The 54,069-nt window shown below is 68.9% G+C and carries 56 protein-coding genes and 1 tRNA gene (1 of these 57 only partly in view); 34 read left to right on the top strand and 23 right to left on the bottom strand.

Going from position 1 to position 54,069, the window contains the following annotated elements:
• Positions 1-938: the 3' portion of a nucleoside recognition domain-containing protein gene (locus ACCD11_RS19030; RefSeq protein WP_007837898.1), read on the top strand. The gene continues 292 nt to the left of window position 1, outside the view; the window shows 938 of its 1,230 coding nt (coding positions 293-1,230); its start codon lies beyond the left edge, outside the window; it ends in the stop codon at positions 936-938.
• Here ACCD11_RS19030 and ACCD11_RS19025 read toward each other — a convergent pair.
• The gene (locus ACCD11_RS19025; RefSeq protein ID WP_413315044.1) at positions 920-2,908 is read right to left on the bottom strand and encodes an alkyl/aryl-sulfatase; all 1,989 of its coding nucleotides are present in this window, start codon (positions 2,906-2,908) and stop codon (positions 920-922) included. The two genes, ACCD11_RS19030 and ACCD11_RS19025, sit on opposite strands and share 19 nt — an antisense overlap.
• Positions 2,909-2,981: 73 nt before the next feature.
• On the opposite strand from ACCD11_RS19025, the gene ACCD11_RS19020 reads away from it, so the two are divergent.
• The 5 genes from ACCD11_RS19020 to ACCD11_RS19000 all read left to right on the top strand — a co-directional run bounded on the left by ACCD11_RS19020 (position 2,982) and on the right by ACCD11_RS19000 (position 6,881).
• Complete coding sequence (locus ACCD11_RS19020) at positions 2,982-3,896, top strand: LysR family transcriptional regulator (RefSeq protein WP_413315043.1); 915 nt, start codon at positions 2,982-2,984, stop codon at positions 3,894-3,896.
• Positions 3,897-3,939: 43 nt separating this feature from the next.
• Positions 3,940-4,449 (top strand): flavin reductase family protein, encoded by a 510-nt coding sequence (locus ACCD11_RS19015; RefSeq protein WP_042674233.1) that lies wholly within the window; start codon positions 3,940-3,942, stop codon positions 4,447-4,449.
• Positions 4,449-4,946, top strand: a complete 498-nt coding sequence (locus ACCD11_RS19010) for a BON domain-containing protein (protein ID WP_007837902.1) — start codon at positions 4,449-4,451, stop codon at positions 4,944-4,946. The genes ACCD11_RS19015 and ACCD11_RS19010 overlap by 1 nt, the downstream gene beginning before the upstream one ends.
• Before the next feature lie 85 nt (positions 4,947-5,031).
• Positions 5,032-5,940, top strand: a complete 909-nt coding sequence (locus ACCD11_RS19005) for a DMT family transporter (protein WP_007837903.1) — start codon at positions 5,032-5,034, stop codon at positions 5,938-5,940.
• Positions 5,937-6,881, top strand: a complete 945-nt coding sequence (locus ACCD11_RS19000) for a glutaminase (protein WP_413315042.1) — start codon at positions 5,937-5,939, stop codon at positions 6,879-6,881. The genes ACCD11_RS19005 and ACCD11_RS19000 overlap by 4 nt, the downstream gene beginning before the upstream one ends.
• A gap of 7 nt (positions 6,882-6,888) precedes the next feature.
• On the opposite strand, the gene ACCD11_RS18995 is transcribed toward ACCD11_RS19000, so the two are convergent.
• Positions 6,889-7,884 (bottom strand): NAD-dependent epimerase/dehydratase family protein, encoded by a 996-nt coding sequence (locus tag ACCD11_RS18995; RefSeq protein WP_413315041.1) that lies wholly within the window; start codon positions 7,882-7,884, stop codon positions 6,889-6,891.
• Positions 7,885-7,979: 95 nt separating this feature from the next.
• Here ACCD11_RS18995 and ACCD11_RS18990 point away from each other — a divergent pair, with 95 nt between their 5' ends.
• From ACCD11_RS18990 to ACCD11_RS18980, 3 genes are all read left to right on the top strand, one after another.
• Positions 7,980-8,936, top strand: coding sequence for a LysR family transcriptional regulator (locus tag ACCD11_RS18990; RefSeq protein WP_413315040.1), 957 nt, complete (start codon positions 7,980-7,982; stop codon positions 8,934-8,936).
• Positions 8,933-9,433, top strand: a complete 501-nt coding sequence (locus ACCD11_RS18985; protein ID WP_413315039.1) for a hypothetical protein — start codon at positions 8,933-8,935, stop codon at positions 9,431-9,433. The genes ACCD11_RS18990 and ACCD11_RS18985 overlap by 4 nt, the downstream gene beginning before the upstream one ends.
• A gap of 173 nt (positions 9,434-9,606) precedes the next feature.
• Positions 9,607-10,644: an aliphatic amidase gene (locus tag ACCD11_RS18980; protein WP_007837909.1), complete on the top strand. Its 1,038-nt coding sequence runs from the start codon at positions 9,607-9,609 to the stop codon at positions 10,642-10,644.
• 7 nt (positions 10,645-10,651) lie between these two features.
• On the opposite strand, the gene ACCD11_RS18975 is transcribed toward ACCD11_RS18980, so the two are convergent.
• Positions 10,652-11,545 carry a LysR family transcriptional regulator gene (locus tag ACCD11_RS18975; RefSeq protein ID WP_413315038.1) on the bottom strand — a complete coding sequence of 298 codons (894 nt, stop codon included), beginning with the start codon at positions 11,543-11,545 and terminating at the stop codon, positions 10,652-10,654.
• 100 nt (positions 11,546-11,645) lie between these two features.
• Here ACCD11_RS18975 and ACCD11_RS18970 point away from each other — a divergent pair, with 100 nt between their 5' ends.
• Genes ACCD11_RS18970 through ACCD11_RS18960 form a run of 3 tightly spaced genes read left to right on the top strand, consistent with a single transcriptional unit; the run spans position 11,646 to position 13,903 of the window.
• On the top strand, positions 11,646-11,840 hold the full coding sequence (locus ACCD11_RS18970; protein ID WP_007837912.1) for a DUF1127 domain-containing protein: 195 nt from the start codon (positions 11,646-11,648) through the stop codon (positions 11,838-11,840).
• Between the two features lie 31 nt (positions 11,841-11,871).
• The gene (locus ACCD11_RS18965) at positions 11,872-13,545 is read left to right on the top strand and encodes a hypothetical protein (protein ID WP_413315037.1); all 1,674 of its coding nucleotides are present in this window, start codon (positions 11,872-11,874) and stop codon (positions 13,543-13,545) included.
• Between the two features lie 16 nt (positions 13,546-13,561).
• Positions 13,562-13,903, top strand: coding sequence for a hypothetical protein (locus ACCD11_RS18960; RefSeq protein WP_413315036.1), 342 nt, complete (start codon positions 13,562-13,564; stop codon positions 13,901-13,903).
• A gap of 12 nt (positions 13,904-13,915) precedes the next feature.
• On the opposite strand, the gene ACCD11_RS18955 is transcribed toward ACCD11_RS18960, so the two are convergent.
• Positions 13,916-14,950 carry a LacI family DNA-binding transcriptional regulator gene (locus tag ACCD11_RS18955; RefSeq protein WP_007837931.1) on the bottom strand — a complete coding sequence of 345 codons (1,035 nt, stop codon included), beginning with the start codon at positions 14,948-14,950 and terminating at the stop codon, positions 13,916-13,918.
• 133 nt (positions 14,951-15,083) lie between these two features.
• Between ACCD11_RS18955 and ACCD11_RS18950 the strand changes: the two genes are divergently transcribed.
• The 7 genes from ACCD11_RS18950 to ACCD11_RS18920 all read left to right on the top strand — a co-directional run bounded on the left by ACCD11_RS18950 (position 15,084) and on the right by ACCD11_RS18920 (position 21,850).
• Positions 15,084-15,950 carry a dioxygenase gene (locus tag ACCD11_RS18950; RefSeq protein WP_007837932.1) on the top strand — a complete coding sequence of 289 codons (867 nt, stop codon included), beginning with the start codon at positions 15,084-15,086 and terminating at the stop codon, positions 15,948-15,950.
• A gap of 135 nt (positions 15,951-16,085) precedes the next feature.
• Positions 16,086-16,850, top strand: coding sequence for an SDR family NAD(P)-dependent oxidoreductase (locus tag ACCD11_RS18945; protein WP_413315035.1), 765 nt, complete (start codon positions 16,086-16,088; stop codon positions 16,848-16,850).
• A complete protein-coding gene (locus ACCD11_RS18940; protein ID WP_413315034.1) occupies positions 16,847-17,737 on the top strand; it encodes a 3-keto-5-aminohexanoate cleavage protein in 891 nt (296 codons plus the stop codon). Before ACCD11_RS18945 ends, ACCD11_RS18940 begins: the two co-directional genes overlap by 4 nt.
• A 3-nt stretch (positions 17,738-17,740) precedes the next feature.
• The gene (locus ACCD11_RS18935; protein WP_413315033.1) at positions 17,741-18,748 is read left to right on the top strand and encodes a quinone oxidoreductase family protein; all 1,008 of its coding nucleotides are present in this window, start codon (positions 17,741-17,743) and stop codon (positions 18,746-18,748) included.
• A gap of 18 nt (positions 18,749-18,766) precedes the next feature.
• Positions 18,767-19,123, top strand: a complete 357-nt coding sequence (locus ACCD11_RS18930) for a cupin domain-containing protein (RefSeq protein ID WP_007832571.1) — start codon at positions 18,767-18,769, stop codon at positions 19,121-19,123.
• A gap of 59 nt (positions 19,124-19,182) precedes the next feature.
• Complete coding sequence (locus tag ACCD11_RS18925) at positions 19,183-20,172, top strand: tripartite tricarboxylate transporter substrate binding protein (RefSeq protein ID WP_413315032.1); 990 nt, start codon at positions 19,183-19,185, stop codon at positions 20,170-20,172.
• Position 20,173: 1 nt separating this feature from the next.
• Positions 20,174-21,850, top strand: a complete 1,677-nt coding sequence (locus ACCD11_RS18920; protein ID WP_413315031.1) for an amidohydrolase — start codon at positions 20,174-20,176, stop codon at positions 21,848-21,850.
• Here the strand turns inward: ACCD11_RS18920 and ACCD11_RS18915 are convergent.
• The 5 genes from ACCD11_RS18915 to ACCD11_RS18895 form a co-directional block, all read right to left on the bottom strand.
• Complete coding sequence (locus ACCD11_RS18915) at positions 21,796-22,431, bottom strand: uracil-DNA glycosylase family protein (RefSeq protein WP_413315030.1); 636 nt, start codon at positions 22,429-22,431, stop codon at positions 21,796-21,798. The two genes, ACCD11_RS18920 and ACCD11_RS18915, sit on opposite strands and share 55 nt — an antisense overlap.
• A 5-nt stretch (positions 22,432-22,436) precedes the next feature.
• The gene (locus ACCD11_RS18910; protein WP_413315029.1) at positions 22,437-23,267 is read right to left on the bottom strand and encodes an isocitrate lyase/PEP mutase family protein; all 831 of its coding nucleotides are present in this window, start codon (positions 23,265-23,267) and stop codon (positions 22,437-22,439) included.
• A 78-nt stretch (positions 23,268-23,345) separates the two neighbouring features.
• The gene (locus ACCD11_RS18905; RefSeq protein WP_413315059.1) at positions 23,346-24,731 is read right to left on the bottom strand and encodes an L-serine ammonia-lyase; all 1,386 of its coding nucleotides are present in this window, start codon (positions 24,729-24,731) and stop codon (positions 23,346-23,348) included.
• 4 nt (positions 24,732-24,735) lie between these two features.
• Positions 24,736-25,905, bottom strand: coding sequence for a M20 aminoacylase family protein (locus ACCD11_RS18900; RefSeq protein WP_413315028.1), 1,170 nt, complete (start codon positions 25,903-25,905; stop codon positions 24,736-24,738).
• Positions 25,906-26,053: 148 nt separating this feature from the next.
• On the bottom strand, positions 26,054-27,403 hold the full coding sequence (locus ACCD11_RS18895) for a DUF3100 domain-containing protein (protein ID WP_413315027.1): 1,350 nt from the start codon (positions 27,401-27,403) through the stop codon (positions 26,054-26,056).
• A 125-nt stretch (positions 27,404-27,528) separates the two neighbouring features.
• Between ACCD11_RS18895 and ACCD11_RS18890 the strand changes: the two genes are divergently transcribed.
• Together ACCD11_RS18890 and ACCD11_RS18885 are read left to right on the top strand one after the other, a co-directional pair.
• The gene (locus tag ACCD11_RS18890) at positions 27,529-28,497 is read left to right on the top strand and encodes a LysR family transcriptional regulator (protein ID WP_413315026.1); all 969 of its coding nucleotides are present in this window, start codon (positions 27,529-27,531) and stop codon (positions 28,495-28,497) included.
• A 47-nt stretch (positions 28,498-28,544) separates the two neighbouring features.
• The gene (locus ACCD11_RS18885) at positions 28,545-29,003 is read left to right on the top strand and encodes a CopD family protein (protein WP_413315025.1); all 459 of its coding nucleotides are present in this window, start codon (positions 28,545-28,547) and stop codon (positions 29,001-29,003) included.
• Between the two features lie 25 nt (positions 29,004-29,028).
• On the opposite strand, the gene ACCD11_RS18880 is transcribed toward ACCD11_RS18885, so the two are convergent.
• The 6 genes from ACCD11_RS18880 to ACCD11_RS18855 form a co-directional block, all read right to left on the bottom strand.
• Positions 29,029-29,664 carry a dihydrofolate reductase family protein gene (locus ACCD11_RS18880; protein ID WP_007832585.1) on the bottom strand — a complete coding sequence of 212 codons (636 nt, stop codon included), beginning with the start codon at positions 29,662-29,664 and terminating at the stop codon, positions 29,029-29,031.
• A 110-nt stretch (positions 29,665-29,774) separates the two neighbouring features.
• Complete coding sequence (locus ACCD11_RS18875; RefSeq protein WP_007832587.1) at positions 29,775-30,188, bottom strand: organic hydroperoxide resistance protein; 414 nt, start codon at positions 30,186-30,188, stop codon at positions 29,775-29,777.
• A gap of 56 nt (positions 30,189-30,244) precedes the next feature.
• The gene (locus ACCD11_RS18870; RefSeq protein ID WP_042673279.1) at positions 30,245-30,625 is read right to left on the bottom strand and encodes a hypothetical protein; all 381 of its coding nucleotides are present in this window, start codon (positions 30,623-30,625) and stop codon (positions 30,245-30,247) included.
• Between the two features lie 240 nt (positions 30,626-30,865).
• Entirely contained in the window at positions 30,866-31,294 is a 429-nt protein-coding gene (locus ACCD11_RS18865; RefSeq protein ID WP_007832591.1) for a VOC family protein, read from the bottom strand.
• A gap of 10 nt (positions 31,295-31,304) precedes the next feature.
• Entirely contained in the window at positions 31,305-32,549 is a 1,245-nt protein-coding gene (locus ACCD11_RS18860) for a CaiB/BaiF CoA transferase family protein (RefSeq protein ID WP_413315024.1), read from the bottom strand.
• A gap of 115 nt (positions 32,550-32,664) precedes the next feature.
• On the bottom strand, positions 32,665-33,864 hold the full coding sequence (locus ACCD11_RS18855; protein ID WP_007832596.1) for an acyl-CoA dehydrogenase: 1,200 nt from the start codon (positions 33,862-33,864) through the stop codon (positions 32,665-32,667).
• A gap of 187 nt (positions 33,865-34,051) precedes the next feature.
• Between ACCD11_RS18855 and ACCD11_RS18850 the strand changes: the two genes are divergently transcribed.
• Entirely contained in the window at positions 34,052-34,972 is a 921-nt protein-coding gene (locus tag ACCD11_RS18850; RefSeq protein ID WP_007832597.1) for a LysR substrate-binding domain-containing protein, read from the top strand.
• On the opposite strand, the gene ACCD11_RS18845 is transcribed toward ACCD11_RS18850, so the two are convergent.
• Both ACCD11_RS18845 and ACCD11_RS18840 read right to left on the bottom strand, forming a co-directional pair.
• Positions 34,917-35,714 (bottom strand): zeta toxin family protein, encoded by a 798-nt coding sequence (locus ACCD11_RS18845; RefSeq protein ID WP_007832599.1) that lies wholly within the window; start codon positions 35,712-35,714, stop codon positions 34,917-34,919. The genes ACCD11_RS18850 and ACCD11_RS18845 overlap by 56 nt on opposite strands.
• Positions 35,711-36,058 carry a hypothetical protein gene (locus ACCD11_RS18840; protein WP_237726085.1) on the bottom strand — a complete coding sequence of 116 codons (348 nt, stop codon included), beginning with the start codon at positions 36,056-36,058 and terminating at the stop codon, positions 35,711-35,713. The genes ACCD11_RS18845 and ACCD11_RS18840 overlap by 4 nt, the downstream gene beginning before the upstream one ends.
• 120 nt (positions 36,059-36,178) lie before the next feature.
• Between ACCD11_RS18840 and ACCD11_RS18835 the strand changes: the two genes are divergently transcribed.
• Together ACCD11_RS18835 and ACCD11_RS18830 are read left to right on the top strand one after the other, a co-directional pair.
• A complete protein-coding gene (locus ACCD11_RS18835) occupies positions 36,179-36,892 on the top strand; it encodes a 2OG-Fe(II) oxygenase (protein ID WP_413315023.1) in 714 nt (237 codons plus the stop codon).
• Between the two features lie 190 nt (positions 36,893-37,082).
• Entirely contained in the window at positions 37,083-39,014 is a 1,932-nt protein-coding gene (locus tag ACCD11_RS18830; protein ID WP_413315022.1) for an adenylate/guanylate cyclase domain-containing protein, read from the top strand.
• A 32-nt stretch (positions 39,015-39,046) separates the two neighbouring features.
• Here the strand turns inward: ACCD11_RS18830 and ACCD11_RS18825 are convergent, their stop codons facing one another.
• Entirely contained in the window at positions 39,047-41,041 is a 1,995-nt protein-coding gene (locus ACCD11_RS18825) for an acetoacetate--CoA ligase (RefSeq protein ID WP_413315021.1), read from the bottom strand.
• A 100-nt stretch (positions 41,042-41,141) separates the two neighbouring features.
• On the opposite strand from ACCD11_RS18825, the gene ACCD11_RS18820 reads away from it, so the two are divergent.
• From ACCD11_RS18820 to fahA, 7 genes are read left to right on the top strand one after another with little or no spacing between them, the layout of a single operon-like run.
• The gene (locus ACCD11_RS18820; protein WP_007832609.1) at positions 41,142-41,894 is read left to right on the top strand and encodes a TetR/AcrR family transcriptional regulator; all 753 of its coding nucleotides are present in this window, start codon (positions 41,142-41,144) and stop codon (positions 41,892-41,894) included.
• A complete protein-coding gene (locus ACCD11_RS18815; RefSeq protein ID WP_413315020.1) occupies positions 41,891-42,835 on the top strand; it encodes an ABC transporter substrate-binding protein in 945 nt (314 codons plus the stop codon). The genes ACCD11_RS18820 and ACCD11_RS18815 overlap by 4 nt, the downstream gene beginning before the upstream one ends.
• Complete coding sequence (locus tag ACCD11_RS18810; protein WP_413315019.1) at positions 42,832-43,689, top strand: ABC transporter ATP-binding protein; 858 nt, start codon at positions 42,832-42,834, stop codon at positions 43,687-43,689. The genes ACCD11_RS18815 and ACCD11_RS18810 overlap by 4 nt, the downstream gene beginning before the upstream one ends.
• Complete coding sequence (locus tag ACCD11_RS18805) at positions 43,682-44,536, top strand: ABC transporter permease (RefSeq protein ID WP_413315018.1); 855 nt, start codon at positions 43,682-43,684, stop codon at positions 44,534-44,536. Before ACCD11_RS18810 ends, ACCD11_RS18805 begins: the two co-directional genes overlap by 8 nt.
• The gene (locus tag ACCD11_RS18800; RefSeq protein WP_413315017.1) at positions 44,533-45,327 is read left to right on the top strand and encodes an ABC transporter permease; all 795 of its coding nucleotides are present in this window, start codon (positions 44,533-44,535) and stop codon (positions 45,325-45,327) included. Before ACCD11_RS18805 ends, ACCD11_RS18800 begins: the two co-directional genes overlap by 4 nt.
• Before the next feature lie 52 nt (positions 45,328-45,379).
• Positions 45,380-46,186 carry a cyclase family protein gene (locus tag ACCD11_RS18795; protein WP_007832619.1) on the top strand — a complete coding sequence of 269 codons (807 nt, stop codon included), beginning with the start codon at positions 45,380-45,382 and terminating at the stop codon, positions 46,184-46,186.
• A 10-nt stretch (positions 46,187-46,196) separates the two neighbouring features.
• Positions 46,197-47,519 carry a fumarylacetoacetase gene (gene fahA / locus ACCD11_RS18790; RefSeq protein ID WP_413315016.1) on the top strand — a complete coding sequence of 441 codons (1,323 nt, stop codon included), beginning with the start codon at positions 46,197-46,199 and terminating at the stop codon, positions 47,517-47,519.
• 52 nt (positions 47,520-47,571) lie between these two features.
• Here the strand turns inward: fahA and ACCD11_RS18785 are convergent.
• The 3 genes from ACCD11_RS18785 to ACCD11_RS18775 form a co-directional block, all read right to left on the bottom strand.
• Positions 47,572-47,647 (bottom strand) — tRNA-Gly (locus ACCD11_RS18785).
• 63 nt (positions 47,648-47,710) lie between these two features.
• Positions 47,711-48,613 (bottom strand): NAD(P)/FAD-dependent oxidoreductase, encoded by a 903-nt coding sequence (locus tag ACCD11_RS18780; protein ID WP_413315015.1) that lies wholly within the window; start codon positions 48,611-48,613, stop codon positions 47,711-47,713.
• Positions 48,603-49,064: an RrF2 family transcriptional regulator gene (locus ACCD11_RS18775; protein ID WP_413315014.1), complete on the bottom strand. Its 462-nt coding sequence runs from the start codon at positions 49,062-49,064 to the stop codon at positions 48,603-48,605. Before ACCD11_RS18775 ends, ACCD11_RS18780 begins: the two co-directional genes overlap by 11 nt.
• Before the next feature lie 106 nt (positions 49,065-49,170).
• On the opposite strand from ACCD11_RS18775, the gene ACCD11_RS18770 reads away from it, so the two are divergent.
• The 3 genes from ACCD11_RS18770 (at position 49,171) to ACCD11_RS18760 (ending at position 52,066) form a co-directional block, all read left to right on the top strand.
• The gene (locus ACCD11_RS18770) at positions 49,171-50,289 is read left to right on the top strand and encodes a helix-turn-helix domain-containing protein (protein ID WP_413315013.1); all 1,119 of its coding nucleotides are present in this window, start codon (positions 49,171-49,173) and stop codon (positions 50,287-50,289) included.
• A gap of 94 nt (positions 50,290-50,383) precedes the next feature.
• On the top strand, positions 50,384-51,424 hold the full coding sequence (locus ACCD11_RS18765; protein WP_413315012.1) for an alpha/beta hydrolase family protein: 1,041 nt from the start codon (positions 50,384-50,386) through the stop codon (positions 51,422-51,424).
• Between the two features lie 177 nt (positions 51,425-51,601).
• Positions 51,602-52,066 carry an adhesin gene (locus ACCD11_RS18760; RefSeq protein WP_413315011.1) on the top strand — a complete coding sequence of 155 codons (465 nt, stop codon included), beginning with the start codon at positions 51,602-51,604 and terminating at the stop codon, positions 52,064-52,066.
• Between the two features lie 73 nt (positions 52,067-52,139).
• Here ACCD11_RS18760 and ACCD11_RS18755 read toward each other — a convergent pair whose 3' ends face one another.
• Together ACCD11_RS18755 and boxA are read right to left on the bottom strand one after the other, a co-directional pair.
• Positions 52,140-52,583, bottom strand: a complete 444-nt coding sequence (locus tag ACCD11_RS18755) for a MaoC family dehydratase (protein ID WP_007832632.1) — start codon at positions 52,581-52,583, stop codon at positions 52,140-52,142.
• A gap of 10 nt (positions 52,584-52,593) precedes the next feature.
• Positions 52,594-53,880, bottom strand: a complete 1,287-nt coding sequence (gene boxA / locus ACCD11_RS18750; RefSeq protein ID WP_413315010.1) for a benzoyl-CoA 2,3-epoxidase subunit BoxA — start codon at positions 53,878-53,880, stop codon at positions 52,594-52,596.
• Between the last annotated feature and the right edge of the window lie 189 nt (positions 53,881-54,069).

The raw sequence follows: 54,069 nt of genomic DNA, 5'->3' as shown, positions 1-54,069 counted from the left end.
TCATCACGATGAACTTCGCGGCCAATGCGCTGGGGCTGGACAACGCCGCCACGCCCATCGGCCTGAAGGCGATGCGCGAGCTGCAGCGGCTGAACCCCGACCCGGTGACGGCCACCAACGCGCAGATTCTCTTTCTGGTGCTCAACGCTTCGTCGCTGACCCTGCTGCCGGTCACCATCTTCATGTACCGCGCGCAACAGGGCGCGGGCGATCCGACGCTGGTGTTCCTGCCGATCCTGCTGGCCACCAGCGCCTCGACGCTGGTCGGGCTGCTGTCGGTGGCGGTGGCGCAGCGCCTGCGGCTGTGGGACCCGGTGGTGCTGGCCTACCTCGTGCCCGGCGCGCTGCTGCTGGGCGGCTTCATGGCGCTGCTGGGCACGCTGTCGGCGGCGGCCATCGCGTCGCTGTCGTCGCTGCTGGGCAACCTCACGCTGTTCGGCGTGGTCATGGTGTTCCTGCTCGCCGGGGCGATCCGCCGCGTGAAGGTGTACGAGTGCTTCATCGAAGGCGCGAAGGAAGGCTTCGACATCGCGAAGAACCTGCTGCCGTACCTCGTCGCGATGCTGTGCGCGGTCGGCGTGCTGCGGGCCTCGGGCGCGCTCGACTTCGTGCTCGGCGGCCTGCGCTGGCTGGTACACGCAGGCGGCTTCGACGCGCGCTTCGTCGACGCCATGCCCACCGCACTGGTCAAGCCCTTCTCGGGCAGCGCGGCGCGCGCGATGCTGATCGAGACCATGAAGAGCCAGGGCGTCGACAGCTTCCCCGCGCTGGTGGCCGCCACCATCCAGGGCAGCACCGAGACCACCTTCTACGTGCTGGCCGTGTACTTCGGCGCGGTCGGCATCCAGCGCGCGCGGCATGCGGTGGCGTGTGCGTTGCTGGCCGAGCTGGCGGGCGTGGTGGCCGCCATCGCGGTGTGCTACTGGTTCTTCGGCTGAGCCTTGGGCTCGACGATCGGGAACATCGGCTCGAAGGTGTCGAGCATCGACATCAGTTCCGCCAGCTTCGCGCGGTCCCCGTCGATCTTCACCTTGCCCGCGAGCACCGCCGCAGGAAAGCTCGTCTCCTTCAGCGTGACCGCGTCGAGCGTGGCCCGGCTCAATGTCACCGTGGCGTCTGCACCCGGCTGCCGTCCCGCGATGTGGGTCAGCGCCGAGTTCTCCAGCGTCAGCACGAACTGCTGGTTCGAATCGGTGAAGTTCCAGTTGATGACCATCTTCTTGCCCTCGGCCTTGGCCGCATCGAGCCGCACGCCGAGGAAGTCGAAGAACAGGTCATTGCTCACCGCCTTCAGCGTGTCGGCATTGGAGCTGCTGCCCGCCGGGATCTTCGGCACGCCATTGCGCAACTCCATCGCGCCCACCAGGTAGGCGCTGCGCCACGTGCCGGCCTCCGACTGGTAGCCCAGCTGCTCGAGCGCGTCGGCACCCAGTTCGCGGGCCGCGCGGTTCGACGGATCGGCATACACGACCTGGCTCATCGCGCTGGCCACCCAGCGGAATTCGCCCTTTCCGAAGTCTTCGCGCGCACGGGCCAGCACCGCATCGGCGCCGCCCATGTACTCGAGCGTCTTCTTCGCATAGGCCACAGGCGGCAACGGGTTCAGGTTGGCGGGATTGGCGTCGTACCAGCCCAGGTATTTCTGGTACACGGCCTTGGCGTTGTGACTCAGCGTGCCGTAGTAGCCGCGCGCCGACCATTCCTGCTCCAGGCTCGCCGGCATGCGCAGCGTCTCGGCAATGTCGGCGGCGGTGTAGCCCTGGTTGAGCAGGCGCAGCGACTGGTCGTTGATGAACTTGTACATGTCGCGCTGCTTCTTCAGCAGCTCGACGATGCGCTCCTGCCCGAAGGTGGGCCAGTGGTGCTGGGCGATCAGCACCTCGGCCTTGCCGCCGAAAGCCACGCGCGCCTCGTCGATGTACTTCGACCACAGGTTGCCGTCGCGCACCTCGGCGCCGCGGATCGTGTAGAGGTTGTGCATGGTGTGCGTCACGTCTTCCGCCATGTCCAGCACGCGGAACTGCGGCAGGTACATGAGCATTTCCGACGGTGCCTCGGAGCCGGGCACCAGGCGGAACACGAACTGCACGCCATCGATGGTGCGCTCCTCGGTCGGCTTGTCGATGGTGGCCGTGGGCGCGATCAGCGTGACCGTGCCGCGCGCCAACGCCTTGCCCAACCCCGTGTCGACCTGCCCGCGCACGCCCGGCGGCAGCAGCGAGCCGAACTGGTACTGCGAGCGCCGGCTCATCGCGTTGCCCGCGAGGATGTTCTCGGCCACGGCCGTTTCCATGAAGCCCGCGGGCGCGAGCACCTGCACCTTGCCGGCCTTCACGTCGGCCTCGTCGACCATGCCCTTCACGCCGCCGAAGTGGTCGGCATGGCCGTGCGTGTAGATCACCGTGCCCACCGGTTTGCGGGGCCGGTGCCGGTAGTACAGATCGAGCGCGGCGCGCGCGGTTTCGGCGGCCAGCAGCGGGTCGATCACGATCAGCGAGGTGTCACCCTCGACGATGGTCATGTTGGCGATGTCGAAGCCGCGCACCTGGTAGACGCGATCGGCCACCTTGAACAGGCCGTGGATCGCATTGAGCTGCGCCTGCCGCCACAGGCTCGGGTTGACGGTGTCGGCCGGCGCGTCGGCCTTGAGGAAGTCGTACGGCTTCATGCTCCACACAGGGCGCGCGCCGGCACCGGGCACGAGCGCATCTGGCACGGTGCCGACGAAGCCGCGCATCGCGTCCTCGAAGTCCTGCCGGTCGGCGAAGGGCAGCGTCTTCGCCATGTCTGCATTGGCCTGCAAGGTGGAGGGCTGCGGCGCCTTGGGGGCGATCTGCGCGGAAATCGACGATGCGCCCAGCGCGCACGCCAGGGCAACGAGTGCGGTGGAGAAGGAAGAAAGGGTCATCCAACAATTCTGCGAAGCGCTGCAAGCATTGGCAAATGCAAAATATGCGCTGTCTTTTTAACCAGAACGCAAAATGCAGCTGCGCCAGCTCCAGCACCTCGTCGCCCTCGCCGACCAGGGCAGCTTCGGCCGCGCGGCACAGGCCTCGCACCTGTCGCAGCCCGCCCTCTCGCGCAGCATCGAGAACCTCGAGGAGGGCCTGCAGGCGCGCCTGATCGACCGCGCCTACGGCAGCGTGCGCTTCACGCAAGCCGGCGAGCTGGTGCTGGCGCGCGCCCGCGAACTGCTGGCCGACGCGAAGCAGATCGAGCGCGACGTGCTGCAGCTCGAAGGCCTCGCCATCGGCAGCCTCGCGGTGGGCCTCGGTCCCTTCGCCGCCGGCACGCTGGGCCGTGTGGCGCTGTCGCTCATGGCCCAGCGCCACCCGCAGCTGCAGATGCGCATGGAAGTGGCCGACACCGTCACCCTGTGCGAGCGCCTGCAGCGCCGCCAGCTCGACCTGTTCATCGCCGACACGCGCGACCTGACGAAGCGGCAACCCGGGCTGAAGCTCGCGCGCCTGCCCGACGTACCGGTGTCGTTCTTCGTGCGGCCGAAGCACCCGCTGCTGCGGCTGAGGCAGGCGACGCTCGAGAAAATCATGGCCTATCCCGTGGCCGGCCCGCACCTGCCGGCCGAGGTGGCAACGCATTTCGACCGGCAGGCCCGACGGGGCGACCGCAGCGTGTTCAACGTGACCTGCGACGACGCCGGCACGCTGCGGCATCTCGCGCTCACGGCCAACGCGGTGATCCTCGCCCCCGACGCCCCGGGGCCGGGCCACGAAACGGGCGCGCTGGTTCCGCTGCCGGTCGCGGGCCTCGCGCACATGCAGACGCACTACAGCCTCGTGACCCTGGCAGGGCGTACGCTTTCACCTGCCGCCACCGTCTACGCCAGCCTGGTGGCAGAGCTGATGAGCCCGGCCAAGCAGCCGGACAGGCGCTGAGCCAAAATGGTCCTCCGCCCTCCAAGCCTTGCCGCCTTTTTCAGTGACCACTTCCCGCCGGGCCCAGCCGCCCTCCTTTTCGCCCGACGAGTTTCGTGAAGCGCTCGGCATGTTCGCCACCGGCGTCACCATCGTCACCGCACGCGCGGCCGACGGCACGCTGGTCGGCCTCACGGCCAACTCCTTCAACTCGGTGTCGCTTGCGCCGCCGCTGGTGCTGTGGAGCCTGGCGCGCGCGGCCGGCTCGATGCCCGCGCTGAGCACCGGCTCGCACTACGCGGTGAACATCCTCGCGGCCAACCAGAAGGCGCTGGCCGAACGCTTCGCGGCCAAGAACATCGACCGCTGGGCCGACGTGGCCTTCACCGAGGGCCTCGGCGGCGCACCGGTGCTGGTGGGCGCGGCCGCCAGCTTCGAGTGCTTCAACCGCAGCCGCTACGACGAAGGCGACCACGTGATCTTCGTGGGCGAGGTGGAGCGCTGCACGCACGATGCGGGCGCCTCGCCGCTGCTGTTCCACGGCGGGCGCTTCTATACCGAGCATCCCTTGTGATGAAACGCCCTGCGCTGTTGTCCGTCCTGTTGCTCGCTGCGCAGACCGGCATGGCGCAGGAAACGGCGGGGCCGCTCAAGCAGAACTGGTTCGACGATCCGTTCTTCCAGGTGTCCGCGGGCCTGCCCGCCTGCGCGATGCCCGAAGGCCCGTTCTACACGGCCGAGGAACGTCGCCTGCAGACCCATTCGCGGCTGGAGCGCGGCACCAGCTGCTGGCTGGCCGGCAAATGCACCGACAGCAACGCCTACCGCTACGACAAGCCGCTCGCGCCCAAGGTGCGCGCCGCATTGCTGGCCGTGCCGGGCGTGAACAAGGGCAGCGTGTGGGTGATGATCCAGCGCCGCTGGGTGTACCTGCAGGGCTGCGTGCCCAATGCCGCGCTGGCGAAGAAGCTCGAACGCGCCGCGCGCGCCCTGCCCGACGTCGAGACCGTGGTGCCCGACCTGATGGTCGGCACGCGCGGCAAGCCGCCCTACCCTCGGGCCGCGAATTGACGGCGCCTTGCGCGCGGATCACGCTGGCGCGGTACGATCATCGGATGAATCTGGCGGGCGATCCGCCGTGACCGACCGCCCGCCAATGATCCAGCGCAAGACCCATCTCGACAGCCTCGCCATCGGCCTGCTCATTGCCTGCTGCGCCTTCTGGGGCCTGCAGCAGATCCTCATCAAGACCACCGTGGCCGAGGTGCCGCCGCTGTGGCAGGCCTCGATCCGCATGACCGGCGCGGTCGTGCTGCTGTGGCTGTGGTGCGTGTGGCGGCGCGTGCCGCTGTTCGAGCGCGACGGCACGCTGTGGCCGGGGCTGCTGGCGGGGCTGCTGTTCTCGGGCGAGTTCGCCGGCATCTACCTGGGGCTGCAGCACACCAGCGCCTCGCGGCTCACGGTGTTTCTCTACACCGCGCCTTTCTGGGTGTCGCTGCTGCTGCCGCGCTGGGTGCCTGCCGAACGGCTGCGCGGCTTCCAGTGGCTGGGCCTGTTCATCGCGTTCTCGGGCGTGGTGCTGGCTTTCAGCGAGGGCTTCGGCCACATGAGTTCGTCGCAGCTCGTCGGCGACGGGATGGCACTGGCCGCCGGCATGCTCTGGGGCCTGACCACGCTGACGCTGCGCACCACGCGGCTGGCCACGGCCAGTGCAGAGAAGACGCTGTTCTATCAGGTGGCAGTGACGGCGGCGGTGTGCCCGGTGGTGTCGCTCGCGCTCGGCGAGCACTGGAGTTTTTCGTACTCCAGCTGGGCCTGGACCTCCATCGGCCTGCAGACCGTGATCGGCGCCTTCGCCAGCTACCTCACCTGGATGTGGCTGCTGCGGCACTACCCGGCCACGCAGATGTCGTCCTTCACCTTTCTCACGCCGCTGTTCGCGCTGGTGTTCGGCGTGGCGCTGCTGAAGGAGCCGCTCACGGCGCAGCTGATGGTGGCGCTGGTCGGCGTCGCGCTGGGCATCGTGCTGGTGAACCGGCGGCCTGCGGTACAACGCAGCGCATGAGCAAGACAACCACGAATTTCCAGCCGGTACTCGACGAGATCGTTGCCACCCTGCGCCCGCAGCTCGGCCAAGGCGGCACCGTCGCCAGCTACATCCCGGCGCTGGCACGCGTCGATGCGCGGCAGTTCGGCATTGCGCTGCGCACCTGCGAGGGCGAAGAGGCCGGTGCGGGCGACTGCGAGACGCCCTTTTCCATCCAGAGCGTGTCGAAGCTCTTCACGCTCACGCTTGCCATGCAGCGCATGGGCGATGCGCTGTGGGAGCGCATCGGCCGCGAGCCCTCGGGCAACCCGTTCAATTCGCTGGTGCAGCTGGAGAACGAACAGGGCAAGCCGCGCAATCCCTTCATCAATGCCGGCGCCATCGCAGTGGCCGACCGGCTGGTGAGCCACGCCAAGGCCAACGGCGGCAGCGCCAAGGCCGACATCCTCGCGCTCATGACGAGCCTGTGCGGCGAGCCCATCGGCTTCGACGACGAAGTCGCGCAATCGGAGGCCGACACGGGCTTTCGCAACATCGCGCTGGCCAACTTCATGAAGAGCTTCGGCAAGATCGACAACGACGTCGCGCCCGTGCTCGATACCTATTTCCACCAATGCTCGCTGCGCATGAGCTGCCGCCAGCTCGCGCGCGCCGCCGCCTACCTGAGCCGCGACGGCGCCCACCCGATCGACGGCGAGCCTGCGATCACCGGCGAGCGGCAGACGCGCCGCATCAACGCGCTGATGCTCACCTGCGGCACTTACGACGCGGCGGGCGACGTGGCCTTTTCCATCGGCCTGCCCTGCAAGAGCGGCGTGGGCGGCGGCATCGTGGCCGTGGTGCCCGACAAGCTCACGCTGTGCGTGTGGTCGCCCGCGCTGGACGCCACCGGCAATTCGCTGCTGGGCATGAAGGCGCTCGAGATGTTCGTGGCGCGCACGGGACTGTCGGTGTTCTGATCGCTCTTCAGGCCGTGGCGGCCAACGGCGCCGAAGCCAGGCAACCCATGCCTTCCAGTGCGGCCTCCACCGCCTCTTCGAGCGGCGTGTGCGGCTCGCGCCCAAGGAAGGCCACCAGCTTCGCGTTGTCCATGCCCACGGGTGTGCGCCACAGATAGCGCATCTCGCGCATCTCGCGGAAGGTGACGACGAAGGGCGAGGCCAGCGTCAGCAGCCACCACGGAAAGGCCGACACGCGCACCGCGGCGCCGGTGCCGCGCGTGCGCCGCGCCACCACCTTGCCGATGGCGCCACTCATGCGCGTGCCGTCGGCGTCCCAGTGGCCCGCCATGTGGAAGCACGCGAAGGGTTCGAGCCGGTCGCGCCGCGCGAGCAGCTCGACCATGGTGCGTGCCACGTCGGGCAGGTACGACCACTGGTGGCCGACACCGGCGCGGCCCGGGTAGCTCACGGCCTTGACCGGCTGCCCCGCCTTTACCAGCCCCTGCGAGAACCAGTTGTTGCCGGCTTTCGGGCCGAAGAAATCCCCGGCGCGCACGATCAGCACACGGGCGCCCTGGCGGCTCGCGTCTTCGAGGCGCCGTTCCATCTCCACGCGGATCGCGCCCTTGCGGGTGAGCGGGTGCTGCGGCGAGTCTTCGGCCAGCAGCGGGAAGGCGTCGGGGCCGAAGTTGTAGACCGTGCCGGGCAGCACGACGGTCGCGCCCTCGGCCTTCGCGGCGGCGATGGTGTTGTCGAGCATCGGCAGCACCAGCTCCGACCAGCGGCGATAGCCCGGCGGATTGACCGCATGCACGATGACCGCGCAGCCCGTCGCGGCCTGCCTCACGGCCTGCGCATCCATCGCGTCGCCGGCCAGCCAGGTGATGCCGTCGCTGCGGCCTTCGGTCGCGCCGCGCTTGAGTGCGCGCACCTGCCAGCCTGCGTCGCGCAGCTGGCGCGCCACCTCGCTGCCGATGCCGCCCGTTGCGCCAAGAACCAGAACCGTGTCGTTGCGTGCCATGAAATGCTCCAGAACAGTTGTCGATGGACGAATTCTGGATTTGGCGAGGTTCAAAAGGAATTGCCGAACATTAACCAGCAGCTATACATTTCTGTATGACTTCGAACATCGGCTGGGAGCTCTACCGCTCCTTCCTCGGCGTGCTGCGCGAGGGTTCGCTTTCGGGCGCCGCGCGCGCGCTGGGCATCACCCAGCCCACGGCCGGGCGCCACGTGGCCGCGCTCGAGGAGGCATTGGGCGTTGTGCTCTTCACGCGCTCGCAGGTCGGCCTGCTGCCGACCGAGGTGGCGCTGGCCTTGCAGACCCACGCCGAGGCCATGGAAAGCACTGCGGCCTCGCTGGAGCGCGCCGCCAGCAGCCATGGCGCGGGCGTGCGCGGCGTGGTGCGGGTGTCGGCCAGCGAGGTGATGGGCGTGGAAGTGCTGCCGCCCATCGTGGCGCGGCTGCGCGAAGCGCATCCGGCGCTGAAGGTCGAGCTGGTGCTGACCAACCGCGTGCAGGACCTGCTGCGGCGCGAAGCCGAAATCGCCGTGCGCATGGTGCGCCCGAAGCAGGAGCAGCTGGTGGCGCGCCGCATTGGCAACATCGAACTGGGCTTTCACGCGCACCGCGACTACCTGGCGCGCCACGGCACGCCGCGCAAGCTCGAGGCGCTGGCCGCGCATGCGGTGATCGGCTACGACCAACCGCCGGCCTTCGTGCGCAACGCGGCCAAGGCGGGCAAGGCGTGGCCGGGCTATGGCCGCGACGCTTTCTCGCTGCGCACCGACAGCGACCTGGCCCAATTGGCGCTGATCCGCGCGGGTGCGGGCATCGGCATCTGCCAGGTCGGCCTCGCCCGGCGCAGCGACGCGCTGGTGCGCCTGATGCCGCGCACCTTCTCGATGAAACTCGACACCTGGGTCACCATGCACGAGGACCTGCGCCACAGCCCGCGTTGCCGCGCCGCGTTCGACGCGCTGGTCGAGGGACTGCAACAGTACGTTGGCGCGCCGGAAGTAGCCGGCACACAGGGGAAAATGGCCGCCGCGAGAACCCAGGCCACCGAATGACCGACCTTACCGAACCGAACGACTCCGACTCCCTCCCCCTGCAGGAAGACCGCCTCTGGCGCGACGACCGCTGGACCGCCCGCATCATCAAGAACGAGGAAGACGACGGCTGGGCCGTCGAGATGACGCGCCACGGCGACCCCGAGCCGGCACTGGTCGGCCCCTGGACCATGGGCCGCGACAAGAAGAATCCGAAGCCGCTCGACGGCCCCGCCTTCTCCACGCTGGTGAAGACCGCCGCCGAAGTCATCCGCCGCCACGAGCAGCAGCTGCACGCCACGCTCAACAGGAGCGTGACCGTCACCACGCGCGATGACCGGCGCGTGCGCGTGGCGCTGGCCATCGTGCCGGACGAGGACAACCCCTCGGCCACGCTCAGCGCCTACGACGATGCCGACGACTCCGAGCTCGCCAGCGTGAACGTGTCGCCCGCGTTCAGGCTCACGGCCAGCAGCGCGAGTGCGTGGATCGAATCCGGCTACGCGCGGCCGCGCTGACGCACCGGGTACCAACGCAATCAGCGAAATGACGTATGTGCAGCCCGCGCTGAGTTGAGAACAATCGGCTTCGACGACACGAACCCATTGCTCCACCGGAAAGCCCGGATCGGTTGAACGCCGATCCGGGCTTTCTTGTTTTTCTTTCTCAACCATCCTTCAGGAGCAGCGTCATGAGACACGGTGATATTTCGAGCAGCAGCGATTGCGTGGGCGTCGCGGTCGTCAACTACAAGATGCCCCGCCTGCACACCAGGGCCGAGGTGCTGGACAACGCCCGCAAGATCGGCGAGATGCTGGTCGGCATGAAGAAGGGCCTGCCGGGCATGGACCTGGTGATCTTCCCGGAGTACTCGACGCACGGGATCATGTACGACGAGAAGGAGATGTACGACACGGCCGCCACCGTGCCGGGCGAGGAGACCGCGATCTTCGCCGACGCCTGCCGCCGCGCCAACGTGTGGGGCGTGTTCTCGCTGACCGGCGAGCGCCACGAGGAGCATCCGGACAAGGCGCCCTACAACACGCTGATCCTCATGAACAACCAGGGCGAGATCGTCCAGAAGTACCGCAAGATCATGCCGTGGGTGCCCATCGAGGGCTGGTATCCGGGCGACCGCACCTACGTGAGCGAGGGCCCCAAGGGCATGAAGATCAGCCTGATCATCTGCGACGACGGCAACTACCCCGAGATCTGGCGCGACTGCACGATGCGCGGCGCCGAGCTCGTCGTGCGGTGCCAGGGCTACATGTACCCGTCCAAGGAGCAGCAGATCCTGGTGTCGAAGGCCATGGCCTTCATGAACAACACCTACGTGGCGGTGGCCAACGCGGCGGGCTTCGACGGTGTGTACTCGTACTTCGGCCACTCGGCGCTGATCGGCTTCGACGGCCGCACGCTGGGCGAGTGCGGCGAGGAGGAGATGGGCATCAACTATGCCGAACTGTCGATGAGCCTGATCCGCGACGCGCGCAGGAACGGCCAGTCGCAGAACCACCTGTTCAAGCTGCTGCACCGCGGCTATACCGGCACCATCAACTCGGGCGACGGCGACAAGGGGCTGGCGGCCTGCCCCTACGACTTCTACGCGAAGTGGATCAACGACCCCGAAGGAACGCGCGAGATGGTGGAAGCGCTCACGCGCAGCACGGCGGGCACGCCGGAGTGCCCCATCGAGGGTATTCCGAACGGGCCGGCGCAAGGCCGATGAACATGGCTCAGGCCTGACTGAAGGTCTTCAGCACCTCGAGCACGCTCAGCGTCGCACCGTCGAGCAGCGCATGCTGGCGGTGCGCGATGCCCACGCAGCGCGTGAGCTTCGGGCTCACCGGCAGGATCTGCATGCGGTCGTTGCCGGACACCGTGTCGGTCGACTGCTGCAGCGGCAGCAGCGCGGCACCGTAGCCGGCGGCCACGAGGCTGCGCATGGCGGCGTCGTAGTTGAGCTCGATGCGCGCGCGCGGCGCGAAGCCGGCGGCGGCGAACCACTCCATCGTGAGGCGGTACATGTGCGTGGTCGCTTCGTTGAAGATCAGCGGCTGTGCCGCCAGCCAGGCCGGCGTGACGCGCTTCGGCGCCTTCCAGCGGCGCGGCACGAAAGCCATCATGGGCTGCTTGCACCATGGCGTAACGACGATGCCGCGCAGCGGCGGCTGCGGAATGGCGACCAGGCCGATGTCGAGCGTGCCCGCCGCCAGCCGCTCCATGGCCTCGTAGGAGCCGCGGATGCTCACCTCGACGTCGATGCCCGAATGCTCCGCGCCCAGTGCCTCCAGCACCTGTGGCAGCAGGTCGACCAGCACGCCGGTCGAGGTGCCCAGGCGCACGCGGCCCACGCGCCCTTCGGCCTGGCGCTTGACGGTCTCGATCGCGTCGTCGGTGTCGCGCAGCAGCTTGCGCCCGCGCTCCACCAGCGCGGCGCCCGCCGCCGTCGGCGTGATGCGCCGGTTGCCGCGCACCACCAACGGTGCGCCGAGGCGCGATTCGAGTTCGCTGATGTGCAGGCTCACCGTGGGCTGCGCGAGGTGCAGCGCCCTGGCCGCCGCCGAGAACGTGCCGAGGTCGACGATGGCGATGAGGGTGCGCAGCTGGTCGAGGTTGAGTTGTCGCATCGGTTCACATCAGGAAAGGTGATGACGAGTGTCAGGAATCTCAACTTCCACAATAGCATGCGTCGCCTGAAGATGAGCGCTCCCAACCAAGGAGCCCATCGTGACCGCGCCAAAGCCATCGTCCTTCCATCAACGCCTGATCCATGCCCTGCGCGGCTGGCACCGCCGCGTGATGGATCGCCGCCGCATGCGCGCCGATGCGTCGCAGCTTTCGCACATGAGCGATCACGAGCTGCGCGACCTGGGCATCGGGCGCAGCGAAGTGCCGCAGCTGCTGGACCGCGACCGTTACTGACACCGCCGGATTTGAGGTTCAAATCGGGGCCGTGCCCAAGCCAGTCCTTCCCGCTCTCCTTTCCATCGAACTCACTTCGCCGCAGTCGGTCAATGGCCGGCGCGCGGCCTTTCAGTCGCTCTGGCTGCTGGTGCGCATGCGGCATGCCCACGATGCCGGCGCCGGCATCGTGCGGCTGGCGGACCTGCGCGGCGAGGTGTCCGACGCAAGTACGCTGCGCATGGTCGTGAGCCGCGCGTTCCGCGACTTCAAGGCCTGGCGTATCGAGGTCGGCTGGGGCGAGGACACGCAGCGCGAGCCCCGCTTCCTCAATGCAGAACGGCGCAGCCAGGGCCCGTTCTGGCTGCCGGCCGCCGAGGCGAAGCGCGTGCGCGTGCTGGTCGAAGGCCGCGCGGCCACGACGGCCGAGGTGGCGTCGTTCCTCGGGCTGCGTTCGCGCGGATCACAGGTCGCCCGGACCGCCGGCTCGCCGCCGCCCGATGCCGTGCACCTGCAGGACGCGGCTTTCTGGAAGCAGCTGGTCGCGTCGCAGCAGGCGGCGCGGCAGGGGCGGCTGATGGCGCCCGTGGCGGGCGAGAACACGGGCGGGAGCGCCCTCGAATCGATCCGCCTCGCCGGCACGCTGGCCGCCACCGACTTCCAGCGCGCCCTGGTCACGCTCAACGAGGCCATGCTGTGGCGCCGCCTCGGCGACAACGAGCAGGCGCGGCGCCGGCTGCAGGCGCTCAAGAAGCAGCGGCTCGCGCACCACGTGGCGGGCAACGACTACCTCGGCGCGATGGAGTGCATCGTCTCGGCGTGGTGTGCCTACACCGCGCGCGACCTGCCGCTGGCGCAGTCGCTGCTGGGCGGTATGGCCGAAGACGCGGCTCGCGCGCTGGTGCTGCGGCACCACCCCGACGTGCGCTTCGAGTGGTGCAACCTCTGGGCGCTGGTGTGCCGCTCGCGCGCGCTGGCGCTGTCGGCCGACGACATGCCCGCGGCCGCCGCACTCGCCGAGGAATCGCTGCGCCGCTTCGGCGAGGCGCTGGCGGCCGCCTTCGAGTCGCACTCCTTCGACGCGGCGCAGCACGTGGCCGCCAACATGGGCATGGCCGCATGGCTGTTCGACCGCGTGGGACTGTCCGACCTGCCCGCGCTCGCCCACGACGGCAAAGCCGACACCACCCGCCGCGCCGTGCAGTGGATCGCCTTCAGCGAATGGCTCTGCAGCCGCGCCGACGGGCAGGGCCGCTCGGCGTGGAACGCGATCTACCTGATGCGCATCGCGCGCGGCCACTGCAGGCCGGAGACCCGGCCCACGCTCGCGCAGTTCCGCGCGCAGAAGCCGCTGGACCCGGCCGCGGTCTCGGCGCTGGCCGGTCCGCTGGCCGACGCTTTCGACGCCGCGAATTGGCCGGCGCACTGGGTGCAGGTGGCGCAGGCGCGGCTGGCCGATCACCGGGCCGGGCAGCGCCGCTACCCGGGCCTGCAGCACTGCAGCCTGCTGTTCGAGCACGCCTGGTACGCGGCGCACGCGGGCGACCTGAAAGCGGCGGAGCAGTCGCTGGCCTCGCTGCGCGAAGCGCTGCCGCAACTGGTGCCGAGCGACCGCGCCTACTTCACCGAATCGTGGAACGACGCGCTGCCGGCAGAACTGGTGCTGGAGGCGAAGCCGCCACGTCGGCCGGCGGCGCGGAAGAAGGCCGCGTCGCGCGCAAGCTAGACTGGTTTTCAGCAGCATGCCCGAGAACTCCAACGACCCCATCGACCTGGCCGCCCACCGCGAACGCCGCGCGCGGCAGCAGAAGCTGCGCGCAGCAGCGCAGGCATCGCACGGCGCCGACGCATCGGCGAAGCCGGGGCCGGACGAAGTGCCCTGCATCCGTTGCAAGGAGCCCGTCTTCGGCTACGCGCTGCGCTGTCCCCATTGCGGCGTGCATTTCAGCGGCCGCGCCGAAGACTTCGCGCCGAAGGAAGGTCTGTCGCGACGCGCGAAGGCGATCGTCGCGCTGGTCGCCGTGGCGCTTCTGCTCGCGGGCCTGAGCGACGACATCGCAGCCCTGTGGTGGCGGATGAAGTGAGTCCTGCCGCACTCAGCGCGCGGCGGACGGCTTGGCAGTCGACTTGCGCACCACCAGCTCCGGCCGCAGCACCACTGTCGACGCCGACATCGAACGGCCGTCGATCTCGTCGAACAGCATCTCGGCCGCGCGCCAGCCCAGCTCGCGGTGCGGCAGGCGGATGGTGGTGAGCGGCGGGTCGACCATGTCGACCAGCGGCATGTCGTTGTGGCCGGTGATGGAAATGTCCTTGGGTACGCGCAGGCCGGCTTCGCGCAGCGCGTCGTAGGCGCCCAGTGCCACGAGGTCGTTGCAGCACACCACGGCCTGCGGGGCGGCGCCGGCTTCGAGCATCTGCTTCATCGCCACCGCGCCGGCTTCGCGGCTGTAGCTCGCGCACTCGACCACGCGGAAGGGCTTCATGCGGTGGTCCCTCAAGGCCTGCTCCACGCCCAGCCGACGGCCCACGCCAGTGGGAATGTTCTGCGGGCCCGCGAGGTGCGCGATGCGCTTGTGGCCCAGGCCCACGAGGTGATCGACCGCGAGCTTCATCGCCAGCCGGTCATCGCTGACCACCGCGGGCAGGCGGCCGGTCTCGTCGGCCCGGTTGACCAGCACCGCGGTCATGCCGGCCTGGGTGACGAATTCGATCAGCGGGTCGTCGCGCGTGGCGGTGGCCATGACCACCCCGTCGACCCGCTGCGCCAGCATGCGCTCCAGCACGGGCCTTGCGAGCGCGGGATCCACGACGTTGGTGACGAACACGAAGTACCCGCGCGCCGCGGCGCTGGCCTCGATGCCCTGCAGGATGGGCGGGAACACCGCGTTGGTGATGTCCGGCACCAGCACGCCGATGGTGTGGGTGCGGCCCGTTCGCAGCGCCGAGGCCGCGCGGTTGGGCCGGTAGCCCAGGCGCTGCGCCGCCTCCTCGACCACGCGCAGCACCTCGTCGCTGATCAGCGAGCGCTTCTCGGGGCTGAGCGCGCGGGAGACGGTCGACACGTGCACGCCGGCGGCGCGGGCGACGTCGCGGATGGTCACGGGCGTGGAAGTTGGGCTGGTACTCATGGATTGATGCAAACGGTTGTCGTGCCGGTCAGGGGTGCACGGGGCGTTCTGGTATTCCCGACCTGCTGAACGGGGGCATTTTACTTTTCAGCGATCTGGACTAATATCGTGCAAACGATTGCACGAATCCACCATGAACATCGCCACCTCCCCCGAATCGGTGCTGGGCTTCACGCTCGATGCCATGAAACGCACGCCCGACCCGCGGTTGCGCACCGTGATGGAAGCCGTCACGCGCCACCTGCATGCCCTGGTGCAGGAAGTGAAGCTGACGGAAGAAGAGTTCGAGCAGGCACTCGAATTCATCGTCGCCATCGGCCATGCCACGGGCGAGACCAAGAACGAGGTGGTACTGGCGGCGGACATCCTGGGTGTATCGACCGTGGTCGCGCTGCAGAACAACCAGGACCCGCATGGCGAATCGCCGGCCGCGCTGCTCGGGCCGTTCTGGCGCGCGAACTCGCCGGACTGCGCACTGGGCGAGAGCATCGCGCGCTCGGGCACGCCGGGCATTCCGCTCGAAGTGACGGGCACGGTGCGCGACGGCAGGGGCCAGCCGGTGGCCGGCGCCACGGTCGACGTGTGGCAGGCCTCGCCCATCGGCCTCTACGAAAACCAGGACCCGTCGCAGGAGAACATGAACCTGCGCGGGCGCTTTTCCACCGACGCCGAGGGCCGCTTCCATTTCCGCAGCGTGCGTCCCGCCGGCTACCCGGTGCCGACCGACGGCCCCTGCGGCGTGCTGCTGCGCGCGCAGGTGCGCCACCCGAACCGGCCCGCGCACCTGCACTTCATGGTGAGCAAGCCGGGCCACAAGGTGCTGATCACGCAGGTCTTCGCCGACGACGACGAGAACCTGGAAAGCGACCCGACCTTCGGCGTGACGCGCCGCCTCATCGGCCGCTTCGCACTGGCCCCCGACGGCAAGAGCGCGTCACTCCACCACGACTTCGAACTCGAACCGGGCGAGATGAAGTTCCCCCGCCCTCCTATACCTTGACCACCCCCAGGCTGCGCGCACTTCGTGTCGCTTCGTCAACCCCCTACCGGGGGCAACACCTGCGGCCCGGCAAAGCCGGTTCCGCGGTGTTCCGCGAAAAGACTCCGTACCGACTCATCCACTCCTTTCACATCCATGAGCTTCGATCCAGTCTCCAGACTCGACGGCAAGGTCGCCGTCATCACCGGCGGCCTTGGCGCCATCGGCTATGCCACGGCCACGCGCCTGGCCGCGCTCGGCGCCACCTGCGTGCTGCTGCACCGCAAGGGCGACGATGCGGCGGCGCGCGCGGCCGCCCTGCCCTCGGTCAGCGGCCAGCGCCATGCCGCGATCCGCGCCGACATCGTCGACACGCCCAGCCTCGTGGCCGCGGCGGCGGAGGTGAAGGCCACGCTCGGGCGCTGCGACATCCTCGTCAACAGCGCGGGCCATACGAAGCCGGTGCCGGCAGGCGACCTCGACACGCTGACCGACGAACTCATCGACGACATCGTGCGCGCCAATTTCCGCGGCGTGTTCGCCACCATCCGCGCCTTTGCGCCGATGCTGAAGGCCAGCGGCGACGGGCTGGTGGCCAACATCTCTTCCATCGCGGGTTTCACGGGCGTGGGCAGCAACCTCGCCTACGTGGCCGCCAAGGCTGGGCTCGACGTGGTGGGCGACGCACTGGCCAAGGCACTCGCGCCGTCGGTGCGCGTGGTGTCGGTGTCGCCGGGCGCGGTCGAATCGGGTTTCGTGCCCGGGCGCGGCGCGGAATTCGCGAACAAGATGGCCAGCACCACGCCGCTGGGCCGCATCGGCTTGCCCGACGACGTGGCGGCCACGGTCGAAGCGCTGGCCACCACCCTGCGCTTCGTGACCGGCACGCGCATCGTGGTCGACGGAGGGCGCCACCTGTGAGCACCGCCAAGACACTCATCACCTGCGCGGTCACGGGCAACCTCGTGAAGCCGGAGCAGACGCCGCACCTGCCGATCACGCCGGTGCAGATCGCCGACGAGTGCCTCGCCGCGGCCGAGGCCGGCGCGGCGCAGGTGCACATCCACGTGCGCCATCCCGAAACCGGCAAGCCCTCGATGGAGGTCGAGCTGTACCGCGAGGTGGTCGAGCGCATCCGCCGCGAGAACCGCGAGCTGATCGTCAACCTCACGACCGGGCCGGGCGGGCGCTTCATTCCGAGCGAGGACGATCCGAAGATCGCCGCACCGGGCACCACGCTGCTGCCGCCCGAGAAGCGCGTGGAGCACATCGCGCTCATCAGGCCCGACGTGTGCTCGCTCGACCTGAACACCATGAACTCCGGCCCCGACGTGGTCATCAACACGCCGAAGAACGTGCGGCGCATGGCGAAGGTGATGCGCGAGGCCGGCGTGAAGCCCGAGCTGGAGATCTTCGACTCCGGCGACATCAACCTCGCGCTCGACCTGATCGCCGACGGCACGCTCGACGGGCCGGCCATGTGGACCTTCGTGCTCGGCGTGAAGTACGGCTTCGCGCCCACGCCCGAGACGCTGCTTTACGCACGCAACATGCTGCCGCGCGGCGCCTTCTGGAGCGCCTTCGGCATCGGCCGCATGGAGTTTCCGATCGTCGCTCAGGCCTGGCTGCTGGGCGGCCATGTGCGCGTGGGCATGGAGGACAACATCTACCTGGAGAAGGGCGTGCTCGCCGAGAGCAACGCCCAGCTCGTGGCGAAGGCGCGCGACATCCTGCAGAGCCTGGGTGGCGAGATCGCCAACCCGCGCGAGGCGCGCGCCATGCTGGGCCTGTCCGGTGCGAGGAGCTGAACGATGAGCGTCGCAGCCATGCATACCGCCCACAGCTCCCGCGCGTTGCGCGTGAACGAGAAGGCAGCCAACCTCGATGCGCTGCAGCTCGAAGCCACGCCGCAGCCGGAGCCCTCGCCGCCGCCCGGCCATGCCGTGGTGCGCATCGCCGCCGCGGCCGTGAACCCCAGCGACGTGAAGGCCACGCTGGGCATCATGCCGCAGGCCGTGTGGCCTCGCACCCCGGGACGCGACTTCGCGGGCACCGTGGTGAGCGGCCCTTCGGAATGGATCGGCCGCGAGGTCTATGGCTCCGGCGGCGACGTGGGCATCACCCGTGACGGCTCGCATGCGCGCTACCTGGTGCTGCCAGAGCAGGCGCTGCGCGCCAAGCCCCTAGGCATCTCGATGGACGAAGCCGGCGCGGTGGGCGTGCCCTTCGTCACCGCTTACGAAGGCTTTCGCCGCAGCGGCATGCCGCAGGCGGGCCAGACTGTGCTGGTGCTCGGCGCCAACGGCAAAGTCGGGCAGGCTGCGGTGCAGCTGGCCTCGCAGGCCGGCGCACGCGTGATCGCGGTACAGCGGCATGCCGGTCCCTTCGAGGGCTTTGCCAGCGGACCGGTGGACGTGATCGATGCGCGCCACCACGCCGACGTGGGCGCTCAGGTGCGCGAACTCACCGACGGGCGCGGTGCGCACATCGTCTACAACACCGTCGGCAGCGCCTACTTCGAGGCCGCCAACAAGGCGATGGCCAAGGGTGCGACGCAGATCTTCATCGCCACGCACGAGCGCGCGGTGCCCTTCGACATCTTCGCGTTCTACCGGGGCATGCACACCTATGTGGGCATCGACTCGCTGGCGATGGACTGCATCGCCAGCACCGCGCAGCTCGACGCCATGCGCGAAGGCTTCGAGCGCGGCACGCTGAAGCCCTTTCCCGTCGCACGCAGCTTCACGCTCGACGAAGCGATCGACGCCTACCGGCTGGTGCTCTCTGGCAGCACCGACCGCGTCGTGCTGCGACCCTGAACCCTGGAGCACCCGACCATGCACGTGACCCGTTTCAACGAAGCGCCGCACTACGAGGCGCCCAACCATTTCGACATGCGCTGCCTGCGGCTGCAAGGCAAAGAGGCCGGGCCGTCCACGCAGATGTGGATGGGCGTGAGCCAGATCCTTCCAGGCGGCCACACCGGTCTCGACGGCTCGCCGATGGAAAAGCTGTATCTCGTGCTCGAAGGCCAGCTGCACGTGGTCGGCGAGATCGACGGCGCACACCAGGAAGACGTGCTCGAGCCCTACGACAGCTGCCGCTTCGCACCCGGCGAAAAGCGCCAGCTGGAGAACCGGAGCAACCGGCCGGTGCTGGTCGCGCTGGTGATGCCGAACGCGCCACCGGCGTAGCGGCCTCCCCTCTTTCAGTCATTCATCGCTCATCGAACAATTCAACGGAGACAAGACGCATGAAGAAGACATCCCCATGGAGCCGCAGGCAGACACTGGCGGCGGCAGCAGCCTTGGCCGCCTGCGCGCTGACCGGCGCCCACGCACAGGGCCCGTGGCCGGGCACGCAGCCGATCAAGCTGGTCGTGCCCTTCACCGCAGGCAGCGGCACCGACATCGTCGCACGCCTCGTGGCCGAGAAGCTCGGGCCCGCACTGGGCACCAGCGTGATCGTCGACAACAAGCCCGGTGCCGGAGGCACGCTGGGCGCGGCCATTGCGGCCAAGTCGCCGGCCGATGGCTACACGCTGCTGGTGCATTCGGCCGGCCACCTCGTGAACCCGTGGATCTACAAGGGCCTGTCGTACGACACGATCAAGGACTTCACCGGCATCACGCCGATGGCCAGCCTGCCCAACGTGCTGGTCACCGCGCCCTCGCATTTCGCGAACGTGCAGGACCTCGTCGCGAAGGCCAAGGCCAAGCCCGGCGGTTTCAACTACGGCTCGGCGGGCAACGGCTCGGCCACGCACATGAACGCCGAGGTGTTCCGCCTCGCGGCCGGCATCGACGCGCAGCACGTGCCGTTCCGTGGCACGCCCGAGGCCATGACCGAGGTGATGGCCGGGCGCGTCGACTGGTTTTTCGCGCCGATGGTGTCCGCCCTGCCGCTCATCAAGACCGGCAGGCTGCAGGCGCTGGCCGTGGGTACGGGCAAGCGCTCGTCGGCGCTGCCCGATGCGCCGACCACCGCGGAGGCCGGCGTGCCGGGCTCGGAGTACCTGTTCTGGGTCGGTCTGTTCGCGCCCGCGAAGACGCCGCAGCCGGTGGTCGACCGGCTGCAGGCCGAGGTCGCGAAGATCATGGTGTCGCCCGAGCTGAAGGAACGGCTGGAGAAGCTCGGTGCCGAGCCGTTCACCATGCCTTCGGCGCAGTTCAACAAGTTCCTCGTGGACGAGACCGGCAAGGCCCAGCAGGTGGTCAAGGCCGCGAGCATCAAGGTCGACTGACATGACCCGCACGCTCTTCACGGCGGCCGCCCTCGTCGCCGGCTTTCTCATGCCCGGTGCCGCACAGGCGCAGCCGGCCGACCTCGTCGTCATCAACGCGAAGATCGCCACGCTCGATGCCGCCGGCACCACCGCGCAAGCACTCGCCGTGCGCGACGGCCGCATCGTGGCCGTCGGCAATGCCGCGCAGATGCGCGCACTCTCGGGCTCCGCGACACGCGCCGTCGATGCGGGCGGACGCACCGTCATTCCCGGTCTCATCGACTCGCACATGCACGCGGTGCGCGCGGCGTTGAGCTATTCGACCGAAGTCAACTGGATCGGCGCAGGCACCATCGCCGAAGCCATGGCGCGCATCCGCACCGCCGCTGCCAATGCCCGCCCCGGCGGCTGGCTGATCGTTGCAGGCGGCTGGACCGAGCAGCAGTTCGCCGAGCGCCGGCGTCCGACGATGGCCGAGCTGCAGGAGGCCGCGCCGGACCACCCGGTGTACGTGCAGCTCTTCTACGAAGCGGTGGTGATGACGCCCAAGGCGCTCGAGGCACTCGGCGTTCCCGCCGGCACCCTGCCTGCGGGCATGAAGCCCTCGCCCGACGGTGCGCCGGGCTGGATGACCGGCGACATCGTCGGCATCTCGGCCCTGTTCGACAAGCTGCCCAAGCCGACCTACGACGACAACGTAGCGGGCACGCGCGCCTTCTTCACCGAGCTGAACCGGCTCGGCATTACCGGCCTGGTGGACCCGGGCGGCTTCAGCATTGCGCCCTCGCAGTACGCGGCGCTGTTCGAGCTGTGGCGCGAGAAGGCGCTGACGCTGCGCGTGGCCTACAGCGTGTTCGCACAGAAGCCCGGCGCCGAGCTGCAGGAGTTTCGCGACCTCACGCAGATGCTGCCGATGGGCTTCGGCGACGACATGCTGAAGTTCAACGGCCTGGGCGAGCGCGTGACGCTCGCGATGTACAACAACAACTTCCCCGACGAGGCGGTGAAGGCGAAGTTCTATGAGCTCATCAAATGGGCGGCCACGAAGAAGCTCGCGGTCACCATCCATTGGCAGGAGAACGGCTCGGTCGATCATCTGCTCGGGCTGTACGAAAAACTGAACGCCGAGGTGCCAATCAACGGCCTGCGCTGGTCCATCGCGCACCTGGACGATGCTTCGCCCGAGACGCTCGCGCGCATGAAGGCGCTGGGCATCGGCTGGACGATGCAGGACGCGATGTACTTCCAGGGCGATCGCGCGCTCGCCGTGCGCGGCGACGCGGCAAGGCGCATGCCGCCCATCGGCACGGCCCTGCGCGCCGGCGTGAACGTGGGCGCTGGCACCGATGCGCATCGCGTGGCCTCGTACAACCCTTTCGTCGCGCTGCAGTGGATGCTCGACGGCAAGACCGTGAGCGGCAAGACGATGCGCGGGCCCGACGAGACACCCACGCGCGAGCAGGCGCTGCGGCTCTACACGGCGGGCAGCGCGTGGTTCAGCTTCGACGAAGGCAGGCGCGGCACGCTGGAGGTCGGCAAGCTCGCGGACTTCGCGGTGCTCGACCAGGACTTCTTCACCGTGCCGCTGGAGCGCATTGGCAAGACCACTTCGCTGATGACCGTGGTGGGCGGGCGCGTGGTCTACGCCGCGCGGCCTTTCGAGGCGGCGGGCACTTCGGTGGCCGTGGCGCCGTAAGACAAGGCGGGCTCCAACGCGTGCCGCACGCGCTCGCGCAGCACCGGCAGCACCTCGCTCTCGAACCACGGGTGGTGCTTGAACCAGCCCGTGTTGCGCGGCGACGGATGCGGCAGCGGAATGAAGCGCGGTGCGTAGTCGGCAAAGGCCTCGACCGTCTCGGTCACGTTGGCGCGCGCGGTCTTGCCCAGGAAGTGGCGCTGCGCGTACTGGCCGATGAGCAATGTCAGCTCGATGCGCGGCATCTGCGCGAGCAGCCTGTCTTGCCACAGCGGCGCGCATTCCTTGCGCGGCGGCAGGTCGCCGCTGTTGCCGCGGCCGGGATAGCAGTAGCCCATCGGCATGAGCGCGATGCGTGCCGCGTCGTAGAAAGTGGCGCGGTCGACGCCGAGCCAGCGGCGCAGTTGCTCACCGCTCTTGTCGTCCCACGGCACGCCGGTCTTGTGAACGGTGAGGCTGGGCGCCTGCCCGACGATCAGCAGCCGCGCGCCGGCACTGGCCTGCACAACGGGACGCGGCCCCAACGGCAGGTGTTCGGCGCAGACGCGGCAGCTGCGGATCTCGGCGAGCAGCGCGTCCACGGGCCTCAGCCGGCGAACGGACGGAAGAAAGCGTTGAGTTCGCTTCCCGCCGCAGCATCCGCGAAACCGTCGAAGCGGCCCTCGTCCGCGAGCGTGCGCGCGGCGCGCATGAAGCCGCCCCAGGCCGCGCGCGCCATGCCGCCGCCCACGCTGACGCGGCGCACGCCCAGTTCGGCGATGTCCACCATGCGCAGTTCGCTGACCCCGCCGACCAGCAGGTTGACCGGCTTGGGCGCCACGGCCGCGACCACCGCCGCGATCTGCTCGCGGGTCTTGATGCCGGGCGCGTAGAGGCAGTCGGCGCCCGCGTTCGCGTAGGCCTTGAGCCGCGCGACGGCGTCGTCGAGGTCGGGCCGGCCGACAAAGAAGTTCTCGGCGCGGCCCACCAGCAGCACGTCGGCGCCCGAGGCGTCGATGGCCTGGCGCGCGGCGCGCATGCGCTCGACCGCCCCGTCGATGGCAAAGAGCGGATCGGCCGCGTTGCCGGTCGAGTCCTCGATCGACAGGCCCGCCACGCCGGTCTCGATGGCCAGGCGCACGCTCTCGGCCACGCCTTGCGCGTCGACGGCAAAACCGTTCTCGAAGTCGGCGTTCACGGGCAAGTCGGTGGCATCCACCAGCTCACGCAGATGAGCAAGGATCGATTCGCGCGACATCGCGCCGTCGGCATGGCCTTGCGACCACGCGAAACCGGAGCTGGTGGTGGCCAGTGCCTTGAAGCCCAGGCCTTCGAGGTAGCGCGCGCTGCCCGTGTCCCAGGGGTTCGGGATGACGAAGCAGCCTCGTTCGTGAAGGGCGCGGAAGTCGGCGCGTTTCTGGGCGACGGTGCGGGTCATGGGAGCCTCATCTTTCTGCGTGCGTGGCAACAACGAGCCCTGCATTCTGACGCAGCCCCCGCGGCCCGGCGCTCTGGGTCAGCACTCCACCACGTTCACCGCGAGCCCGCCCAGCGAGGTTTCCTTGTAGGTGGACTTCATGTCCTCGCCGGTCTGCTTCATCGTGCGGATCACGGCGTCGAGCGACACGTAGTGGCTGCCGTCGCCGCGCAGCGCCATGCGCGCCGCGTTGATGGCCTTCACCGCGCCCATCGCGTTGCGCTCCACGCAAGGGATCTGCACCATGCCGCCCACCGGGTCGCAGGTCAGGCCCAGGTTGTGCTCCATGCCGATCTCGGCCGCGTTCTCGACCTGCGCGGGCGTGGCGCCGAGCACCGCGGCCAGTGCGCCGGCCGCCATCGAGCAGGCCACGCCCACCTCGCCCTGGCAGCCGACCTCAGCGCCCGAGATCGATGCGTTGGCCTTGTAGAGCATGCCGATGGCGGCGGCGGTGAGCAGGAAATCGACGATGCCGTCGTCGCTCGCCTGCGGCGCGAAGCGCTGGTAGTAGTGCATCACGGCCGGCACCACGCCCGCCGCGCCGTTGGTGGGCGCGGTGACCACGCGGCCGCCGGCCGCGTTCTCTTCGTTCACCGCCATCGCGAAGGCATTGACCCAGTCCATCACCGCGAGCGGGTCGGCCGCGCCGGCCTGCGCCAGCAGTTCGCGGTTCAGCTCAGGCGCGCGGCGGCGCATGCGCAGCGGCCCGGGCAACGCGAGCGCGGCGAGCGGGTTGTCGATGCCGAAGCCGCGTTGCACGCACTGCTGCATCACGCTCCAGATGCGCAGCAGGCCGCTGCGCACTTCGGCTTCGGGCCGCCACACGCATTCGTTGCGCATGACCAGCGCGGCCACGCAGAGGCCGGTGGCGCGGCACTGCGCCATGAGCTCGTCGCCGGTCGAGAAGGGATGCGGCACGCTGGACGCGGCGGCCGCCGTCTCGGCCACGGCCTGCCCGCCTTCGACCACAAAGCCGCCGCCGACCGAGAAGTACGCGGCCTCGGCCAGCACGGCACCATCGGCCGCGAAAGCCGTGAAGCGCATGGCGTTCGGGTGCTCGGGCAGCGACTCCTCGCCGCGAAAGGCAATGTCGCGCACGCGGTCGAAGGCGATGGGTGTGGTGCCCAGCAGGCTCAGTTGCCCGGTGCGGCGCAGTGCATCCAGGCGGGGCTGCACGGTCTCGGGCCGCACGGTGTCGGGCGCGTCGCCGAAGAGCCCGAGGATCACGCCCTGGTCGGTGGCGTGGCCGTGGCCGGTCGCGCCGAGCGAGCCGAACAGGTCCACATGCAGCCGCGCGACCCGCGCCAACACGCCTTGCCGTTCGAGCGACTGCGCGAACATGAGCGCGGCGCGCATCGGCCCCACGGTGTGCGAACTCGAAGGGCCGATGCCGATCTTGAAGATGTCGAAGGCGGAGAGCATCAGCGCATCATGCGACGGGAAGCTGCTGCTTGACCAGTGCCACCCAGTAGGCGGCACCCAGCGGCAGGATGTTGTCGTTGAAGTCGTAGTACGGGTTGTGCACGTTCGGGTCGTTCGGGCCTTCTCCTGCACCGATGCCGATGTACGCACCCGGGCGCTTCTGCAGCATGAACGCGAAGTCTTCCGAACCCATGGCCGGCGGAATGTCGGTGTGCACCTGCGCGCGCTCGACCAGGCTGGCGGCGGCGGCGATGGCGGCGTCCGTCTCGGCGGGCGTGTTGACCACGCCGGGGTAACCACGGCGATAGTCGAGCGTTACCTTCGCGCCGTGCGTGGCGGCCACGCCGTCGCAGATCTGCTGCATGGCCGCCTGGGTCTTGCCCTGGATGGCGGCATCGAGCGTGCGCACGGTGCCGCGCAGCACCACCGTTTCGGGGATCACGTTCCAGGTGTCGCCGCCGTGGATCTGCGTGACACTGACCACGGCCGAGTCGGTCGCGCCGGTGCGGCGGCTCACGATGGTCTGCAATGCATTGATGAGCTGGGCCGAGACCACGACCGAGTCGATGCCGGTCTCTGGCATGGCGCCGTGGCTGCCCTTGCCGGTGATGATGATCTCGAAGGTGTCGAGATAGGCCGTCATCGTGCCCTTGCGGATGGCGAACTGGCCGCGCGGCAGCGCCGGGAAGTTGTGCATGCCGTAGACGGCATCGGCCGGAAACTGCTCGAACAGGCCCTCCTCCACCATCACGCGACCGCCGCCTTCGTTCTCCTCGGCGGGCTGGAACACGAACTGCACCGTGCCCTTGAAGGGCTTGTGGCGCGACAGGTGCTCGGCCGCGCCCAGCAGCATGGCGGTGTGGCCGTCATGGCCGCAGGCGTGCATCTTGCCCACGCACTTGGAGGCATGCGCCTGCGTGCCCAGCTCCTGCATGTTGAGCGCGTCGAGGTCGGCGCGCAGCGCGATGCTCGGGCCTTCTCCGTTCTTCAGCGTGCCGACCACGCCGGTGCCGGCCAGGCCGCGATGCACCGGCAGGCCCATCAGCATCAGCGCGTTGGCAACGACGTTGGCGGTGCGGTGTTCCTCGAAGGCGGTCTCGGGGTTGGCGTGGATGTCGCGGCGCCAGCTCAGCATGCGGGCGCGGGTGTCTTCGGCAATTTCGGGATCGCGGTACATGGGATTGATCTCGGTGGATGAACAGGAACTGGATGGACTTTGCGGGGAACACCGCGGAACCGGCTTTGCCGGGCCGCAGGTGTTGCCCCCGGTAGGGGGTTGGCGAAGCGACACGAAGTGCGCGAAGCCTGGGGGCGAGCCTTGGTTGTCAGTGGAAGAATTCGGCGATCAACGTAGCACCGAGGAAAGTGCCGGCCGTGGCTGTGAGCGACACCACCACGATGCGCCAGCCCAACTGGCGGAACATCGGCACGTCTTTCGCAACCGAGAAGCCGGCCAGTGCCAGCACGGGCGTGGTGAAGGCCAGGAAGTTGAGCTTGCCGGTGAGCGCGATCAGCGCGTCGGAGAACGGAAACAGCCCCGGAATGCCCGCCACGGTAGCCACCACCGACAGGACCAGCACCATCGGCAGGCGCGGCGCGAGGCGCTTGATGCCCTCGACCGTCAGCGCGATCAGCGCCACCACAGCCATGCCTTCGAGCGACACCAGCATCGGCACCTTGTAGGTCAGCGAATTGCCGATGAGCACGCCGCCCCCCACCACCGCCCAGGCGATGAGCGTGTCGCGCAGCGACATGGCGCCGCCGTGCGGCATGCCGGCCTGCGCAATCTGCGACATGGCCCCTGTGCCAGCCGCCGCCTGCGCGCCGCGCTTCGAGAAGCGGCCCAGCACCGGCTCCAGCTTGCCGTAAAGCCACGAACACAGCGGCAGCGACAGGAACAACGTGAAATAGAAGCCGGCCACAGTGGTCAGCAGGTTCGAAGCGGCGGCAATGGCGGTGAGCTGCGGCAGCATCTCGGCCGGCTGCTGCGCGGCGATGGCGCCCAGTGCCGCCGCCATCAGGCTGCCCGAGCCCACGCCGGCGCCCATGGCCAGCGAGCGTGGGTCGAAGATGTGCAGGCTGGCGATGAAGCCCGCCAGCACCGCGATGAAGAGCGCGCCCAGCACCGTGCCGGTGATGTACTCGGCCAGCACGCCGCGGCCTTCGGGCGAGGCCATGCCGTACTTCTCGCCGATGATCACCAGGTTGCCCTCGCGGCCCACCGAGAAAGTGGCGCCCACGGCTTCGCGCTTGATGCCCAGCAGCAGCGCCAGCGGCAGGCCCAGCGCCAGCGTGCCCAGCGCATGGCCGAACTCCTGGAACAGCAGCGCCCAGCCGGCCTGCTTCACCTGCGGCAGCGCGGCGCCGACCGTGAGGCCCAGTTTCACCACGAACAGCAGCAGGCCCGCGTTCAGCAGGCCACCGGCGAACGACTGCTCGGCCGTGGCCACGCGCAGAACGACCGGCACGCGGCGCTGCGCAATGCCCCACGCGGCCGCGATCAGCAGCGCCCACAGCATCGGCAGCAGCGCCACCTTGCCCGGGCCGACGCTGAACTGCACCGGCCCGATCAGCTCGGCCGCGGCCACGATGGCCAGGGTGACGAGCGCGAGCTTGAGTTTTCCGGAGGCGCTCGAGGGCGCGGCGGTGGCGAGAACGGAGGCTGCAGAGGTCATCGGTGGGGGCTCATCTGGCGCGGTTGGAACGAATGCCGGCAAGTTTCCGCATGTAGGCCTATTGCATCAATGACAGTAAATCGAGATATTCGATGCATTGAATGCAACACTCAGGAGGCCGGGCCATGGACGACAAGCTCGACACGCGCCGCGTGCGCTACTTCATGCAGGTGCTCGACAGCGGCTCGGTGCGCGGTGCTGCCGACGTGCTCGACATGGACCCCTCGGCCGTGAGCCGCGCCATCGGCATCCTGGAGCAGGAGTGTGGCGTGCCGCTGCTGGAGCGCCACGGCCGCGGCGTGGTGGCCACCGACGCGGGCGAAATGCTGGCCGGCTACGTGCGGCGCCAGAACAGCCAGAAGCAGCACCTCATGGCGCAGATGGATGGCATCCGCAAGATCGAGCGCGGCCACATCGACATCGTGGCGGGCGAGGGCTACATCGACTGGCTCATGCGCCGCAGCCTGCGCGACTTCATGACCACGCACCCGAAGATCACCGTCGACCTCGACGTGGCCAGCACCGACGAGATCGTGCGCCGCGTGGTCGAGGAGCGCGCCCACATCGGCATGCTGTTCCAGCCGCCGAAGGACGAACGGCTGACCTCGCACCAGTCGCACCCGCAGCCGATTCAGGCGATGGTGCTGCGCTCGCACCCGCTCGCGCAACTGGGCCGCCCGCTCAAGCTGGCCGACCTGTTGCCCTACCCCGGCGCCACGCTGCACCGCAACTTCGGCGTGCGCCAGCACATCGAGGCGGCCGAGATCAGCGAAGGCGTGCGCCTGCCTTCGGTGCTGACCACCACCTCGTTCAGCGCGCTGGGCCACTTCGTGTCGGCCGGGCTCGGCTACACGCTGGGCACGCGCATCTCGCTCACGCCCAATGCCAGCAACCCCGAGCTGATCGAGCTGCCGATGAAGAACCCGCTGCTGTCGCAAGGGCGCTCGCACATCGTGTCGCGGCACGGCCGCATGCTGTCGCCGGCTGCAGCGGAGCTGCTGCGGCGCATCGTGGCGGACATGCGGCGCTATGCCGACGAGACGCCCGGCAAGGAGAAGCGCGCGGCCACGCGCGGCCGGGCGGCCGCGGCATGACTGGCCGCATTGCGCGCCCGGCCCTTTCGGTGTTCTGATCGGGCCCCATGTCCTACGTCATTGCGCTTTTCATCCACCTGCTGTGCGCCGCCTTCTGGGTCGGCGGCATGGCCACCATGCACTTCGCGGTGCGCCCGTCGGCGGTCGCCACGCTGGAGCCGCCGCTGCGGCTGCGCATGATGGCCGCGACGCTGCGGCGCTTCTTCGTCGGCGTGGATGCGGCCGTCACGCTGCTGTTCGTGACCGGCGTGACGATGATCCTCTCGGCCGGCGGCTTCCGCGCCGTGCACTGGCGCATCGAGGCGATGATGAGCATCGCGATCGTGATGGCCGCGATCTATGTCTACATCCGCGCGTCGGTGTTCAGGGCGCTGCGGCGCGCGGTGGACGAAAGCGCATGGCCAGCGGCGGCCGCGCGGCTGAACACCGTGCGCCAGTTGGTGATGGTGAACCTGGCGCTGGGGGTCGTGGTGTTCGGGGTGGCGACCATGGGACGGGCGGGGTAGGCAGCGCCCGCCACGCCCCCCTGCCTCACGAAGCCTGGGCGAAACGGTAGTCCAGGTGCGTCACCAGCGCCGAGCCGTCGGCGCGCACGGGCACCAGCTTCATCTCGCCGGGTGCGAGGCCGTCGAGCAGCCGCTTTCCCGCGCCCAGCAGGTTCGGCGCGACGTGGATCGTGCATTCATCGAGCAAGCCTGCCCTGATGGCCTGGCGGACGGTGTCGATGCCGCCGGAGATGCGCACGTCCTTGCCGCCGGCCGCGGCCTTGGCTTGCGCCAGCGCGCTCGCGAGGCCGTCGGTCACGAAATGGAAGGTGGTGCCGCCCTGGCGCACCCAGGGTTCGCGGGGCGAATGCGTGAGCACGTACACGGGCCCGCGGAACGGGGGGTTCTCGGGCCAGCCGACCTCGCCTTCGTCGAACATGCGCCGGCCCATGACGTAGGCACCGGTGCGTGCGAACACATGCTGGACCCGCGCGTCGTCGGGTGTGCCCTGCTCGCCACCTCCGCCGGGAATGCCGAGGATTTCGCGGAAGGTGGCGGTCTGGAAGATCCAGCCGTGCATGGCTCGGCCACCGTCGCCCATCGGATTGCCGGGGCTGGCGTTCGGACCGGCCATGTACCCGTCGAGCGAGATGCCCACGTCGAAGAAGACCTTGCTGCTCATACGTCGCTTTCCGGCGGCGAAGCCGGCCTGGGTTGCAGAGAAGGCGGAGTCTATGCGCGAGCCCGCCCGCTGCAAACAGGGGGCGGGCTCGCGCATATCGGCGAAAAGGCTCAGGCCAGATTCAGCTCGACATGGATGTTGCCGCGCGTGAGCTTGGAGTAAGGACAGGTCTGGTGCGCGGTGTCGACCACGGCGCGCGCGGTCTCGCGGTCCAGGCCCGGCAGGCTCACGTCCAGGCGCGCCTGCAGCACGTACTGGCCTTCCTGCAGCACCAGGTCGACCTCGGCATCCACCGCCAGGTCGGCCGGCAGCTTGACCTTCAGGCCGCCCGCGGCCTTGCCCATGGCACCGATGAAGCAGGCCGACCAGCCGGCCGCGAACAGTTGCTCGGGGTTGGTGCCCGTGCCGTTGCCGCCGGGGGGCGACAGCTGGATGTCGAGGTTGCCGTCGCTGCTGCGCGATGCGCCCTGGCGGCCGCCGGTGGTGTGGGTCTTGCCGGTGTAGAGAACTTGCTTGTCGGTCATGGTGCTTCTTTGGATGAGAGGGGATCGTGGTGGAAGTGGCGTTGTGCGGGCCGGGCTCAGAGGGCCAGGCGGTCGATGCCGTGGGCCGTGGCAACGGCCTGGGCGCGCACCGCGGCGCGGTCCAGCGTGCTGGTGAAGCGCTCGTCGGGGCCGGCGCCTGCACCGTCTGCGTAGATGTTGCCGGCGCGGGCCGCGGCGATGGCGCCGGCGCGAGCCTGGGCACGGTCGCTCAGGCCGGCCATGACGGCGGGCACGCCTGCGGTGGCGCCGTCGGCGTACGGGTCGGCACCGTGGGCGGCGACCACACCCGCGGCTTGCACGGCGGTGCGGCTGGCGGACGACTGGAATTGCAGGACGCCCTGGTAGTCCTCTGCGCTGGCGCCGATGGCGAAAGCGGAAAGAGCGGCGGCGGCGATCAGGAGCTTGGTGGTTTTCATGGCAATGTCTTTCAAAGACGAAGGGTGAAGGAGTCGGTTGAACACCATCGCCTCCTCGGTGCATGTGTCGTCGGTGGCGATGCATGAATTACATCGGCGGGCTGTATCCACGATGTGTCGGGCCACCGGCAGATTTGCATGCGCGTGTGTACGCTGCGCCGGCCAGACACAGTGGCGTACAAACCGAAAGAAAAAACCGAAGAGCGGGCGCTCAGGAGCAGCCTGGCGGCCGGGCTGCAGCTAGGCGGCCGGGCCCTTGAGCTCGACGGTGTTGCCGTCGGGGTCGCTCAGGTAGATCGACGGGCCGTAGCCCTCGGCGCCGAAGTTGTTCTGCACATCGCCGTGAAGGGCCACGCCGTGGCGCGCCATCAGCGCGCGGATGTCCGCTTCGTCGAAGGGCTCGATGCGCAGGCAGAGGTGGTCGACGTTGCGGCCCTCGGCGCCGGGCAACGCACCGCCCTGGCGGCCCAGCGGGCCGTCGGGTGTGACGAGATCGATGAGGCTGGCGCCGGCACGCAGGTGCACCAGGCCCAGGTCGTCGCGGCGCTTCTCGACGTTGCATCCGAGCACGTCGACATAGAACGCGACGGCGCGTTCCATGTCCTTCACGCGCAGCACGATGTGGTCGATGCGCAGCACCGAGAACGGCGGGCGCACCGGTCTCGTCATGTGCGCCTCTTCAGACTACGCCGGCTGAGCGCAGGGCATCGAAGCGTGCCGCATCGATGCCCATTTCCGCCAGCACTTCCTGCGTGTGCTGCCCCAGCGCCGGCGGCGCATGGCGCAGCACCGGCGGCGTGGCCGACAGGCGCAGCGGGCTCGCCACGCCGGAGATGCTGGCGATGCCGTCGCCCGCGTCGCGCGGCAGCGTGACCTTCAGGCCGCGCGCCTGGACTTGCGCATCGTCGAAGGCCTGCGCGATGTCATTGATCGGGCCGCAGGGCACGGCCTTGTCCTCGAGCAGCGAGACCCACGCGGCCGTGGTGCGGGTGCGCGTGAGTTCTTCCATCATGGGGATCAGCACCAGGCGGTGCTTCACGCGCAGCGTGTTGGTCGCGAAGCGTGCGTCACTCGCCCATTCCGCGTGGCCGGCCGCTTCGCAGAAGCGCGCGAACTGCCCGTTGTTGCCGATGGCCAGCAGCATCGAACCATCCTGCGTCGGAAAGTCTTGATAAGGTGCGAGGCTCGGGTGCGTGTTGCCCTGGCGCCCGGGCGCCTTGCCGGTGTTGAGGAAGGCGCTGGCCTGGTTCGCGAGGATGGCCATGCCCACGTCGAGCAGTGCCATGTCGATGTGCTGGCCTTCGCCGGTGCGGTCGCGCACCTGCAGCGCCGCGAGGATGGCCGTGCTGGCGTAGACGCCGGTGAACAGGTCGGTCAGCGCCACGCCCACGCGCAGCGGACCGCCGCCGGGCACGTCGTCGGGGCGGCCGGTGATGCTCATCATGCCGGTCATGGCCTGGATCATCAGGTCGTAGCCCGCGCGCTCGGCGTACGGGCCGTCGTGGCCGAAGCCGGTCACGCTGCAGTAGATGAGGCGCGGGTTGGCCGCGCGCAGGCTCTCGTGGTCGAGGCCGTATTGCTTCAGGCCGCCGGTCTTGAAGTTCTCTACCACGATGTCGGCCTGCGCCGCCATCTGCTTGAGCAGCGCCTGCCCGTCGGGCGTGGCCATGTCGATGGTGACCGAGCGCTTGTTGCGGTTGCAGGACGTGAAGTAGCTGGCCTGGTCGGTATCGTTGCCGTCCGCGTCCTTGATGAAGGGCGGGCCCCAGGTGCGCGTGTCGTCGCCGACGCCGGGGCGTTCGATCTTGACGACGTCGGCGCCCAGGTCCGCGAGGATCTGCGTGCACCACGGGCCCGCGAGCACGCGGGACAGATCGAGGACCTTGATGCCGTCGAGTGCCGCAGCAGGTTTGTTCATCGTCATCTACGTCAGTGTTGTCTTGCAGTTCGAGGGATGCCGCGGAACCGGCTTTGCCGGGCCGCTGGCATCGCCCCCTGAAAGGGGGTTGGCGTCTACACGAAGTGAGTAAGACTGGGGGTTAGTTCGAAAACGCTGCGATGCCGGTGATGGCGCGGCCAAGGATGAGCGCGTGGATGTCGTGCGTGCCTTCGTAGGTGTTGACCACTTCCAGGTTCACCAGGTGGCGTGCCACGCCGAACTCGTCGCTGATGCCGTTGCCGCCCATCATGTCGCGCGCCATGCGGGCGATGTCGAGCGACTTGCCGCAGTTGTTGCGCTTCATGATCGAGGTGATTTCGACGGCAGCAATGCCTTCGTCCTTCATGCGGCCCAGGCGCAGGCTGCCTTGCAGGCCCAGCGTGATCTCGGTCTGCATGTCGGCCAGCTTCTTCTGGATGAGCTGGTTGGCGGCCAGCGGGCGGCCGAACTGCTTGCGGTCCAGCGTGTACTGGCGGGCGCGGTGCCAGCAGTCTTCGGCGGCACCGAGCGCGCCCCACGAGATGCCGTAGCGGGCGCTGTTCAGGCAGGTGAACGGGCCCTTGAGGCCCTGCACTTCGGGGAAGGCGTTTTCTTCAGGGCAGAACACGCCATCCATGACGATTTCGCCAGTGATGCTGGCGCGCAGGCCGACCTTGCCGTGGATCGCGGGGGCGCTCAGGCCCTTCATGCCCTTCTCGAGCACGAAGCCGCGGATCGGGCCCACGGTGCCGCTTTCGCTGACTTCCTTGGCCCACACCACGAACACGTCGGCGATGGGCGAGTTGCTGATCCACATCTTCGAGCCGCTGAGCGAATAGCCGCCCGGCACCTTCTTGGCGCGCGTGGCCATGCTGCCGGGGTCGGAGCCGTGGTCGGGTTCGGTCAGGCCGAAGCAGCCGATCCATTCGCCGGTGGCGAGCTTGGGCAGGTACTTCTGCTTCTGGCCTTCGGTGCCGAATTCGAAGATGGGCACCATCACCAGCGAGCTCTGCACGCTGGCCATCGAGCGGTAGCCGGAGTCGACGCGCTCGACTTCGCGGGCGATCAGGCCATAGGCCACGTAGTTGAGGCCGGGGCCGCCGTATTGCTCGGGGATCGTGGGGCCGAGCAGGCCGAGTGCGCCCATTTCGCGAAAGATGGCGGGGTCGGTCTCGCCGGTGCGGAAGCCCTCGATGACGCGGGGCGCGAGGCGCTCCTGGCAGTAGGCATTGGCCGCGTCGCGGATCATGCGTTCTTCGTCGGTCAGTTGCTGGTCGAGAAGAAGGGGGTCGTCCCAGTGGAATTGCGCTTTGGCGGCCATGTGGCTGTCTCCGGAAATTAGGGGAAAGGTGAAAAGAGGGGGAATGGGGCCGATGCTAGCCATGCGGGGGGCATGACGCAAACGATGATTCCGCACCCAGATATGCGTTCGTAGAATGTCTTGCAAGATGTTCGATCGGCCTCTCCATTGGTGAGGCCGAGGTTTCATACATACACCCGAGGCATACATGCGCCGCAAGATCCCACCCCTGCAAACCCTCGTGTGCTTCGACGCCGCCGCGCGCCACGAGAGCTACACCCGCGCTGCGCAGGAACTGGCGCTCACCCAAAGCGCCGTGTCGCGCCAGATCGGCACGCTCGAGGCCTTCCTGGGCGTGGCGCTGTTTCGCCGCACGCGGCACGGCGTGGCGCTCACGGCGAGCGGTGCGGCCTATGCGCGGCAGATCACCAAGCGGCTCGAGGCGATGGAGCGCGACACGCTCGACGCCATGGCGCACCAGGGCGAAGGCGGCTCGCTGTCGCTGGCGGCCGTGCCCACGTTTGCGACGCGCTGGCTGATGCCGCGCCTGAAGGGCTTTGCGGCACTGCAGCCCGACGTGGTGGTGCACATCGAGACGCGCACCCGCCCCTTCCTGTTCGCCGATGCGGAGTTCGACGCGGCGCTGTATGCCGGCACGCCCGCACAGGTCGAGAACTGGGCCGGCACGCACGCGCTGCTGCTGATGCATGAAGACGTGGTGCCGGTGTGCAGCCCTTCCCTGCTGCCACGCGGCAAGGCCGTGGCGCCGGCAGCCATCGCGAAGATGCCGCTGCTGCAGCAGAGCACCCGGCCCGACGGCTGGCGCCAGTGGTTCGATGCGCAGCAGATCGACGCGCCCAATGCGCGCGGCGGCCCGCGCTACGAGCTGTTCTCGATATTGGCCGCGGCCGCGTCGCACGGGCTCGGCGTGGCGCTGATGCCGACGATGCTGGTGGCCGACGAACTGGCGCGCGGCGAACTGGTGGTGGCGTGCGCGCGGCCGCTGTCGGGCGAGCGCAACTACTACCTCGTGACGCCGGAGCGCGCCGACCAGCGGCCGCTGCTGAAGTTCTTCAGCGACTGGCTGCTGGCGCAGGCACGGCAGGAGCCCGGGCGCGAGACGGCTTGAAGGGGCCGGCGACCTTCTCGAGCCACGGATCGCAGACGGCCCGCAGTTCAGGGTCCATGTCGAACTTGGGATCGCGCGCATCGAACAGGACCGACTTTTTCGCCTGCGCCCGCACCAGTGCGAAAGCGCTCTTCCCGGAACGGCTGTTGTCGAACATCAGCGTCATGTTCGCGATCTGTGCCGCATGGCCGACCGCTGCCTGCGTGCGGGGAAAGCGCTCGACCAGCTTCCCGCGGTCCACGTCGTGGCCGCCCTGCTGCTTGCGGGTGCTCACGCGGAAGATGGACATGTCCACCGAGACCAGGCCGACGAAAAGCAGCACGACGAAATACCCCGCCTCCTGCATCGCGCGGATGTCGTCCGCCTTCGACGCATGGCCGCCGCCGGGCAGCGGCTTCCAGTGGGAGAACACCGTCTCGAACGCAAACGGCATGCGCTGGTCCATCACCAGGCTCTTGAAGGCGCGCACGCCTTCCTGCGACAGGACCTGCCATTTCTCGTCGTCGTCGCGCAGGCGCTGGGCCCAGGCGGGGATGTGCCCGGTGGCGGGGTCGGCATCCGGCAGGATGGACATCATCATCCGGTCGGCGTTGATCAGCGGCATCTGCAGCGATGCCGCCAGGCGCGAATACCAGAGCGTGGATTTTCCGGAGCCGTTGTGGCCCGCCAGGACGAAGGCCACCGGACGCGGGCCGCGCGTCTGCTCGAGGAGCTTCCCGAGCTTCGGTGGGCGGCGGCTCACGCCTTGCTCGCGCGGAACCTGCCGTCGACCAGGCGGCCAATGACCTTGGTGCCGTCGGCTGCTTCGCGAATGACCTGGGTCGGGTCCTGCGGGTAGGCGGAGTAGGCGAATATCCGGGCCGCGTTGGGTCCGCGGAAGACGACCGACCTGTCGATGCCGGGCTTGTCGAGTGCGCGGGCCGCCTTCTTCAACAGTTCCGTCGTGTTGTCCTCGGGGCGGACCACGGCGCGCGGAGCCTTGCCGACCTTGACCAGCGCCATGCCGCGCCCCAGGGTCGCAACCGATCGGCCCTGGACCATTTGCCCTGCCGAGCCTTCGCGTGCGATGGTTTTTGCTCTTGCCATGGCCGGATGATCGCTCAAAACGGAAGCCGCCTGCCACCTGCTGCGCCAAAGCCCGCACCGCCGCATACCCGCGTCCGGAAACGGCGAGCCTCGCAGGCCCGCAGGCGAGACACTGCGCGCATGACAGCCCCAGCCTCCCAGGTCGACGCCCTCGACTGGCCCCGCATCGAAGACGACCTTGCCACCCGCGGCTGCGCCACCACCGGCGCCGCGCTCTTCACTCCGAAGGAATGCGCCGCCCTCGTGGCCATGTACGACCAGCCCCGCCACTTCCGCAGCCGCGTCGTCATGCAGCGCCACGGCTTCGGCCAGGGCGAGTACCAGTACTTCGCCAACCCGCTGCCGCCAAAGCTCGCGGCATGGCGCGGCGCGCTGTACGAACGCCTCGCGCCGCTGGCCAATGCATGGGCCGCGGCAATGGGCCTTCCGGCCGACTACCCGCCGGACCACGCGGCCTACCTCGCGCGCTGCCACGCGGCGGGCCAGCTGCGCCCCACCCCGCTGCTGCTGCGCTACGACGAGGGCGACTACAACTGCCTGCACCAGGACCTGTACGGCGACCTGCAGTTCCCGTTGCAGCTCACCGTGCTGCTGAACCGGCCCGGCGAAGACTTCACCGGCGGCGAGTTCGTGCTGACCGAACAGCGCCCGCGCATGCAGTCGCGCGCCGAGGTGGTGTCACTCGCGCAGGGCGAGGCGGCGATCTTCGCGGTCAATCAGCGGCCGGTGGCGGGCACGCGCGGCAGCTACCGCGTGACGATGCGCCACGGCGTGAGCCGCGTGCGCTCGGGGCGGCGGCATACGCTGGGCATCATCTTTCACGACGCCCGCTGACGAGCCGCTGCCGCGGCCGGTCCCGGCAGGCCCGGGCCGCCGCGCCCGAAGGGCGAAGTCGAGCGAAAATCACGCCTGCCTCCGGCGCCCACCAGGATCCCCGACACCAATGATCGGGGCCGTGAGCCCGCCGGAAGCGGCCCGCGGCCTCGATGCAGCGGGCGCGCTCGAATGGTCGTCAGGGAGCTGTATGAACAAGAAGTCGTCCGGGAATCCGGAAGCGGCGGGAAAGCCGTCGATCGAAACTGCGGCCGCACCGGCCGCACCGCCCGGGCGTTCGCGCCGCTTCAGGGTGGACGTGGGCACCATCGTCAGTGCCGTGGCGCTGACACAGTCGCTGTTGCTGGTCTCGCTGGGCTACTGGGGGTCGCAGCGGCTGGTGTCGCGCATCGGCGTGTCCGCGCACAAGGCCAACCACCACCGCACCGAAGACAAGGTGCTGGCCTTTCTGCAGAAGGCCGAGTCGGTCGTCAACGCTGTGGGCACAGCCCCCAGCCTGCGCCCAGCGGGCGAACACGCCGAAAGAACAGCCGAGCTGCTCTGGACGCTGCTGCAGCAGTCGCCCGAGCTCGACAGCATCTACGTCAGCAACGAGAAGGGCCAGATGCTGATGGCACTGCGCTACCCTGTGCCGGCCATGCGCCATATCGAGCGCGGCGCGGGATTCACCACCGAGACGTGGCAGTACATGCTGCCCCTGGACGCCGAGGCCGACGTGCAGCAGCGCTTCGCCACGCAGCGCCTCGCGTCCTTCCGCAGCAGCTACGACCCGACGCAACGCGGCTGGTATGTGCAGGCCCACAAGGCACAGGGGCCGGTCTGGACGCAGCCGTACGTATTCGCCGCCGCGCAGGAGCTGGGCGTGACCTACGCGCTGCCGAGCCAGCGCAGCTATGCGGACAGCGCGGCGCAGGCCATGGTGGTGGCGGGCGATGTGTCGCTGGGGCGGCTGTCGGAATTCGTGCGCCAGTTCAGCAGCGACGGCTACGGCGACAGCGCCCTGCTGAGCGCCGACGCCCGGGTGCTCGCGCGCAGCGACATGCCGGGTGTGCTGCATCAGCTGGAGCCGCCGGCCGGCGTGCTCGGCGCCTTGTACGCGAACACGGTGATCGGCGGCACGGCGGACAGTGGCTCGAACAAGAAGTTCTCCTTTACCTACGAAGGTCGCCGCTACCTGGTGCAGGCCTCGCGCATTCCCAGCACCGGATGGCAGCTCGTGAGCTGGGTGCCCGAAGACATGCTGCTGGGCGAACTGAACCGCGCGGTGCTGTGGGGCCTGTTGCTGGCGCTGGCCTTCCTGGCCATCGCGCTGTTCATCTCGCTGAAGCTGTCGAAGCTGGTGACCTCGCCGGTAGAGAACCTCTCGCACATCGCGCGCAGCATCGGCCTGCTGGAACTCGACAACCTGCCGCGCGAACCGAGCCGCGTGCTCGAGATCCAGCACCTGGACCAGGCGCTGGACGACTCGGCGCGCAGCCTGAAGGCCTTCAGCAAGTTCGTGCCGGTGGACGTGATCAACCAGCTGATCGACGAGGGCCATGCGCTCGCGCCCTCCGGTTCGTCGCGCCGCGTGACCGTGATGTTCACCGACGTGGAGGGCTTCACCTCGATCTCGGAATCGCTGGACACCGACGTGCTGGTGGGCATGCTGACGGAATACTTCAACCTGGCGGCAGGCGTGTTCGCGCGGCACGGCGGCGTGGTCGACAAGTTCATCGGCGACGGCATCATGGTGCTGTGGGGCGCACCCTCCGACCTGAAGGACGCGGAATACCAGGCCTGCGTGGCCGCGCTGGAGCTGCACGTGGAGATGGACGAACTCAACCGCAAGTGGCACGAGCAGGGGCTGCCGAGGTTCCGCACCCGCATCGGCATCCACACCGGCATGGTGATCGCGGGGGTGCTCGGCTCGAACGACCGGCTGTCCTACACCGCGTTCGGCGACGCGATCAACGTGGCGAGCCGCATCGAAGGCATCAACAAGCAGCTCGGAACGCAGACGCTGATTTCCGAGGCCACCTTCGCGGGGCTCGGCGGCCGGCTTCATGCACGCCGCATCGAGGAATTGGTGGAGCTGCGCGGCCGGCAGACGCGCATGGTGCTCTATGAGCTCACGGCCTGAGCTTGCTCGTGGGCGCGAAGCTCACGCGCCCATCATGCGGAGGCACGCTGCGCGGCAAAGGCCACGAACCAGTCGAGGCTGCCGGGGTTGGCCATCGCCTCGCGGTTGACCACCTTCTCGATCGGCTGGCCCAGCAGCAGCTTCTTGATCGGCAGCTCCTGTTTCTTGCCCGAGAGCGTGCGCGGGATCTCGGCCACCTGGAAGATGTCGTTGGGCGCGAAGCGAGGCGACAGCGAAGTCTTGATGGCGTTGTTGATCTTCGCGCGCATGGCCTCGTCGAGCGCCACGCCGGGGCGCAGCACCACGAACAGCGGCATGTAGCTGTCGCGGCCCAGGTATTCGAGATCGACCACCATCGAGTCGAGTACCTCGGGCAGGCCCTCGACCGCGCTGTAGATCTCGCTCGTGCCCATGCGCAGGCCCTGGCGATTGATGGTGGCGTCGCTGCGGCCGTAGATGATGCAGCCGCCGTCGGTGCCGATCTTGATCCAGTCGCCGTGGCGCCATACGCCGGGATAGGTGTCGAAGTAGCTCGACAGGTAGCGCGCGTTGCCCTCGTCGCCCCAGAAGTAGAGCGGCATCGACGGAATCGGCTTGGTGCACACCAGCTCGCCGACCTCGCCGACGACGGGCTGGCCGTTCTCGTTCCAGGCCTCGACCGAATGGCCCAGCTCGCGGCACTGCATCTGGCCCGGCACTTCGGGCAGGTCGCGGTTGCCGCCGACAAAAGCGCCGCAGAAATCGGTGCCGCCGGAGATGTTGCACCACCACACCTCCTTCGAGCCCGCGTCGAGGATCTGCTGCGAGCCCCAGCGCTGTACCTCCTCGGGCAGCGGCGAGCCGGTGCTGCCGAGCGCTCGCACGCGCGACAGGTCGCCGCATTCCTTCGCGACGAGGCCCGACTTCATGCAGTTGGTGAAATAGGCCGCACCCGCGCCGAAGAAGGTGACACGGTGCTTCGCGACGAAGCGCCACAGCACGCCCCAGTCGGGCTTCTCCTTGCTGCCCGCCGGGTTGCCGTCATAGATGCAGATGGTGGCGCCGAAGGCCATGCCCGAGAGCTGCGAGTTCCACATGACCCAGCCCGTGGAGCTGTACCAGTGGTAGCGCTCGCCGAAGTTGTTGGCGCCGTAGCTCGCGCCCACGTCGTTGTGCAGGCCGCAGGCATGCATGGTGAGGATGATGCCGCCCTGCCCGTGCACGATGGGCTTGGGCAGGCCTGTGGTGCCGCTCGAATAGACGATCCAGATCGGATGGTCGAAGGGCAGCCATTCGGGCTCGAAGGCGGCGACCTCGGCATCGTTGCGCGCGATGGCCTGTGTCCATTCGACGTCGTGCGGCACGGCGCTGGCGGCATACGGCGACTTCACGAGCAACAGCTTCTGCACACTTGGCAGCTGGCCGCGCAGCTCCTGCAGCACGGCGCTGCGGTCGAGCGGCTTGCCGCCATAGTGCACGCCGTCGACGGCGATCAGCACCTTGGGTTCGATCTGGCGAAAGCGGTCGGCCACGGCGGCCGTGCCCATGTCGGGCGCGCACACGCTCCAGATCGCGCCGATGCTGGAGCATGCGAGGAACGCGACCATGGTCTCGGGCACGTTGGGCATGTAGGCCGCAACGCGGTCGCCGCGCCGCACGCCGAGCGACTTGAGCATGAGCGCGACCGACGCGACCTGGCGCCGCATCTCCGGCCACGACATCTCGCGCACTTCGCCGCGCTCGTTGTCGCTCACGATGGCGGGCATGCCGGCCGCGTGCGCCGCGTCGACATGGCGCAGCACCTCGCGGGCGTAGTTGACCTGCGCGCCGGGGAACCAGCGCGCGCCGGGCATGCGCGGCTCGGCGAGCACGGCCGTGTGCGGAGTGGGCGACTCGATGCGGGCGTAATCCCAGATGCTCTGCCAGAAGGCGTCGAGCTCGGTGACGGACCAGCGCCACAGGGCGTCGTAGCTGTCGAAGCGAAGGCCGCGCGTCTCGCGCAGCCAGTCTTGATAGAGGCGGATCTGGGGGATGTTGGGGGCGGGCATGGCACGAGCGTAGCGCCGCGAACGAGCGTGCTCAATGGGGGTTGACCTCAGGGTTTGTACGCGTGTTCAATGTTTTTGTACAAGCGTTCAATACGCCCCGATGAGCACCCGCACACCCACCGCAAGGCGCAGCACCTCGCGTGCCGCGACGCCAGCCCCCGCCGCAGTCACCATCGAGACTGCGCGGCCCGACCGCAAGCAGGCGATCCTGCTGGCGGCCGAGAAACTTTTTGCGCAGCACGGCTACCACGTGGTGACGATCCGCCAGATCGCCGAAGAGGCCGGCGTGCCGCTGGCGCTGGTGGGCTACTACTACGGCCAGAAGCACGAGCTGTTTCACGCGATCTTCGAACACTGGAGCCATTCCATCGAGGCGCGGCTCGCGGGACTGGCAGCGGTGAACGTCGACCCCGACGACGCGCGCACGCTGCCGCGCATCATCGATGCCTTCACCGCGCCCGTGCTGGCGCTGCGCGCGAGCGCCGAGGGCGAGTACTACGCGCTGCTGGTGGCGCGCGAGCTCTACCACGCCACCGAGGAAGCCGACCGCGTGCTGCGCAGCTACTTCGACCCGCTGGCCGAGGCCTACATCGACGCGCTGCACCTCGCGCTGCCGCACGCCACGCGCAGCCAGGCGGCCTGGGGCTACCAGTTCGCGCTGGGCGCGCTGCTGCACCACCTGAACGACAGCCGCATCGAACGCCTCACGCGCGGCGAGAACAGGCGCGCCGACCCGGCCGTGGCGCCGATGCTCGTGAACTTCATCGTCGGCGGCCTGCGCGCCGCACTGCCGCGCCCGAAGACCGCCAGAACCCCACGCACGAGAACCACCCCCAGGAGACAAAAGACATGATGAAACGACGCACCCTGCTGTCGGCGCTTGCCGCAGCATCGGCCGCCGCCGCACTGCCTTCGCGCGCCCAGTCCAACCCGAAGATCGTGTTCGGCTACACGGCCGTGACCGACTTCGCCTCGGTGTTCGTGGCGGCCGAAGAGGGCTACTTCAAGAAGCGCAACCTCGACGTCGAGCTCAAGTTCATTCCGCTGAATTCGACGATCCCGGCGGCACTGCAGTCCGACTCGCTGCAGATTGGCGGACCCACGCCCTCGGTCTTCCTGCAGGCGGTGGATGGTGGCCTGGACCTCGTGCTGGTGGCCGGCGGCGGCCTCACCTCGAAGACGATCACCGGCTTCGGCCTGGTGGCGCGCGCGGGCTCGGGCATCAAGGGGCCGCAGGACTGCGTGGGCAAGAAGATCGGCGTGCCGGGCCTCGGCGCCTTCCTGCACGTGACCTTCCGCGCGTGGCTGAAGGACAGCGGCGTGGACTACCGCAAGGTGAACTTCGTCGAGGCCGCGTTCCCGCAGCACGCCGACCTGCTGCGCGGCGGCTCGGTCGATGCGGTGGTGTCGGCCGACCCGTTCATGAGCCGCATCACCGAGAGCGGTGCGGGCTACGTGGCCTCGTACTACTCGACCTTCCTGCCGGAGAACAACCAGACCATCGTGCATGCGGCCAAGCGCGAGTGGGTGGCGAAGAACCCGGCCGCTGCGCGCGCGTTCCGCGAGGCGCTGGTCGAATCGGCCGCCTTCATGCAGCAGCCGAGGAACGACGCCAAGGTGCGCGCGGCCATCGGCAAGTACATCAAGCTCCCGCCCGAGGTGCTGGCCAAGGTGCAGATCTCGCCGCCCGGCCCCGTGGTGACGGAAAAGCAGCTCGCCTACTGGACCGGGCTGATGAAGGAGCAGGAAATGCTCAAGACGAGCATCGACGTGGCGAAGCTGGTGGCGAAGTGATCGCAGCACCCGCCCCCGTCACCGCGCGCGCCGCACTGTCGGCGAGCGCCTTTCGTTCGCCGACCGTCCCCACGATGCAAGCCACCCCCTTCCTGTGCTTCGACGGCGTGACCATCCGCCTCGGCGGACGCGAGATCCTGTCGCCCACTTCGTTCGACGTGGCGCGCGGCGAGTTCGTCTGCATCGTCGGCCCGAGCGGCTGCGGCAAGACCACGTTGCTGCGCGCGGCCAGCGGGCTCGTCAGCGCGAGCGCGGGCGAGGTGCGGCGCAACGGCGCGAAGATGACCGAGCCCTCGCGCGAAGTGGCTTTCGTGTTCCAGGACTACGGCCGCGCGCTGCTGCCCTGGCGCACGGTGGAAGGCAACGTGAGCCTCGCACTGGAAGCGGCCGGCGTGCCGGCGGCGGAACGCGCGCCGCGCATTGCCGATGTGCTCGCCAAGGTCGGCCTCGCGAAGCATGCGCACAAGTTTCCGGTGCAGTTGTCGGGCGGCATGCAGCAGCGCGCACAGATCGCCCGCTGCCTCGCGCAGAAGCCCGACCTGATGATGATGGACGAGCCCTTCGGCGCGCTGGACGCGCTCACGCGCCAGAGCCTGCAGGACGAGCTGGCGCGGCTGGTGCGCGACGACGGGCTCACGGTGCTGTTCGTCACGCACGACCTCGAAGAAGCCATCTACCTCGGCGACCGCGTGATCGCGCTGCAGGCCAACCCCGGGCCGGGGCGGCCGAGCCTCGCGCGGATGATCGACGTGAAGATCCCGCGCCCGCGCGACCAGCTCACGACCAAGGAGCATCCGGAATACCTGCACCTGCGGCGCGAGCTCTTCGCCTTCATCGAGCAGGGCCATGAATAGGCACACCCCCAGTCTTCGCGCACTTCGTGTCGCTTCGCCTACCCCCTCGCCGGGGGCAACACCTGCGGCCCGGCGAAGCCGGTTCCGCGGTGTTCCTGGCAAGGTCCGTCCCTTTGTACTGCCGCTGCTGCTCCTGGCTCTGTTCGAGTGGTACGCGCGGCGCGCGGCCGCGCTGGGCAGCGATGCGCTCGCACCGCCGAGCGCGGCGGCGAAGGCCTTCGTCGGCGCGGCCATGGACGGCTCGCTCTGGCTGGCCACGGGCTTCACGCTCGGCACGGCGGCACTCGGCCTGCTGCTGGGCGCCGTGCTCGGCATTGCGCTGGGGCTGGTGCTCGGGCTCTCGCGCCGCGCGGCGCAGCTCGGCTCTGTCTCCATCGAAGTACTTCGGCCCGTGCCATCCGTCGCGCTGATTCCGCTCGCGATGCTGGGCTTCGGATTCGGCGTGCGCATGGAGCTGGCCATCGTCGCATTCGCCACCTTCTGGCCGCTGCTGGTATTGGTGCAGTCGGCGGTGCAGCAGGTCGAGCCGCGGCTGCTCGAGGTGAGCCGCGTGCTGGGCCTGTCGTCGCGCGAGCGGGCCTTCAAGATCGTGCTGCCGGCCATCGTGCCGCGCCTGTTCGTCGCGCTGCGGCTGGGCGTGGCGGTGGCGCTGGTGGTGGCCGTGACGGTGGAGATCGCGGCCAATCCGAACGGCATGGGCTACGCGATGATGATCGCGCAGCAGAGCTTCGACCCCGCGCTGATGCTCGCGTGGCTGGGCTGGATCGGCGTGGTCGGCTTCGCGGTCAACGCGGGCATGGTGCGGCTGCAGGCCTGGGTCGCACGCCGCATGGGGGTGCAGCCATGAACAACCACCGCAACGACCGGTTCGGCTTGGGGTGGCTGGGGTCGGTGGGCATGCTGCTCGCACTGGTCGCGCTGTGGTGGGTGGCGAGCAACGCGGGCTGGGTCAGCCGCGTGTTTTTGCCGACGCCGCAGGCCACGTTTGCGAGCCTGCTCGAAGGGCTCAATCTCTCTTCGGGCAATTCAGGCAACGGTGAACTGCTCGCCTTCACGCAGGCCACGGTCGGCCGCATGGTCGAAGGCTGGCTGCTCGCGTCGCTTTTCGGCGTGCTGCTGGGCGCGGCCATCGGCGTATCGCCCCAGGTGAGTGCGTGGGTGCAGCCGACGCTGGAATTCATCCGCCCGCTGCCCGCCTCGGCGCTGCTGCCGCTGGCCATCTCCATCTTCGGGCTGAACCCCGGCATGGTGCTCTTCGTGGTCGCATTCGGCGCGATGTGGCCGGTGCTGCTGGCCACGGTGCACGGCTTCGCGGCCGTGGAGCCACGCCTTTCGGAAGTGGCGCGCTGCCTGCAGATGTCGCGCGCGGCGTACACCTGGAAGATGGGCCTGCCCAACGCCATGCCCGACATCCTGGCCGGCATGCGGCTCGCGCTGACCATCGCGCTGGTCGTCGCGGTGGTGGGCGAAATGATCGCCTCGCAAAACGGCCTGGGCCAGGCCATCCTGCTGGCGGCGCGCGCCTTCCGCGCGAGCGACCTGTTCGCCGGCATCGTGCTGCTCGGACTCATCGGCTTCGTGAGCAACGCGCTGCTGGCCCTTGCCGAGCGACGGCTGCTGCGTTGGCAGCGCCCCTGACTCCCCGATTGCTTCTCTCCCCAAACACGAACACCCCACAAGGAGCCTCTTCATGCCACGCAAATTCGTCGATCTCTCGATCTTTCTCGAAAACGATGTGCTCTCCGATCCACCGGCCTTCGCGCCGAAGATCCAGTACTTCACGCATGAGCAGACCTACGAGCAGATCGAACCCTTCTTTCCCGGCTTGAAAAAGGAAGACCTGCCCGACGGCGAAGGCTGGGCCGTGGAACTGGTGCAGCTGTCGACGCACAACGGCACGCACCTCGATGCGCCCTATCACTTCCACTCGACCATGGACAAGGCGCTGGGTGAGAAGAAGCCCGCCATCGCCATCCATGACGTGCCGCTCGAATGGTGCTTCCAGCCGGGCGTGAAGCTCGACTTCCGGCACTTCGCCGATGGCTACGTGGTCACGGCCGACGACGTCGAGGCCGAACTCAAGCGCATCGGCCACACGCTGAGCCCGCTGGAGATCGTGGTGGTCAACACGCGCGCCGGTTCGCGCTACGGCCATCCGGACTACGTGTCGGCCGGCGCAGGCATGGGCTACGAGGCGACGATGTACCTGCTGGAACGCGGCGTGCGCCTCACGGGCACCGACGCATGGAGCTGGGACGCGCCCTTCGTGCACACCGCAAAGAAGTACGGCGAGACGCACGACGCCTCGCTGATCTGGGAAGGCCACAAGGCCGGGCGCGACATCGGCTATTGCCACATCGAGAAGCTGCACAACCTCGAGGCGCTGCCGCCCACGGGCTTCTTCATCAGCTGCTTCCCGCACAAGATCCGCGGCGCGTCGGCCGGGTGGACGCGCGCGGTGGCGATCTTCGACGATGCGCTGATGGCGTCGGTGTGAGGGCCGATTCATGAACGCGCTCAACCGCACGCACGACCTCCACGCGCGCAGCTGGGTCGAATCGGCCAATGCGGCAGGCGGCGACTTCCCGATCCAGAACCTGCCGCACGCTGTGTTCCGCCGCGCGGGCAGCGCCGAGCCGTTTCGCGGCGGCATCGCCATCGGCGGCGAGGTGCTCGACCTCGCCGCGCTGGTCGCGCGCCAGCAGCTCGACGGCCTGGCGCTCGACGCGGCGCGCGCCGCCGCATTGCCGGCATTGAACGACTTCTTCGCGCTCGGCCGCTCCGCGTGGAAGGCGTTGCGCCACGCACTGTTCGACCTGCTGAAGAACGACGCGCCCGTGGCCTCGGTGCAGGCCGTGCGCGAATGCCTGGTGCCGCAGGCCGAGGTCGAATACACCGTGCCCGCGCGCATCGGCGACTACACCGACTTCTACACATCGATCGACCATGCGCTGAACATCAGCCGCCTGATGGACCCCGACGGCGACGTGACGCCCAACTTCCGCTGGATTCCGACTGCGTACCACGGGCGGGTGTCGACCATCGGCGTGAGCGGCCAGCGCTTTCACCGGCCGATGGGGCAGGCGATGGCGCCGGGCGCGAAGGCGCCCACGTACCAGGCCTGCGCGCGGCTCGACTACGAGCTGGAGCTCGGCGTGTGGATCGGCATCGGCAACCCGCAGGGCGAACCCATTCCGCTCGAACGCGCGGACGAACACATCTTCGGCATCTGCCTGCTCAACGACTGGTCGGCGCGCGACATCCAGTTCTGGGAGATGGCGCCGCTCGGGCCGTTCCTGGCGAAGAACTTCGCGACCACGATCTCGCCATGGATCGTGACGATGGAAGCGCTCGCGCCCTACCGCCAGGCCTGGACGCGAGCGGCCCACGAGCCCCAGCCGCTCGCGTATCTGGAAAGTACGGCGAACCGCGAGAGCGGCGCGCTCGACATCCGCCTGGAGGTCTGGCTCGAAAGCGAGAAGGCACGCAAGGACAAGGCCGGGCCGTCGCGCCTGTCGTCCACGAGCTTCAGGCACCAGTATTGGAGCGTCGCGCAGATGGTGGCGCACCACACGATGGGCGGCTGCAGCCTGAACCCGGGCGACCTGTTCGGCAGCGGCACGATCTCGGGGCCCGGCGCGGGCGAGGCCGGCGCAATCATCGAGCTGACGCGCGCAGCGCAAAGCCCGGTGACGCTGGCCAATGGCGAGCAGCGTGGTTTTCTTGAAGACGGCGATGCGGTGCTGCTGCGCGGCTGGTGCGAGAAGCCGGGGTATGCGCGCATCGGTTTCGGGGAGAGCCGTGGAACGGTGCTGCCAGCCAGGAGTTGAGCAGAAGCACCAAAGAAAAAGGCCACCCGATGAGGTGGCCTTTTCTTTAATCTGGAGCGGGAGAAGAGTCTCGAACTCTCGACCTCAACCTTGGCAAGGTTGCGCTCTACCAACTGAGCTACTCCCGCGTGGAGCCCTCGATTATAGGGTGAATTGAGACCGTTTTTACCGAGCCCGAGAAAAAAGTTCGTTCAAGCACCGAATACCAGCGACCGGTGCATCGACACGCCGGCCATCAACCCATCGGCCGAGGCCAGCGTGGCATTGCTGAACGTCATGGCGAGGTCGCCTGCCGCATAGACGCCGGGCACCGTCGTCATCTTCATCGCGTCGGTGCGCAGCACGCGGCCCATCGGACCATCGTCGAAGGCGCAGCCGAGTTGCTCGGCCAGCGGACTGGCCGGGCGCGTGTGCGGCGCCACGAACATCGCCCCGACCGGCACGAGCCGGCCATCGTCGATGCGCACGCCGGCCAGGTCCGCCCGTTGCCCCTCCAGGCCGGCGATGCGTCCCGGCTCGATGGCCACGCCGCGCGACCGCAGCCTCGTACGCACCTCGGCGTCGGGCCCTTCGCCGCCATTGAGGAAGAGCGTGGTCGGGCCCCACTCGGCGATCAGCAGCGCGTGGTCCGCCGGCGCGCCGCTGTGGAAAAGCAAGCCCAGCGAGCGGCCGCCGAACTCGTAGCCATGACAGTAGGGACAGTGCAGCACGCTCTTGCCCCAACGCTCGCCGATCCCGGCGATGTCGGGCAGGCCGTCCTGCACGCCGAACGACAGCAGCAGCTTGTGCGTCGAGATCTCTTCCCCGCCGTGCAGCGACACCGTGAAGCCTCCGGCGCCGTCCGCGCTCCCGGCCACCACGCTGCCCTTGATGAACTCGACGGATGGATAGGCGAGCAGCTTGTCGCGCGCGCCGGCAATCATCTCCAGCGGCGGCGTGCCGTCCTGCCCGAAGAAGCCGTGCGACGCGGCGGCGAAGCGGTTGCGCGGCGCGCCCGCGTCGACGACGCACACGTTCCTGCGCGCGCGAGCCAGTTGCATCGCAGCGGAAAGGCCGGCAAAACTGCCGCCCACGATCAGAGCGTCATGGCGCATGTTCGATGTCCTTCAATGTGAAGCCGCCGCCTGTCATGCGGCGGTGGAAGTCCCTGGAAAGATCGGCCAGCGTGATGCTGTTGAATCGCTTCAGCAGCAGCGCCTCGGCGTCCTGGAAGGCGCCGTCGAGCGCCGCGTTCACGGCCTGCTCGACGATGCAGCCCGGGCTCTCGGTGCGGTTGCCCATGGCCAGCAGCGCGGGCGCGCCGACGGCGTTGTGGATGTCGCCCAGCGTGACTGCCGCGAGCGAGCACGACAGCACCCAGCCTCCGCCATGGCCCTTGGCCGAACTGACGAAGCCCGACTGCCGCAGGCCGGCCATGACGCGGCGCACGACGACCGGGTTGGTGTGCATCGCGGCCGCGAGCGCCTCGGACGTGACGGGGCCTTTCAACTCGGCCATGTGCAGCAGCACATGGAGAACGCCCGAAAGCCTGCTGTCTCGTTTCATGCAACATTATTAGTTGCATAAGTTTTCCATGACATGCCGAAGGGTCTTCGGGAGTTCGGCATGCCGCATCGCTTGTCACGGCACAGGCACGAGAATCGACCCCGCCATGACGCCCACACCGACCACCCTTCTCGACGCTGCCCTGCGCGGCGTGCTGCTGGCCTTGCTGCTGGTGCTCGCGCTGGTCCTCGGGCGCGATCGTCCTCGCCTGCCGGTCGCGCGCGCGGGCGTGCTGCTCGCGCTCGGCCTGTGCGTGCAGGCCATCGGCTCCACGCCGCTGTTCGAAGCGCTCGTGTCGCGCGGGTGGCAGGCGCCCTTTGTCTCGGTCTCCGTCGGCAACGCCGTGCTGTTCTGGGTGTTCGTGCAAGCGCTGTTCGACGACAACTTCCGGCTGCGGCCGATGCACGTCGCCGCGTGGCTCGCGGTGGCGGCGCTGGCCGCGCTCAATTGCGCGGTCGTGGCAGGCAGCGCCTCGGTGCTCGCGCCGGTGACGCTGGGCCTGCAGCGCGCGGTGCCGCTGGTGTTCGCGGTGCTGGCCGCGATGGCGGCGGCTTCGCAGTGGCGGGCAGACCTGGTGGAGGGACGGCGCCGGCTGCGCGCGTTCATCGTGGTGGCGGGCGTCGGCTACAGCATCGGCATGCTGGCCGTGCGGCTGGCCTCGCCGCAGGGCCGGCTGTCGAGCCTGTCGGCGACGGCCGATGTGGCGATGCTGCTGCTGATCGTGGCCGTGGTGGCATGGCGGATGGTGCGGCTGGCGGGGTCGGAGCTGTTTCCGGCTTCACGGGCGCCCGTTGCGATTCCTGCGCAAGAGACCGTCGCACCAGTCCCCGTCGCGCCTGCGGAACCCGAGCCCGAACAAGCCCCCGACCCCGCCGAGGACCGCCTCGCGGAATCCTTGCGGCACGCCATGGCGGTGGAACATGCCTACCGCAGCGAAGACCTGAGCATCGCCGGCCTGGCCGCCCGGCTGTCAGTGCCGGAATACCGCCTGCGCCGCCTCATCAACCAGCGGCTGGGGCATCGCAACTTCAACGCCTTCGTCAACGGCCTCCGCCTGGCCGAGGCGATGGCGGCGCTGGCCGATTCTTCCAAGCGCGAGCTGCCGGTGCTGACCATCGCATTGACCGCGGGCTTCCAGTCCATCGGCCCGTTCAACCGCGCGTTCAAGGCCGCCACCGGCCTCACGCCCACCGAATTCCGCAGGCAGAAGCTGGCCGGATCCTGAAATCTCTTGCCGAAAGCCGCGCTTGCGGCTTTCGGCAAGACTCGGCGGCGGCGTCCCGGCATCGTGCGGGCCTTCAAAGGCAAGGAACCACCCCATGCGACGTCTTTCTTTTTCCTCTCTCTTCTTCCTGCTCCTCGCGCTTTGCTGCGGCTGGGCGCGAGCCTCGATGGGCATGGCGGAACTTCCCGCCGCGCCCGGCGACGGCCCGGTCACGGTGTTCTATCCGTCCACCGACGCGCCCCAGCCGACCCGGCGTGCCCGCTTCACGCTCGACGTGGCCGCGCAGGGCAAGCCGGCACCCGGCAATGGCCGGCTGGTGATCGTCTCGCACGGCTCGGGCGGCGCGCCCTGGGTGCACGCGGACATCGCGCGCGGCCTCGTCGAGGCCGGCTTCGTCGTCGCCATGCCCGAGCACAAGGCCGACAACTACAAGGACGACAGCAACCCCGGTCCCGACAGCTGGACCATGCGCCCGGCCGAGGTGTCGCGCGCCATCGACGCGGTGGCGCGCGACCCACGCTTCGCGCCGCTGCTGCGGCTCGACAGGGTCGGCATGTACGGCATGTCGGCGGGCGGCCACACGGCCCTGAGCCTCGCGGGCGGGCGCTGGTCGCCGGCCGCGTTCGCGCAGCACTGCGAGGTCGACCTGGTGAACGACTTCCAGTCCTGCGTCGGCCTCATCACGCGGCTGACCGGCGGACCGCTCGACGGCATCAAGAAATGGGCCGCATTGCTCCTCATCCGCCACCGCTTCGGCGACGACGCCGCGCCGCGCAAGCACACCGATCCGCGCATCGCCGCCATCGTTGCAGGCGTGCCGGGTTCGGCCGATTTCGACATGGCCTCGCTCGCGGCGCCGCGCGTACCACTTGGCCTGATCACCGCCGCGCAGGACCGCTGGCTGATCCCGCGCTTCCACAGCGACCGGGTGCTTGCGGCCTGCCTGCCGCGCTGCGAGCTGATCGCGGACATGCCGACCGGTGGGCACGGCTCGCTGTTGTCTCCGCTACCGCCGGACCTCACGGGACTGATCGGCGACCTGCTCAACGACCCGCCGGGCTTCGACCGCGTCGGCGTGTTACCGGAAGTTAACCAGAAGACAACGGCCTTCTTCAGCACGCATCTGCTGCCATGATTCGCACCGCGGGGGCAACGTTCGAGCCTCCTGTTTCGCCGACAGCCAGTTCCCACACGCGTGGGCGGCTGTGGCGCACATGGCGACAAAGGCCGGCCCGGCCATGGTTGCACCCGAGCCGACCGAACCCCGGTCGGTTCTTGAAATCGTGACCAGCTACGAAAGGAAAAGTCACCCATGAAGCAACAGCAACACAACCGCATCTTCCTCGGCGCCGTGCTCGCCGGCCTCCTGGCCATCGGCGGCGCAGCCCAGGCGCAAGGCGTCGGGGTCGGCGTGGGGGTCAATGCAGACGTGAACACCTCGGGCGCCGCAGGCTCTGGCTCCACCCATGGCGGTGCCGCGGCACGCACAGGTGCGGCCGCAGGCGCGAACACGAATGCCGGCACTGCCACGTCCGACACGGCCGGCAGCGCGACAGGCGGTGTGGGCAACGCCGTCGGTGGCGTGCTGGGCGGTGCCACTGGCGCCGTCAGCGGTGCCACGAATGCGGCAGGCGGCGTAACGAACACCGTGGGCGGCACGCTGAGTGGCGCAACCGGCGCCGTGGGTTCGGCCACCAATGCCGTGAAGCCGGGGAGCGCTGGCGCGAAGGCGAGCGGCAAGGCGCAGGGCTCGGGCGCCGTCGACATCAAGAAGTAATCGGCCCGCCGGCCCCGGCCGGACAAAAGCCCGCAGCGCTCGCGCGTTGCGGGCTTTTTTTCGGGCGAACGCCTCAGTTGGCCGGCTTGAGCTTGAACAGGCTGGTGACCGCCACGTCGAGCACCATCAGCTCGCGCTGGTTGAACAGCCGCCAGCGCCAGCGCAGGATGCCGAGCGTCGGGCGCTTTTCGGAGCGGCGCACCTCGGTCACGTCGGCCACCAGCCGCAGCGCATCGCCGGGCCGCACGGGATTCGGCCAGCGCACATGATCGAGCCCCGGCGAGGCGAACGATTCAGAACCGGCAAGCGCTGCGTCGACGGCCAGCCGCATCGCGATCGAGCACGTGTGCCAGCCGCTGGCGATCAGTCCGCCGAAGGAGCTGCCGGCCGCCGCCTCTGCATCGGTGTGGAACCACTGCGGGTCGTAGGCCCGTGCGAACTGCAGGAGCTCCGTTTCGGTGAGCACGTAGGGCCCGGCCTCGATGACCTGCCCCGCGTGGAAGTCGGCGAACTTCATCCGCCGCGGCCTAGTAGGTTTCGAGGTGCAGGCGGCCTTCGCGCTTCAAGGCAGCGCCGACCGTGTCCCAATCGAGCCCCGCTTCCTTCGCCACGTCGCGCAGTGCGAGCACCACGCCTTCTTCCATGCTCTTCAGGCCGCACACATAGAAGTGGCTCGCGCCATCTTTCAGCAGCGCGGCCAGGTCGGCGGCGCGCTCGCGCATCAGGTCCTGCACGTAGCGCTTGGGTTGCCCCGGCGTGCGCGAGAACGCGAGGTTGATGTCGATGAAGTCCTTGGGCAGCGACTGCAGCGGGCCGAAGTACGGCAGCTCCTGCTGCGTGCGCGCGCCGAAGAACAGCATCAGCTTGCCGCCCTCGAACTTGCCGCTCTTGCGCAGGCGGCGGCGCCATTCGGTCATGGCGCGCATCGGAGCGCTGCCGGTGCCGGTGCAGATCATCACGATGTGCGACTTGGGGTGATTCGGCATCAGGAACGACGAGCCGAAGGGCCCCACCACCTGCACCGTGTCGCCCACCTTCAGGTCGCACACGTAGTTGGAGCACACGCCGCGCACGGCGTCGCCCTGGTGGTCTTCGGTCACGCGCTTCACGGTGAGCGAGACGTTGTTGTAGCCGGGCCGCTCGCCATTGCGCGGGCTGGCCACCGAATACTGGCGTGCATGGTGGCGCTTGCCGATGGCATCGACGCCCGGCGGCACGATGCCGATCGACTGGCCCTCGAGCACCGGGAACGGCACCACGCCGAAGTCGAGCACGATGTGGTGCGTCTCGCTGTCGAAGCCGGCCTCGGTGCAGTTGAAGTTGCCCACCACGGTGGCGGTGGTCGGCGTCTTCGGCGGGAAGAGATTGGTGTACGCGTGCGCGGCCGACCAGGGCGGCACGGTGGCGCCGTATTGCGCCGAATTGAAGGCCGGCTCGATCGATTCGGCGGCCGCCTGGGCTTGCGTCTGCGCGGGCAAGGCCGCCGCGGGGTCGCCGGCCACTTCAGCGGACACGCCGGCGGCTTCGAGCTCTTCCGGCGAGAGTTCGGCGGGCAGCGATTCCCAGGTGAGCTGTTCCTCGATCGAGTACGCGCGCACCACCGGCATCGTGCGCCAGTTGTCGATCGAACCCGTCGGGCACGGCGAGATGCAGGCCATGCAGCCATTGCAGACGTCCGCGCGCACGACGTAGTTGTTGTCGTCGTGTGTGATCGCGTTCACGGGGCAGGTCGCCTCGCAGGTGTTGCAGCGGATGCAGATCTCGGGGTCGATCAGGTGCTGCTTGATGACCCCGGCTTCAACGGCCATGTCCATGTTGTTCTCCTAACCTGAAGCCCTCCCCCTTTGGGGGAGGGTTGGGTGGGGGCAAGCGGCCTCTGTCGTGGGCGCTATCGCCGCGTGGCGCCCCACCACCCCAACCACCCCCCGGGGGGGCGCCGAAAACCGCAAAAACCACAACCCCACCACGCGGGCCCGGAAAAACACCCCGGGGGGGGTAGAGCC

The organism is Variovorax sp. Varisp36, from assembly GCF_047304235.1.
In the GTDB taxonomy this organism is placed as follows: domain Bacteria; phylum Pseudomonadota; class Gammaproteobacteria; order Burkholderiales; family Burkholderiaceae_C; genus Variovorax.
Note: the sequence above shows the minus strand (reverse complement) of the source record. Positions and strands in the feature narration are given on the sequence as shown.

What these genes read in the sequence shown, in the direction of transcription:
- ACCD11_RS18955 (WP_007837931.1), bottom strand. Translation starts at nt 14,950, where the DNA reads ATGAGTACCAGCCCAACTTCCACGCCCGTGACCATCCGCGACGTCGCC.
- ACCD11_RS18890 (WP_413315026.1), top strand. Translation starts at nt 27,529, where the DNA reads ATGGACGACAAGCTCGACACGCGCCGCGTGCGCTACTTCATGCAGGTG.
- ACCD11_RS18760 (WP_413315011.1), top strand. Translation starts at nt 51,602, where the DNA reads ATGAAGCAACAGCAACACAACCGCATCTTCCTCGGCGCCGTGCTCGCC.
- ACCD11_RS18910 (WP_413315029.1), bottom strand. Translation starts at nt 23,267, where the DNA reads ATGACCCGCACCGTCGCCCAGAAACGCGCCGACTTCCGCGCCCTTCAC.
- ACCD11_RS19010 (WP_007837902.1), top strand. Translation starts at nt 4,449, where the DNA reads ATGAAACGCCCTGCGCTGTTGTCCGTCCTGTTGCTCGCTGCGCAGACC.
- ACCD11_RS18855 (WP_007832596.1), bottom strand. Translation starts at nt 33,864, where the DNA reads ATGGCCGCCAAAGCGCAATTCCACTGGGACGACCCCCTTCTTCTCGAC.
- ACCD11_RS18805 (WP_413315018.1), top strand. Translation starts at nt 43,682, where the DNA reads ATGAATAGGCACACCCCCAGTCTTCGCGCACTTCGTGTCGCTTCGCCT.
- ACCD11_RS18825 (WP_413315021.1), bottom strand. Translation starts at nt 41,041, where the DNA reads ATGCCCGCCCCCAACATCCCCCAGATCCGCCTCTATCAAGACTGGCTG.
- ACCD11_RS19020 (WP_413315043.1), top strand. Translation starts at nt 2,982, where the DNA reads ATGCAGCTGCGCCAGCTCCAGCACCTCGTCGCCCTCGCCGACCAGGGC.
- ACCD11_RS18960 (WP_413315036.1), top strand. Translation starts at nt 13,562, where the DNA reads ATGCCCGAGAACTCCAACGACCCCATCGACCTGGCCGCCCACCGCGAA.
- ACCD11_RS18780 (WP_413315015.1), bottom strand. Translation starts at nt 48,613, where the DNA reads ATGCGCCATGACGCTCTGATCGTGGGCGGCAGTTTTGCCGGCCTTTCC.
- ACCD11_RS18900 (WP_413315028.1), bottom strand. Translation starts at nt 25,905, where the DNA reads ATGTACCGCGATCCCGAAATTGCCGAAGACACCCGCGCCCGCATGCTG.
- ACCD11_RS18990 (WP_413315040.1), top strand. Translation starts at nt 7,980, where the DNA reads ATGACTTCGAACATCGGCTGGGAGCTCTACCGCTCCTTCCTCGGCGTG.
- ACCD11_RS18840 (WP_237726085.1), bottom strand. Translation starts at nt 36,058, where the DNA reads ATGGCAAGAGCAAAAACCATCGCACGCGAAGGCTCGGCAGGGCAAATG.
- ACCD11_RS18925 (WP_413315032.1), top strand. Translation starts at nt 19,183, where the DNA reads ATGAAGAAGACATCCCCATGGAGCCGCAGGCAGACACTGGCGGCGGCA.
- ACCD11_RS18835 (WP_413315023.1), top strand. Translation starts at nt 36,179, where the DNA reads ATGACAGCCCCAGCCTCCCAGGTCGACGCCCTCGACTGGCCCCGCATC.
- ACCD11_RS18860 (WP_413315024.1), bottom strand. Translation starts at nt 32,549, where the DNA reads ATGACGATGAACAAACCTGCTGCGGCACTCGACGGCATCAAGGTCCTC.
- ACCD11_RS18850 (WP_007832597.1), top strand. Translation starts at nt 34,052, where the DNA reads ATGCGCCGCAAGATCCCACCCCTGCAAACCCTCGTGTGCTTCGACGCC.
- ACCD11_RS19005 (WP_007837903.1), top strand. Translation starts at nt 5,032, where the DNA reads ATGATCCAGCGCAAGACCCATCTCGACAGCCTCGCCATCGGCCTGCTC.
- ACCD11_RS18920 (WP_413315031.1), top strand. Translation starts at nt 20,174, where the DNA reads ATGACCCGCACGCTCTTCACGGCGGCCGCCCTCGTCGCCGGCTTTCTC.
- ACCD11_RS18935 (WP_413315033.1), top strand. Translation starts at nt 17,741, where the DNA reads ATGAGCGTCGCAGCCATGCATACCGCCCACAGCTCCCGCGCGTTGCGC.
- boxA (WP_413315010.1), bottom strand. Translation starts at nt 53,880, where the DNA reads ATGGACATGGCCGTTGAAGCCGGGGTCATCAAGCAGCACCTGATCGAC.
- ACCD11_RS18775 (WP_413315014.1), bottom strand. Translation starts at nt 49,064, where the DNA reads ATGAAACGAGACAGCAGGCTTTCGGGCGTTCTCCATGTGCTGCTGCAC.
- ACCD11_RS18895 (WP_413315027.1), bottom strand. Translation starts at nt 27,403, where the DNA reads ATGACCTCTGCAGCCTCCGTTCTCGCCACCGCCGCGCCCTCGAGCGCC.
- ACCD11_RS18770 (WP_413315013.1), top strand. Translation starts at nt 49,171, where the DNA reads ATGACGCCCACACCGACCACCCTTCTCGACGCTGCCCTGCGCGGCGTG.
- ACCD11_RS18830 (WP_413315022.1), top strand. Translation starts at nt 37,083, where the DNA reads ATGAACAAGAAGTCGTCCGGGAATCCGGAAGCGGCGGGAAAGCCGTCG.
- ACCD11_RS18985 (WP_413315039.1), top strand. Translation starts at nt 8,933, where the DNA reads ATGACCGACCTTACCGAACCGAACGACTCCGACTCCCTCCCCCTGCAG.
- ACCD11_RS18995 (WP_413315041.1), bottom strand. Translation starts at nt 7,884, where the DNA reads ATGGCACGCAACGACACGGTTCTGGTTCTTGGCGCAACGGGCGGCATC.
- ACCD11_RS18865 (WP_007832591.1), bottom strand. Translation starts at nt 31,294, where the DNA reads ATGACGAGACCGGTGCGCCCGCCGTTCTCGGTGCTGCGCATCGACCAC.
- ACCD11_RS18885 (WP_413315025.1), top strand. Translation starts at nt 28,545, where the DNA reads ATGTCCTACGTCATTGCGCTTTTCATCCACCTGCTGTGCGCCGCCTTC.
- ACCD11_RS18820 (WP_007832609.1), top strand. Translation starts at nt 41,142, where the DNA reads ATGAGCACCCGCACACCCACCGCAAGGCGCAGCACCTCGCGTGCCGCG.
- ACCD11_RS18980 (WP_007837909.1), top strand. Translation starts at nt 9,607, where the DNA reads ATGAGACACGGTGATATTTCGAGCAGCAGCGATTGCGTGGGCGTCGCG.
- ACCD11_RS19025 (WP_413315044.1), bottom strand. Translation starts at nt 2,908, where the DNA reads ATGACCCTTTCTTCCTTCTCCACCGCACTCGTTGCCCTGGCGTGCGCG.
- ACCD11_RS19000 (WP_413315042.1), top strand. Translation starts at nt 5,937, where the DNA reads ATGAGCAAGACAACCACGAATTTCCAGCCGGTACTCGACGAGATCGTT.
- ACCD11_RS18975 (WP_413315038.1), bottom strand. Translation starts at nt 11,545, where the DNA reads ATGCGACAACTCAACCTCGACCAGCTGCGCACCCTCATCGCCATCGTC.
- ACCD11_RS18755 (WP_007832632.1), bottom strand. Translation starts at nt 52,583, where the DNA reads ATGAAGTTCGCCGACTTCCACGCGGGGCAGGTCATCGAGGCCGGGCCC.
- ACCD11_RS18800 (WP_413315017.1), top strand. Translation starts at nt 44,533, where the DNA reads ATGAACAACCACCGCAACGACCGGTTCGGCTTGGGGTGGCTGGGGTCG.
- ACCD11_RS18815 (WP_413315020.1), top strand. Translation starts at nt 41,891, where the DNA reads ATGATGAAACGACGCACCCTGCTGTCGGCGCTTGCCGCAGCATCGGCC.
- ACCD11_RS18795 (WP_007832619.1), top strand. Translation starts at nt 45,380, where the DNA reads ATGCCACGCAAATTCGTCGATCTCTCGATCTTTCTCGAAAACGATGTG.
- fahA (WP_413315016.1), top strand. Translation starts at nt 46,197, where the DNA reads ATGAACGCGCTCAACCGCACGCACGACCTCCACGCGCGCAGCTGGGTC.
- ACCD11_RS18875 (WP_007832587.1), bottom strand. Translation starts at nt 30,188, where the DNA reads ATGACCGACAAGCAAGTTCTCTACACCGGCAAGACCCACACCACCGGC.
- ACCD11_RS18870 (WP_042673279.1), bottom strand. Translation starts at nt 30,625, where the DNA reads ATGAAAACCACCAAGCTCCTGATCGCCGCCGCCGCTCTTTCCGCTTTC.
- ACCD11_RS18765 (WP_413315012.1), top strand. Translation starts at nt 50,384, where the DNA reads ATGCGACGTCTTTCTTTTTCCTCTCTCTTCTTCCTGCTCCTCGCGCTT.
- ACCD11_RS18950 (WP_007837932.1), top strand. Translation starts at nt 15,084, where the DNA reads ATGAACATCGCCACCTCCCCCGAATCGGTGCTGGGCTTCACGCTCGAT.
- ACCD11_RS18945 (WP_413315035.1), top strand. Translation starts at nt 16,086, where the DNA reads ATGAGCTTCGATCCAGTCTCCAGACTCGACGGCAAGGTCGCCGTCATC.
- ACCD11_RS18930 (WP_007832571.1), top strand. Translation starts at nt 18,767, where the DNA reads ATGCACGTGACCCGTTTCAACGAAGCGCCGCACTACGAGGCGCCCAAC.
- ACCD11_RS18880 (WP_007832585.1), bottom strand. Translation starts at nt 29,664, where the DNA reads ATGAGCAGCAAGGTCTTCTTCGACGTGGGCATCTCGCTCGACGGGTAC.